At 69.5% G+C, this 54085-nt stretch carries 54 protein-coding genes, 1 tRNA gene and 1 riboswitch (1 of these 56 only partly in view); of the genes, 24 read left to right on the plus strand and 31 right to left on the minus strand.

The features are described 5' to 3' along the window. Positions 1 to 122: 122 nt before the first annotated feature. Positions 123 to 914, minus strand: coding sequence for a class E sortase (locus ACFYV1_RS21765; RefSeq protein WP_389397163.1), 792 nt, complete (start codon positions 912 to 914; stop codon positions 123 to 125). 115 nt (positions 915 to 1029) lie between these two features. Between ACFYV1_RS21765 and ACFYV1_RS21770 the strand changes: the two genes are divergently transcribed. Continuing rightward, positions 1030 to 2040, plus strand: a complete 1011-nt coding sequence (locus ACFYV1_RS21770) for an SEC-C domain-containing protein (RefSeq protein WP_389397164.1) — start codon at positions 1030 to 1032, stop codon at positions 2038 to 2040. Positions 2041 to 2106: 66 nt separating this feature from the next. After that, positions 2107 to 5247: a DUF3427 domain-containing protein gene (locus ACFYV1_RS21775; protein WP_389397165.1), complete on the plus strand. Its 3141-nt coding sequence runs from the start codon at positions 2107 to 2109 to the stop codon at positions 5245 to 5247. A gap of 77 nt (positions 5248 to 5324) precedes the next feature. On the opposite strand, the gene ACFYV1_RS21780 is transcribed toward ACFYV1_RS21775, so the two are convergent. Next, positions 5325 to 5975: an ATP-binding protein gene (locus tag ACFYV1_RS21780; RefSeq protein WP_389397166.1), complete on the minus strand. Its 651-nt coding sequence runs from the start codon at positions 5973 to 5975 to the stop codon at positions 5325 to 5327. 140 nt (positions 5976 to 6115) lie between these two features. Here ACFYV1_RS21780 and ACFYV1_RS21785 point away from each other — a divergent pair, with 140 nt between their 5' ends. Continuing rightward, a complete protein-coding gene (locus ACFYV1_RS21785) occupies positions 6116 to 7465 on the plus strand; it encodes a tetratricopeptide repeat protein (protein WP_389397167.1) in 1350 nt (449 codons plus the stop codon). Positions 7466 to 7577: 112 nt separating this feature from the next. On the opposite strand, the gene dapF is transcribed toward ACFYV1_RS21785, so the two are convergent. After that, positions 7578 to 8588, minus strand: a complete 1011-nt coding sequence (gene dapF / locus ACFYV1_RS21790) for a diaminopimelate epimerase (RefSeq protein WP_389397168.1) — start codon at positions 8586 to 8588, stop codon at positions 7578 to 7580. Between the two features lie 260 nt (positions 8589 to 8848). On the opposite strand from dapF, the gene ACFYV1_RS21795 reads away from it, so the two are divergent. From ACFYV1_RS21795 to ACFYV1_RS21810, 4 genes are all read left to right on the plus strand, one after another. Further along, positions 8849 to 9223: a DUF1304 domain-containing protein gene (locus tag ACFYV1_RS21795; protein WP_389397169.1), complete on the plus strand. Its 375-nt coding sequence runs from the start codon at positions 8849 to 8851 to the stop codon at positions 9221 to 9223. A gap of 131 nt (positions 9224 to 9354) precedes the next feature. After that, positions 9355 to 10635: a damage-control phosphatase ARMT1 family protein gene (locus ACFYV1_RS21800; protein ID WP_389397170.1), complete on the plus strand. Its 1281-nt coding sequence runs from the start codon at positions 9355 to 9357 to the stop codon at positions 10633 to 10635. Positions 10636 to 10706: 71 nt separating this feature from the next. Continuing rightward, complete coding sequence (locus ACFYV1_RS21805) at positions 10707 to 11105, plus strand: hypothetical protein (RefSeq protein ID WP_389397171.1); 399 nt, start codon at positions 10707 to 10709, stop codon at positions 11103 to 11105. 167 nt (positions 11106 to 11272) lie between these two features. Beyond that, on the plus strand, positions 11273 to 12124 hold the full coding sequence (locus ACFYV1_RS21810; protein WP_389397172.1) for an excalibur calcium-binding domain-containing protein: 852 nt from the start codon (positions 11273 to 11275) through the stop codon (positions 12122 to 12124). Positions 12125 to 12169: 45 nt separating this feature from the next. Here the strand turns inward: ACFYV1_RS21810 and ACFYV1_RS21815 are convergent, their stop codons facing one another. Next, the gene (locus ACFYV1_RS21815) at positions 12170 to 12778 is read right to left on the minus strand and encodes a hypothetical protein (protein ID WP_389397173.1); all 609 of its coding nucleotides are present in this window, start codon (positions 12776 to 12778) and stop codon (positions 12170 to 12172) included. Positions 12779 to 12959: 181 nt separating this feature from the next. Between ACFYV1_RS21815 and ACFYV1_RS21820 the strand changes: the two genes are divergently transcribed. Together ACFYV1_RS21820 and ACFYV1_RS21825 are read left to right on the plus strand one after the other, a co-directional pair. Continuing rightward, positions 12960 to 13916, plus strand: coding sequence for a CHRD domain-containing protein (locus ACFYV1_RS21820; RefSeq protein WP_389397174.1), 957 nt, complete (start codon positions 12960 to 12962; stop codon positions 13914 to 13916). Between the two features lie 120 nt (positions 13917 to 14036). Then, complete coding sequence (locus ACFYV1_RS21825) at positions 14037 to 14339, plus strand: hypothetical protein (RefSeq protein ID WP_389397175.1); 303 nt, start codon at positions 14037 to 14039, stop codon at positions 14337 to 14339. A 124-nt stretch (positions 14340 to 14463) separates the two neighbouring features. Here the strand turns inward: ACFYV1_RS21825 and ACFYV1_RS21830 are convergent, their stop codons facing one another. Both ACFYV1_RS21830 and tnpA read right to left on the minus strand, forming a co-directional pair. After that, positions 14464 to 15861, minus strand: coding sequence for a DUF445 domain-containing protein (locus tag ACFYV1_RS21830; RefSeq protein WP_389397176.1), 1398 nt, complete (start codon positions 15859 to 15861; stop codon positions 14464 to 14466). Positions 15862 to 16110: 249 nt separating this feature from the next. Beyond that, positions 16111 to 16539, minus strand: coding sequence for an IS200/IS605 family transposase (tnpA, locus tag ACFYV1_RS21835; protein ID WP_389397177.1), 429 nt, complete (start codon positions 16537 to 16539; stop codon positions 16111 to 16113). A gap of 50 nt (positions 16540 to 16589) precedes the next feature. Between tnpA and ACFYV1_RS21840 the strand changes: the two genes are divergently transcribed. Continuing rightward, complete coding sequence (locus tag ACFYV1_RS21840; RefSeq protein WP_389397305.1) at positions 16590 to 17804, plus strand: RNA-guided endonuclease InsQ/TnpB family protein; 1215 nt, start codon at positions 16590 to 16592, stop codon at positions 17802 to 17804. Positions 17805 to 18222: 418 nt separating this feature from the next. Here ACFYV1_RS21840 and ACFYV1_RS21845 read toward each other — a convergent pair whose 3' ends face one another. The 4 genes from ACFYV1_RS21845 to ACFYV1_RS21860 are packed head-to-tail and all read right to left on the minus strand — an operon-like array spanning position 18223 to position 21518. Then, positions 18223 to 18921 (minus strand): DUF1707 domain-containing protein, encoded by a 699-nt coding sequence (locus tag ACFYV1_RS21845; RefSeq protein ID WP_389397178.1) that lies wholly within the window; start codon positions 18919 to 18921, stop codon positions 18223 to 18225. A gap of 36 nt (positions 18922 to 18957) precedes the next feature. Next, entirely contained in the window at positions 18958 to 19914 is a 957-nt protein-coding gene (locus tag ACFYV1_RS21850) for an ATP-binding cassette domain-containing protein (protein WP_389397179.1), read from the minus strand. A gap of 7 nt (positions 19915 to 19921) precedes the next feature. Then, on the minus strand, positions 19922 to 20725 hold the full coding sequence (locus tag ACFYV1_RS21855; protein ID WP_389397180.1) for an ABC transporter permease: 804 nt from the start codon (positions 20723 to 20725) through the stop codon (positions 19922 to 19924). After that, entirely contained in the window at positions 20718 to 21518 is an 801-nt protein-coding gene (locus ACFYV1_RS21860; protein ID WP_389397181.1) for an ABC transporter permease, read from the minus strand. Before ACFYV1_RS21860 ends, ACFYV1_RS21855 begins: the two co-directional genes overlap by 8 nt. A gap of 141 nt (positions 21519 to 21659) precedes the next feature. Between ACFYV1_RS21860 and ACFYV1_RS21865 the strand changes: the two genes are divergently transcribed. Then, complete coding sequence (locus tag ACFYV1_RS21865; protein WP_389397182.1) at positions 21660 to 24470, plus strand: transglycosylase domain-containing protein; 2811 nt, start codon at positions 21660 to 21662, stop codon at positions 24468 to 24470. On the opposite strand, the gene ACFYV1_RS21870 is transcribed toward ACFYV1_RS21865, so the two are convergent. From ACFYV1_RS21870 to ACFYV1_RS21880, 3 genes are all read right to left on the minus strand, one after another. Then, on the minus strand, positions 24464 to 24784 hold the full coding sequence (locus ACFYV1_RS21870) for a DMT family transporter (protein ID WP_389397183.1): 321 nt from the start codon (positions 24782 to 24784) through the stop codon (positions 24464 to 24466). The genes ACFYV1_RS21865 and ACFYV1_RS21870 overlap by 7 nt on opposite strands. Before the next feature lie 50 nt (positions 24785 to 24834). Then, positions 24835 to 24901: riboswitch (guanidine-III (ykkC-III) riboswitch) on the minus strand. A gap of 118 nt (positions 24902 to 25019) precedes the next feature. Next, positions 25020 to 25376 carry a GroES family chaperonin gene (locus ACFYV1_RS21875; RefSeq protein WP_389397184.1) on the minus strand — a complete coding sequence of 119 codons (357 nt, stop codon included), beginning with the start codon at positions 25374 to 25376 and terminating at the stop codon, positions 25020 to 25022. A gap of 43 nt (positions 25377 to 25419) precedes the next feature. Then, a complete protein-coding gene (locus tag ACFYV1_RS21880) occupies positions 25420 to 25740 on the minus strand; it encodes a DUF3618 domain-containing protein (protein ID WP_389397185.1) in 321 nt (106 codons plus the stop codon). A gap of 129 nt (positions 25741 to 25869) precedes the next feature. On the opposite strand from ACFYV1_RS21880, the gene bcp reads away from it, so the two are divergent. The 4 genes from bcp (at position 25870) to ACFYV1_RS21900 (ending at position 28031) form a co-directional block, all read left to right on the plus strand. Next, positions 25870 to 26337, plus strand: coding sequence for a thioredoxin-dependent thiol peroxidase (gene bcp, locus ACFYV1_RS21885; RefSeq protein WP_389397186.1), 468 nt, complete (start codon positions 25870 to 25872; stop codon positions 26335 to 26337). A gap of 569 nt (positions 26338 to 26906) precedes the next feature. Next, a complete protein-coding gene (locus tag ACFYV1_RS21890) occupies positions 26907 to 27098 on the plus strand; it encodes an HNH endonuclease (protein WP_389397187.1) in 192 nt (63 codons plus the stop codon). Between the two features lie 245 nt (positions 27099 to 27343). Continuing rightward, positions 27344 to 27994 (plus strand): HNH endonuclease, encoded by a 651-nt coding sequence (locus ACFYV1_RS21895; RefSeq protein WP_389397306.1) that lies wholly within the window; start codon positions 27344 to 27346, stop codon positions 27992 to 27994. Continuing rightward, positions 27956 to 28031: transfer RNA gene (locus ACFYV1_RS21900), tRNA-Leu, on the plus strand. Before ACFYV1_RS21895 ends, ACFYV1_RS21900 begins: the two co-directional genes overlap by 39 nt. 52 nt (positions 28032 to 28083) lie before the next feature. Here the strand turns inward: ACFYV1_RS21900 and rdgB are convergent. The 4 genes from rdgB to ACFYV1_RS21920 form a co-directional block, all read right to left on the minus strand. Beyond that, positions 28084 to 28686, minus strand: coding sequence for an RdgB/HAM1 family non-canonical purine NTP pyrophosphatase (rdgB, locus tag ACFYV1_RS21905; protein WP_389397188.1), 603 nt, complete (start codon positions 28684 to 28686; stop codon positions 28084 to 28086). 19 nt (positions 28687 to 28705) lie between these two features. Next, positions 28706 to 29092, minus strand: a complete 387-nt coding sequence (locus ACFYV1_RS21910) for a hypothetical protein (RefSeq protein ID WP_389397189.1) — start codon at positions 29090 to 29092, stop codon at positions 28706 to 28708. 95 nt (positions 29093 to 29187) lie between these two features. Continuing rightward, positions 29188 to 29922, minus strand: a complete 735-nt coding sequence (rph, locus tag ACFYV1_RS21915; protein WP_389397190.1) for a ribonuclease PH — start codon at positions 29920 to 29922, stop codon at positions 29188 to 29190. A 102-nt stretch (positions 29923 to 30024) separates the two neighbouring features. After that, entirely contained in the window at positions 30025 to 30303 is a 279-nt protein-coding gene (locus tag ACFYV1_RS21920) for a glucose PTS transporter subunit EIIB (RefSeq protein WP_389397191.1), read from the minus strand. 195 nt (positions 30304 to 30498) lie between these two features. Here ACFYV1_RS21920 and ACFYV1_RS21925 point away from each other — a divergent pair, with 195 nt between their 5' ends. Together ACFYV1_RS21925 and ACFYV1_RS21930 are read left to right on the plus strand one after the other, a co-directional pair. Then, the gene (locus ACFYV1_RS21925; RefSeq protein WP_389397192.1) at positions 30499 to 31755 is read left to right on the plus strand and encodes a PTS transporter subunit EIIC; all 1257 of its coding nucleotides are present in this window, start codon (positions 30499 to 30501) and stop codon (positions 31753 to 31755) included. A 288-nt stretch (positions 31756 to 32043) separates the two neighbouring features. Beyond that, positions 32044 to 33312: a PTS transporter subunit EIIC gene (locus ACFYV1_RS21930; RefSeq protein WP_389397193.1), complete on the plus strand. Its 1269-nt coding sequence runs from the start codon at positions 32044 to 32046 to the stop codon at positions 33310 to 33312. 86 nt (positions 33313 to 33398) lie between these two features. Here the strand turns inward: ACFYV1_RS21930 and ACFYV1_RS21935 are convergent, their stop codons facing one another. The 8 genes from ACFYV1_RS21935 to clpS all read right to left on the minus strand — a co-directional run bounded on the left by ACFYV1_RS21935 (position 33399) and on the right by clpS (position 39620). After that, on the minus strand, positions 33399 to 34151 hold the full coding sequence (locus tag ACFYV1_RS21935) for an MBL fold metallo-hydrolase (RefSeq protein WP_389397194.1): 753 nt from the start codon (positions 34149 to 34151) through the stop codon (positions 33399 to 33401). Positions 34152 to 34342: 191 nt separating this feature from the next. Further along, a complete protein-coding gene (locus ACFYV1_RS21940) occupies positions 34343 to 35293 on the minus strand; it encodes a PLP-dependent cysteine synthase family protein (protein ID WP_389397195.1) in 951 nt (316 codons plus the stop codon). A 6-nt stretch (positions 35294 to 35299) separates the two neighbouring features. After that, positions 35300 to 35587 carry a MoaD/ThiS family protein gene (locus tag ACFYV1_RS21945; protein ID WP_189883604.1) on the minus strand — a complete coding sequence of 96 codons (288 nt, stop codon included), beginning with the start codon at positions 35585 to 35587 and terminating at the stop codon, positions 35300 to 35302. Positions 35588 to 35694: 107 nt separating this feature from the next. After that, complete coding sequence (locus ACFYV1_RS21950) at positions 35695 to 35817, minus strand: putative leader peptide (protein ID WP_389397196.1); 123 nt, start codon at positions 35815 to 35817, stop codon at positions 35695 to 35697. Positions 35818 to 36067: 250 nt separating this feature from the next. Beyond that, entirely contained in the window at positions 36068 to 36490 is a 423-nt protein-coding gene (locus tag ACFYV1_RS21955) for a Mov34/MPN/PAD-1 family protein (RefSeq protein ID WP_389397197.1), read from the minus strand. Between the two features lie 330 nt (positions 36491 to 36820). Further along, a complete protein-coding gene (locus ACFYV1_RS21960) occupies positions 36821 to 38356 on the minus strand; it encodes an alanine/glycine:cation symporter family protein (protein WP_389397198.1) in 1536 nt (511 codons plus the stop codon). A 359-nt stretch (positions 38357 to 38715) separates the two neighbouring features. After that, the gene (locus ACFYV1_RS21965; RefSeq protein WP_389397199.1) at positions 38716 to 39309 is read right to left on the minus strand and encodes a DUF2017 domain-containing protein; all 594 of its coding nucleotides are present in this window, start codon (positions 39307 to 39309) and stop codon (positions 38716 to 38718) included. After that, positions 39309 to 39620 (minus strand): ATP-dependent Clp protease adapter ClpS, encoded by a 312-nt coding sequence (gene clpS, locus ACFYV1_RS21970; RefSeq protein WP_389397200.1) that lies wholly within the window; start codon positions 39618 to 39620, stop codon positions 39309 to 39311. Before clpS ends, ACFYV1_RS21965 begins: the two co-directional genes overlap by 1 nt. Before the next feature lie 104 nt (positions 39621 to 39724). Here clpS and ACFYV1_RS21975 point away from each other — a divergent pair, with 104 nt between their 5' ends. Then, positions 39725 to 41053 (plus strand): nicotinate phosphoribosyltransferase, encoded by a 1329-nt coding sequence (locus ACFYV1_RS21975; protein WP_389397201.1) that lies wholly within the window; start codon positions 39725 to 39727, stop codon positions 41051 to 41053. Positions 41054 to 41259: 206 nt separating this feature from the next. After that, entirely contained in the window at positions 41260 to 41844 is a 585-nt protein-coding gene (locus ACFYV1_RS21980) for an isochorismatase family protein (RefSeq protein WP_389397202.1), read from the plus strand. A gap of 49 nt (positions 41845 to 41893) precedes the next feature. Here the strand turns inward: ACFYV1_RS21980 and ACFYV1_RS21985 are convergent, their stop codons facing one another. Continuing rightward, complete coding sequence (locus tag ACFYV1_RS21985; RefSeq protein WP_389397203.1) at positions 41894 to 42202, minus strand: hypothetical protein; 309 nt, start codon at positions 42200 to 42202, stop codon at positions 41894 to 41896. A 121-nt stretch (positions 42203 to 42323) separates the two neighbouring features. Beyond that, entirely contained in the window at positions 42324 to 44741 is a 2418-nt protein-coding gene (locus tag ACFYV1_RS21990; RefSeq protein WP_389397204.1) for an immune inhibitor A domain-containing protein, read from the minus strand. 382 nt (positions 44742 to 45123) lie between these two features. Between ACFYV1_RS21990 and ACFYV1_RS21995 the strand changes: the two genes are divergently transcribed. Next, the gene (locus ACFYV1_RS21995; RefSeq protein ID WP_389397205.1) at positions 45124 to 45432 is read left to right on the plus strand and encodes a hypothetical protein; all 309 of its coding nucleotides are present in this window, start codon (positions 45124 to 45126) and stop codon (positions 45430 to 45432) included. On the opposite strand, the gene ACFYV1_RS22000 is transcribed toward ACFYV1_RS21995, so the two are convergent. Both ACFYV1_RS22000 and ACFYV1_RS22005 read right to left on the minus strand, forming a co-directional pair. Next, the gene (locus tag ACFYV1_RS22000) at positions 45418 to 46137 is read right to left on the minus strand and encodes an RDD family protein (protein WP_389397206.1); all 720 of its coding nucleotides are present in this window, start codon (positions 46135 to 46137) and stop codon (positions 45418 to 45420) included. The genes ACFYV1_RS21995 and ACFYV1_RS22000 overlap by 15 nt on opposite strands. Before the next feature lie 85 nt (positions 46138 to 46222). Next, positions 46223 to 47731 carry an RDD family protein gene (locus ACFYV1_RS22005; RefSeq protein WP_389397207.1) on the minus strand — a complete coding sequence of 503 codons (1509 nt, stop codon included), beginning with the start codon at positions 47729 to 47731 and terminating at the stop codon, positions 46223 to 46225. Positions 47732 to 47955: 224 nt separating this feature from the next. Here ACFYV1_RS22005 and ACFYV1_RS22010 point away from each other — a divergent pair, with 224 nt between their 5' ends. Beyond that, positions 47956 to 48426: an SsgA family sporulation/cell division regulator gene (locus tag ACFYV1_RS22010; protein ID WP_389397208.1), complete on the plus strand. Its 471-nt coding sequence runs from the start codon at positions 47956 to 47958 to the stop codon at positions 48424 to 48426. 10 nt (positions 48427 to 48436) lie between these two features. Here the strand turns inward: ACFYV1_RS22010 and ACFYV1_RS22015 are convergent, their stop codons facing one another. Further along, entirely contained in the window at positions 48437 to 49804 is a 1368-nt protein-coding gene (locus ACFYV1_RS22015; RefSeq protein ID WP_389397209.1) for an FAD-binding oxidoreductase, read from the minus strand. 109 nt (positions 49805 to 49913) lie between these two features. Here ACFYV1_RS22015 and ACFYV1_RS22020 point away from each other — a divergent pair, with 109 nt between their 5' ends. Then, the gene (locus ACFYV1_RS22020; RefSeq protein ID WP_389397210.1) at positions 49914 to 51581 is read left to right on the plus strand and encodes a tetratricopeptide repeat protein; all 1668 of its coding nucleotides are present in this window, start codon (positions 49914 to 49916) and stop codon (positions 51579 to 51581) included. 204 nt (positions 51582 to 51785) lie between these two features. Here ACFYV1_RS22020 and hppD read toward each other — a convergent pair whose 3' ends face one another. After that, on the minus strand, positions 51786 to 52931 hold the full coding sequence (gene hppD / locus ACFYV1_RS22025; protein WP_389397211.1) for a 4-hydroxyphenylpyruvate dioxygenase: 1146 nt from the start codon (positions 52929 to 52931) through the stop codon (positions 51786 to 51788). 121 nt (positions 52932 to 53052) lie between these two features. On the opposite strand from hppD, the gene ACFYV1_RS22030 reads away from it, so the two are divergent. Further along, a complete protein-coding gene (locus ACFYV1_RS22030; protein ID WP_389397212.1) occupies positions 53053 to 53532 on the plus strand; it encodes an Lrp/AsnC family transcriptional regulator in 480 nt (159 codons plus the stop codon). 69 nt (positions 53533 to 53601) lie between these two features. Further along, on the plus strand, positions 53602 to 54085 hold the 5' portion of the coding sequence (locus tag ACFYV1_RS22035; protein ID WP_389397213.1) for an ArsR/SmtB family transcription factor. The gene runs 125 nt beyond the window's last position; 484 of the gene's 609 nt are visible here — the first part of the coding sequence; the start codon lies at positions 53602 to 53604; its stop codon lies off the right edge, out of view.

A 54085-nucleotide genomic window follows, 5' to 3' on the forward strand; every position in this document is an offset into this window, starting at 1 on the left:
GCTTCCGCGCGGGCGGATTGCCGGTGGCCCAGAGGTGCGCGCCCGCGCGCGGGGGGGGGGGGGGGGCCGCCGGCCCCCCCCCCCCCCCCCCCCCCCGGCCCCGCCCCCCCCCCCCCCCGCCCTCACCGGGGCCGTACGGCGACCAGCCGCCCCCACACCACCAGCCGGTACCGCGAGCTGAACTCGGGCGTGCACGTCGTCATCGTCAGATAGTGGCCCGCCGCGTCGTAACCGGCGGCGGGCCGCACCGCGCTGCGCGGGACGGGGCCGATCACGCCGACGTCACCGGGCACGGTCCTCGGCAGCGTCCTGTCGACGGCGTAGACGAAGACGCCGTCACGGGTACCGATCTCGACGGTGTCGCCCGGGCGGAGCCGGTTGATGTACCGGAAGGGCTCGCCGTGGGTGTTGCGGTGCCCCGCCACGGCGAAGTTCCCGGCCCGGCCGGGCTGCGCGGTCGCCGGGTAGTGCCCGACGTACCCCTTGTCGAGTACGCCGCGCTTGCCCACGCCCTCCGCGACGGGCGCGACCACTCCGAGTCGGGGGATGCGGAGCACGGCGTACGCCTGGTCCCAGCGCGGCTCGTCCGGCTCCTCACCCGCGACCTCCGACGCATCCGGCCCGGGGGCGGGGTCCGCCTCCTGAACCGCCTCGGAGGCGACCGGGTCCGGAGCCGCTGCCGGTGGCCGATCCCGCTCCCATGTCCGCTCCAGGGCCTGCACCTGCCGCTCGGCGCCCTCCCTGGCCTCACGATTCGTCCACCACAGCTGGTGCACGACGAGGAGCAGCACGACGATCCCGAACGTGACGGCGACCTCCGCGGAGGTCCACAACCCGCGCGCGAGCCACACCCGCCCGCGGTTCCGCCCCCGTCCTTCCTGCCGTACCCGCCGCCGTACCCGCCGCTTCAGCACGGGCGCAGGGTAGGTCCGCGACCGTCAACTCACCAGCGTTCCGACCGCCTCCGCGCCCGTGAGCCGAAACGGGTCGCCCTCCTTCCGTACCCCGTACAGCAGTACGGTGTGCTGCATGCGCCCCGACACGCCTGCTGACCACATCGCCGAAGCCGAGCGCCTGCTGCGTACCGCCGAGCAGTATCCAAAGGACGCCGAACCGCTGCTCCTCCAGGCCGCAGCCCACCTGGAACTCGCCGGTGAGCGCGGCCGAGCGTCCACCCTCTACGACCGCCTGCTGGCGTCCGAACAGCCCGAACACCCGCAGCTCGTCAAGGCATTGCAGGCCGCCAACCTCTGGGAGTACGGCCACGAGGCCGAGGCCCGCGCCCTCATCAACGGCGTCCGCACCGCCGCCCCGGCCGAGGCCGCGCCGTGGGAGATCATCGCGGAGACGCTGGAGAACCACGACGAGCTCGAGGCGTCCCACGAGTCCTTCTCCACGGCACTGTCCATCCTCCTCACCGAGGGCGACGACGACGTCCCGTACGCGACCCGGTCCCTCCTGTCGGGCCGCCACCGCGTCCGCCGCCTGCTCGGCCTGCCGCACGACGAATGGGACTCCACGGCGGACCGCGTACACGCCTCCCACACCCCCGACGTCACCCTCGACGAGCTCCACGACCCGAAGCGCCTGTGGGCCCTGGGCTCCGACAACCCGGCCGAACTCAAGGCCGAGATCGCCCGCCTCCGCTCCGAACTGGGCTCCTACCGCTCGGCGCTGTCCCGCCCCTTCCCGGTCGCGGTCCTGCACTGGCCGGAGGCGGAGCTGACCGAACTCCTCGAGGCGTACCCGCACCTCGAGGCCGAGTACCCGACCCACGCGGCCCACCTGACGGACATCGAGGCCTCGCTGCGCGACCTGTCCGCGACGGGGACGGAGAACCTGGGCATCGTGACGGCCACGGTCCCCTCGTACGAGGCCTTCGCGGCCTCCGAACAGTCCTCCCCGTCCAACGCGGACCTCCTCCCCCAGTACGCCACGACCCTGGCGGCGCGGGGGCGGGCGGCGGCGTGGCCGCCGGCGAAGGGGGCACCGTGCTGGTGCGGATCGGGAACGGCGTACCGGGACTGCCACGGGGGATAGGCCCCGTCCCTTCGGCCTGTCAGTGACGCCTGATATCACTGGCAGTCCTAAAGGGGAGGGAATGCAATGTCAGGTCCCATCAATGCCGATCAGCCTGTCACCGGCCTGTACGAGCAGTTGATCACTCTGCGGCTCGAGCAGCAGCTCAATAGTCTGAGTAGTGATCGGTGGCATGCCATCGACGACGCGGTGGGACCCGAGTCATCGCCTCACGTCATCGCGCGACACGTGGCGGAGACAACGCGGCACGTGCTGGAAGGTCTGCCGGCAGCTGAACGTGTCCATGCTGCGAACCACATCCTCGAATCGATGAGCACCATCGAGGGAGCTCGCGAGTGGGTCGACCTCGTTGCTGATGGGCCGCGTCAACTGCTCGCGATCGCCGAGCAGGAGGCGAAGGGCGTCTACAAGATCCGACCAGTGACGCCCCTCTCCGATACCGCGCTCATCACCAACTCACCAGGAGACCCGAGCTTCGGCTTTGAGCTTCGGGCCGAGTTGGCGACCGCCGACAGCGTCGACCTGCTCTGCGCGTTCGTGAAGTGGCACGGACTTCGGGTGATAGAGCAGTCCCTCGAAGCTGCGCACGCCCGCAACGTTCCGATGCGCGTGATCACGACGACCTATATCGGTGCTACCGAGCGCCGAGCTCTGGACAAGTTGGTCGAGAAGTACGGCGCCCAGGTGAAGGTCAACTACGAGCTGCGGTCGACGCGCTTGCATGCGAAGGCATGGCTGTTCCGGCGGAACAGTGGCTACAACACCGCTTACGTTGGTAGCTCCAACCTGTCGAAAGCCGCGCTACTCGACGGCCTCGAGTGGAATGTCCGGCTCTCGTCCATCGCAACCCCTGAGGTTCTGCGTAAGTTTGAGGCGACATTTGACTCTTACTGGAGCGAATCAGCTTTCGAAGTGTACGACCCAAAGCAGGACGGGTCACGTCTCGATGCGGCTCTACAGCAGGCTGGTCGCGGTACCGCTACTGGCACCGACGGTCGAGGCATCACGCTTTCAGGTCTCGAGGTGCGCCCTTACCCCCACCAGCGAGACATGCTGGAGCGACTGGAGGTAGAACGTGCGGTCCACAACCGCCACCGGAACCTGCTCGTAGCTGCCACCGGCACAGGTAAGACGGTGATGGCTGCCCTCGACTACAGGAGACTCGTGGCCCAGCACGGCCGCAGGCTTCGGCTCCTCTTTGTTGCTCACCGCCAGGAAATACTGCGGCAGTCGCTGCGCACCTACCAGGACGTGCTGGTCGACGCAAACTTCGGCGCAGAGTTCCACAGCGGCACTGTGCCCGACGATTGGACGCACGTCTTCGCGAGCGTCCAATCGCTCAACAACCGCTCGCTGGAGCGCTTCGCGCCGGATCATTTCGACATTATCGTCATCGACGAATTCCACCACGGAGTGTCACCGACCTATCGGCGGATCATCGATCACTTCAAGCCCATTGAGCTGCTGGGCCTGACCGCTACTCCAGAACGCATGGACGGTCGCAACGTACAGGATGAGTTTTTCGATGGACGCATCGCGGCAGAAATGCGACTATGGGAAGCACTTGAGAACGAGCTGCTCAGCCCTTTCCATTATTTCGGTGTAACCGACAACACCGACATGAGCGCCATTACGTGGAAGCGCGGTGCTTACGAAACCTCCGCGCTCAGCAGCCTTTTCACGGGGAACGACGCACGAGCCCGCCTCGTCGTGCAGGCTGTACGGGACAAGATCACCGACCCCGGCTCAATGCGCGCACTTGGGTTCTGCGTCTCTGTGGCTCACGCAGATTTTATGGCTGACTTCTTCCGCCGAGCTGGCCTCAACGCGGTCGCTGTGTCTGGTGAGACACCACGCAACCAGCGCAAGGCAGCGCTGGACGCTCTACGAGATGGTGAGTTGCAGGTCATCTTCTCCGTAGACCTCTTCAACGAGGGACTGGATGTTCCGGACGTCGACACGCTCCTTCTGCTACGTCCCACATCGAGCGCGACTGTCTTTCTCCAGCAACTCGGCCGTGGCCTGCGACGCAGCGAAGGTAAGGCAGTGCTCACGGTCTTGGATTTCATTGGCCAGCATCGCAAGGAGTTCCGCTTCGAGGATCAGTTCAGAGCTCTCACAAACCTCACACGCAATCGACTGCTCTCCAACATTGAGCACGACTTTCCACAGTTGCCATCTGGCTGCCAAATCATCCTTGAGCCCAAGGCCAAAAAACTGATCATTGACAACATCCGTAGCCAGATCGGCGTCAACGTCACTCAGTTGGCGCGCGAGGTGAGTCAGTACGCCGAGTCCCGACTCTCGGCCTACCTACGCGAGAGCAGGCGCGAACTGAAGGAGCTCTACCGAGGCAGCGGCAACTCTTGGACTGGCCTTCTGCGCCGCGCAAAACTTCTGGACACTCCAGCCCCTGAAGGGGAAGCGGCACTACTCAAGAGAGTCTCGGCGTTCTTGCACGTCGATGACCCGCAACGAGTCGCTGCGTACTCCGCGCTTCTGGCGGATGACGTACCGGCATACGATGACCTGAGCGAACGGGAGCAGGCCTACGCCCGCATGCTCTACTTCTCACTCTGGCCGCTTGGCGGCTTCGCTACCTACCAAGACGCGTTGCAATACCTCCAGCCGCAACATGCCTTCCGTAACGAGCTTCGCCAGGTCTTGGCTCACAACCTGGAAGGCACGGACCATGTTCCGGTGCCACTCACAGGCGAGTTGGCCAGCCTGCCGCTCACAGTGCACGCCTCGTACAGCCGTGAAGAGATCCTTCCTGCCTTGGGCCAATCCACCATCGGCGGCTTCATGCCAGGGCACTTCCGCGAGGGCGTGAAGTGGTGCGAGAGCATCCAGACCGACGCTCTGTTGATCACGCTAGAGAAGGACGAGAAGGACTTCTCCCCGCAGACGCGCTACCGCGATTACGCCATGAACAACTTCCGCTTCCACTGGGAGTCCCAGAATCAGACGTCGGATCACTCCCCCACTGGCCTGCGCTACCAAACGCACAGAGAACGCGGCACGAACGTCCTCCTGTTCGTGCGCCGCTATAAGAACACCGACATCGGCGGACCGCAGCCGTGGATGTTGCTTGGCCCCGCTGACTTCGTCGAGCACAGGGGCAGCAAGCCCATGAGCATCACATGGGAGTTGCGGCACGAGATCCCTGCGGATGTGTGGACTTACTCAGCCATCGCCGCGAGCTGACCAAGTTGTCCTCTGGCTCCCTGCGCGCTCGGCTGTCGCCGCCTTCGACAGTCCGCACTATTCGACCAACCTATCGGTCAAAGGTCGCTTTCCACCCGCGACTGGGCCTGGTCTAGGGCCTCGTCCGAATCGCAGCCGTGGGCGCGGAGCCACAGGAGGAGGTCGGTGATCACGTCGATCGCCGACTCCTCGGCCGTGACGATGCGCAAGCGGCTGCGGTCATCCATCGCAGGGTGTCGGACGGAGGTGTAGAGGCCGATCAGCGCCTCGGCGCGTGTGACGCCCGGGTCGCTGAGATGGCCATTGGGCGCCGTCAGACCCGTGGCCATCTCGCACCAGGTGACTTTGCTCTCCGGGCGGAGGATGACGCCCCAGCGGTCGGCCACGGCGTCCACCAGGGCCATGCCACGGCCGGCCTCGTCTTCAGCGCGGGGCGAGAGCAGCGTGGGCAGGACACGGGTGTCAGGGTCCCGGACTTCAAGGCGGAGGAAGGTGCCGTTCATCGACACCGCCAAGGTCGTGGGAGTCAGGTCCCCAACATGGCGAATCACATTCGCCACCAGTTCCGTCACGCAGAGCCGCACTGCATCCGTGAGGTGTGGCAAGCCCCATTGGCGCAGGTGCAGTTCCATGACGCGACGTAGCGCGGCGAGCTCCCGAGCCTCGGCCAGAAACGGCAACTCCCACGTCTGTCGCCGCACTTCGCTTCGACACGCGTTCACGTCCATCAGTCCGCTCCGACTTGTTCACCGTGTGCCGCCCGACACTCGAGCGCGCTAACGTTCAGTGAACAGCCACACACGGCGGGTGGGTATTGCTTGTGGCTGGCAGGGAGTTGAAAGTCCTGAATTTCGGGGAAGGCAACGTCATGAGTGTCCGCACACCGAACCGTGCCCTCGCTGCCCTCCTCACCGAGGCCCGCTGGACGAACGGCGAGGTCGCCCGCGCGGTCAACAAGGTGGGGGCAGAACTGGGGCTGTTCCTGCGCTACGACGACTCCGCCGTGTGCCACTGGCTGACCGGGACCACACCGCGCAAGCGGGTACAGCCAGCAGTCGTGGAGGCATTCTCGCGGCGGCTGTCACGGCCGGTGACGCCGAGGGATCTGGGGTTCGACGACAACGCGGACCCCACGGCCCAAGCCCCGGATACGGTGACGGGACTGGTCGAACTGGGGAGCGTGGACATGGACCCATCCCGCAGAGCGGTACTCGGCAGTGTCGGTCTCTACTCCATCGCGGCGCTGATCCCAGGATTCACTGATCTCGTGGGCCGTTTCGAGGCCTATCGACGCAATCCACACCTACGCATCGGCCAGGGCGAGGTCAACGCCGTCATTGCCATGTCCGAGCGAATCAGCGAGATAGACGACATGTTCGGGGGGCGGCACGCGCGCCCTATGGCGGCGGCATTCCTCGTGAACACCGTCGCTCCGTACCTCAAGGCCGACGGTCCTCAATCCATTCGCAGAGCGATGCTGTCGGCAGCCGCCGACCACTGCTACCTCACCGGCTACATGGCCATGGACGAACGATCCGACGGACTTGCCCAGCGCTATTACACGAAGGCACTCGAGCTGGCCGGGGGCGCGGACGACCATCTCACGTACTGCACGACGCTACGCGGCATGAGTGTCCAGGCCGTGGACCTGGGGCATGGCGCCAAGGCACTCCAACTGGCCGACGCCGCCGCGGCCGCGACCCCGCAGGCCGGCCCTCGCATGCTGGCCTTCCTCGCGGGTCAGCAGGCTCACGCGGCAGCTCGGACCGGCGACCGGTCAACCGCACTGCGCAGGATGCACGAGGCCGAGTCGGCGATGGACCGAGCCGAGTCGCGCGTGACGGCATTCCGTTCGTACGACCCTGCCGCGTTGAACTACCACATAGGGCAGGTCCGCTACGAACTCGGCGACGTCGCAGGTTCGGTGGCGTCTTTGGAGGAGTCGAACCGGCTGCGCGCGCCCGTTTACCGGAGAATCCGCGTCCTTCGCGAGGCAACGCTCGCCGAGCGGAAATTGCGGCTGGGGCATTTGGAAGAGGCCTGCGGCGGTTGGCACCGGATGCTGGACGACTACGAACATGTCCAGTCGGGCCGCTGCGACGACCGTTACCGGGCCATGATGGCCGCCATCCGGCCCCACCTGCGGAACGCGCACGCACGCGAACTGCACGAGCGATCCCGCCCCTTGGCGCCGGGCAGACCTGGTTTCGGGCAATAGGAGAATGATCTGACGCCGGTGTGCCGTCGGCCGGTGCGGGGACGCCTTCTCCGGCGGGAAACGCGCGAGGAGTCCAAACGGGCATTGGCGCGCGGCGCGACCGCAGCCGGGCTCAGACGCCCGTCGGGCCCTCCAGGGAGGTCTCGATGCCCGCTTCCTTCAGCGCGGCGAGGTTGTCGCTGCTCAGTGCCGCGAACGCCGCCGCCTCGTCCGCGAAGGTCTCGCGCTCGTGGGCGATCGGGCCCTCGCCCAGCAGCGCCGCCGGGTCGAGTTCCGTGGCGTAGACCTTGGTGCCGTTGCCCTCGAGGACGGGCTGCCACCGGTCGCCGTCGGTCTGCATCCAGCTGCGTGCCACGCCGCCGGCGTTGCGGATGACGACCGGCTGCCCGGGCTCGGCCCTGCCCAGGCGGGAGAGGACCGCGCGGGAGGCGGAGTTGCCGGAGCCGCAGGACGGGGTGAGGCCGGCGCCGCGCTCGAAGGTGCGGACGAAGGCCTCGGTGTCCGTCAGGGGGCGTACGAAGGACACGTTCGCGCCGATCGGGAAGGCGCCGGGAGCAGCCGCGACGCGGCTTCCCGTCTCCACGAGCTCCGCCTCGTCGTAGGCGTCGTCGAGCACGGTGATCAGGTGCGAGTTGGGTACGGCGAGGGCCGACACGCGTCGGGAGGCGTGGTAGGCGGGCAGCCGCTGGTCCACGAAGGGGCCGTCGGCCCCGGCGACGATGGGCTCGGCCGGGGTGAAGTCGACCGGCGGGAGCGCCACGGACACCTGGCGTACGCCGTGCGGGGTGGTGTCGGCGGCACGGACGGTGAACGAGTACGGTCCGGTGCGCATCACGACCTGATCCGCCTGGTAGCGGTCGAGCAGCAGACGGCCGGCACCGCGCATGCCGTTGCCGCAGAGGAGCGACGCGGAGCCGTCGGGGTTGTAGAAGTGGGCCTGGGCCGTCCCGTCACCGTTGTCGGCGATGAAGTACACGCCGTCGCCGCCGAGCCCTCGGCCGCGGTCGCAGAGCGTCCGCACGGCACGCGCGACGTCCGCTTCCGCGAAGTGGTCGGTGGGGGCGCCGTCGATCACGAAGATGTCGTTCAGGCTGCCGTGCGTCTTGATGATCGAGAGAGCCATCGTGTTCCGTCCGTCGTCCAACCGGCCCTCTCGCCGGGACCAGCTTGATCCTCCCAGTCTAGGCGGTATGGACAGATCGCCGTCGGCGTGCGTCCTGGTGCCGGTCGGCAAGGGGCGCGAAGGCAGGGGCGGCCCTCACCGACAGAGGCCTCGCCGGGGCCGGGCCGCCCGGCACGCGGCCTCGGAGTGAACGGGTGAACCGGGCGGACCGGCAGAGTGTCGGATCACAGCCCGTGCGGCTGCCGCCGACCATGAGGCGCATGAATGCCGTCAGCCAGGTCTTCGCCCTGGTCGCCGCCGCGATCCACGTCGTCGTGTGGCCGCTGGAGAGTTTCCTCTACGGCCGGCCCCAGGTCCGGGTGCTCCTCACCGGCAGCACCGCTGACGCGCCGGAGGTCCGGCTGTGGCGCGTCAACGTCGGCTTCTACAACCTGTACCTCGCGCTCGGTCTCGTCGCCGGGTTCGTGGCCCTGCGCCTGGGCCACGAGTCCGTCGGCCGGACACTGATCGTCTACATCTCCTTCTTCATAATCGCGGGCGGGATCACGCTCCTCGTCTCCGCCCCCGGGCTGTGGCGTGGTTCGCTCGGGCAGGCGCTGCCCCCGGCCGTCGTGCTGATCGCCGACCTCTTCTGACCGCTTCCGCCCGAGCTGCCCTTCCGCTCGAGCGGCCCTGCGGTCGAGCGGCCCTCCGGTCGGCATCATGGGGCGAGCCGTCGGCGGCGCACCGGCCGCGGCCCGCAACGACCGAGGAGCAGCTGAGCCCGATGTCCGCAGACGCGACGCCCGCAAGCCACGACGATGCCGCACCCGTGATCCTCGGCAACGAGCCGGGATCGTTCGCCTGGAGCGTGCTGGCCAAGCGCCACCCGGCGCTCATCCGGCAGGTCCGCGACGCGTTCCCGTTCGGGCCCGCGCAGCACGCGGCGCTCGACGCGCTTCTCGCCGAGACCACCGACGGGGTGATCGAACCGCTCCCGGCGGACGCTCACGACCGCGAACGGTGGGCGGCGTGGGGGGACGGGTGCTTCGGGCGGTCGTGGTTCGACGTGCCGTTCCTGTGGGCGGAGAGCTACTTCTATCGCAGGCTCCTCGGCGCGGTCGGACACTTCACGCCCGGCCCGTGGCAGGGGATCGAGCCCTTCGCGCCGTTCAAGGCCGCCGAGCTGCGCGGCTCGACCGTCGACGACGAGCTCGCCGCCCTCGACGAACTGTCCGGGCGGCCCGCCGACGTCCAGGCGCCCGCGCTCCTCGGCGCGTCCCTGTGGGGCAACCGGGCCGACCTCGGCTTCCGTCTCGATTCGGGTGGTCCGCGGTCGACGTCACCAGGCGCCGAAACCGGGACCAGGACCAGGACCGGCACCGGAATCGAGACCGGGACCGGCACCGGCACCGGGCTCGTCGCCGACGACAGCGCGGCTCTGTGGTCGCTGCTGCCGGCCGGCGGCGCGGCGGCCTCCGTGCACCTCGTCGCGGACAACGCCGGGCGCGAGCTCATCCCCGACCTCGTGCTCATCGACCATCTGCTGCACGCGGGCCGCGCCTTGCGCGTGGTGCTGCATGTGAAGCCGTACCCGTACTACGTGTCCGACGCCACCATGTCGGACGTCGTCGACAGCGTGCGCCGCCTCACTCAGGCGGCGGCACCAAGGGCGGCGGGATACGCCGCGGAGATCGGGCGGCGCCTGTGGAACGCGATGGCCGACGGGCGGCTCGAGGTCCGCGCGCACGACTTCTTCCGCGCACCGTTTCCGTACGCCGCGATGCCCGACACCCTGCGGAAGCAGTTCGCCGAGGCCGCGGTGACGATCGTGAAGGGCGACCTGAACTACCGCCGTCTCGTCGGAGACCGGCTCTGGGAGCCGACCACGCCCTTCGGTGAGCGGACCGCGTATTTCCCGGGACCGGTGGCGGCGCTGCGCACCCTGAAGTCCGACGTGATCACCGGCCTGGAGCAGGACACCGTGGCCACCCTCGACGCGAGTGGGCAGCCGTGGCGCACCAGCGGGACGCATGCGCTGGTCCAGGTAGCGGCAGGAGGCCGGTGACAGAAGCCGGCCGGGGGCACGAACCAGCTGAGGTGTACGGGTTGTCGTTGGGCTGCGGCATCCTGCCGTGCATGACCCCATCGACGCTCACGGACCTGGAGAACGCCCTGCGCGCCTGCTGGGCTGCCGACACCTGTTCGCCCGACGATCTCGATCGGGCCGGGTGGCACGCCGACAACCCGGCGTGGGGGCACTGCGACATCACGGCCCTCGTCGTGCACGACCTCTTCGGAGGCGAGCTGGTGCTCGGCGAGGTGCACCTGGCCGGCGAACAGCACGGCTTCCACTGGTGGAACCGGCTGCCCGACGGTACCGAGGTCGACCTCACCCGCGACCAGTTCCGGCTCGGCCAGGCCGTCACCGCAGGTCGTGCGGTCACCAGACCTTCCGGCCGGCCCCGGCGGCGTGCGCAGGAGTACGAGCTGTTGCGCCACCGGGTTCTGGCGCGGCTGGCCCGCCCCGGCGGGTGAGGCGCGCGTACGCGGCATGTGGCCGCGTCCCACGCGACGGCTCAGCCTTCGCCGCACCACCTTCATGCACACAATTTGATCACAACTTCTCCATACCATCCCCGAGTTGCTCACCGGAGTGCCACGATCAGCTTTCGTTTTCTGTTCAACGGCCTTGGGGGGCTCACATGGCAAGAAGCGCGATACGCACGCGGGTTGTGCCGGTCGTCTGCGTGATCGGGATGGCCGCCGCGCTCGTCGGGTGCGGCGGGGAGGACGACGGCGCCGACGCCAAGCCGGTCGCCGCGTCCTCGAGCGCCGCGCCCACCCCGTCACCGACGGCGCCGCCGAAGCCCGCGCTCAACCTCGACGACGACGAGGCGGGCGCCGGCACCGGAAAGGAGATCGTGGTGGAGGTACTGGCGAACGACTGGGTCACCCCCGCAGGAGCCTCCGCCCAGTCGCTCGAGAACGCCTGGCCCGCCGGGGAGTTCACGCTCACCGTCGACAGCGCGCCGGGCAACGGGACCGCCGTCGTCGACGGCACCGGCATCACGTACACACCCGCCGACGGTTTCGGTGGCGAGGACGAGTTCACGTACCGCGTCGCGACGGACGGCACGGACAGCGTCTCGGCCACCGCTGTCGTGCGGATCACGGTCACCAAGCCGACCCCCACCCCGACTCCCACTCCCACCGCCAAGCCGAAGCCCAAGCCCACTCCCAAGCCGGTTGCGATGTACGAGAACTGCGACGCCGTACGCGCCGCCGGTGCCGACCCCATCCACGAGGGAGAAGCCGGGTTCGGCCCGCACCTCGACCGCGACGGGGACGGCGTCGGCTGCGAGCCGTACTACGGCGACGGCGGCTCGAGCGGCGGCGGCAGCGGAAGCGGCGGTACGACCGGGGGCGGGTCGGGCAGCACGTACTACGCCAACTGCTCCGCCGCACGGGCCGCCGGGGCCGCGCCGGTCCGCGTCGGAGATCCCGGGTACGGGCGGCACCTCGACCGCGACGGAGACGGCGTCGGCTGCGAGTGACGCGGCCGCCGGGGAGCAGGCCGGGGGCAGGAGGGGGGAGGCCGGTCAGGCCTCGGTCCTGATCAGTTTGCCGTCGGCGGCGATCACGAACCACTCGCCGTCCAGGCCCTGGCCGTTCACGTCGCCGGCCGTCACGTCGCCGACGTAGTAGTACAGCGGCCAGTCGCCGTAGACCGCCTGCTCCGCGCCCGCGCCGAGCTTGACCTCCTCGAGGAGTGACGCGTCGGCCCCGCCCTGCGCGGTCACGTCCTTGGCCGAGATCAGCGCGGGCCAGACGGCGATGCAGTCGGCGTCGCAGTCGGCCCGGCCCGGCTTGTCCTTGGTGAAGCCGTACAGGGTGCGGCCCTGGTCGTCGACCAGGATCGTGCCGAGCTCCGTCTCTGCCGTGCGGACCGAGATGGAAGGGGCCGGTGCCCGCTCGGGCGGTGCGGTGGGGGCCGGCTGCTCGCCGGTGGACGGGTCGGCCTCGGCCGGTGCCCCGGCTCCGGCGTCGGCCGGGGGCTGCCGGTCCGCCTGCTGCCCGGCGGCACCCGCGCCGTACGACGAGCCGGAGCCCCCGGAGTCCTCGCACGCGGTGGCGGTCAGCAGCGCCAGGGCCGTCAGCGAGGCTGCGGTCAGGGCCTTGATGCGGCCACGGTTGCGGGTGCTGCGCATGGTGGGGTCCCTCTGCTTCCGGTGCGGTGGGGGGCGGGCGTACGGCGGGTGGTACGGCGTCAACTGACCGGCTGTTCAATCGGATTCGACGGATCTCTCGTTGAACGAGCCGCGCGGGCGACGCGTACCAGTCCCCGACCGGCCACGACCGGGCCGGCCCCCGAGGAGAGGTTCATCCGCAATGCACAAGCGCACTCTCGCCGTGTCGGCCGCCACCCTCGTGCTGGCCGTGGCCGGTGTCGTCCCAGCCGTCGCACACGACGGCCACGGAGGGGGGCGAAGTACCGCGCAGTCCGCGTCCGCGTCCGCGTCCACGTCCACGTCCACAAAACCCGGCCACGGCAAGGCCGTCACCTACGCCGTGATCCTCACCGGCGCGCACGAGGTGCCCGACGAGAGCGGGGCGGCGGTGAACGACCCCGACGGGAAGGCGGTCGCCCTGATGCAGGTGAAGGGCGACCGGGTGGTCTTCGCGATGCAGTGGGAGGGGTTCGTACCGAGCCAGGGCCACATCCACCAGGGCGCAGCGGGACAGAACGGCGACGTCAAGGTGGCGCTGTTCGGGACGCCGATGCCCGACTCGCTGCACTCGGCCGCCGGGCACACGACGTTCACGGACGCCGCGCTGGCGAAGCGCATCGTCGAGCACCCGTCCGGGTTCTACATGAACCTGCACAGCGAGGAGTTCCCGGGCGGTGCCGTGCGCGGGCAGCTCAAACAGCTGCACAAGAACATCAACCCGCTCCACATCATCAAGGGCGGCAAGCTGCGGGCCCTGGCGAACGGCGCCCAGGAGGTCGCCGACAACGACGCGACGAAGGTCAACGACCGGGACGGGAAGGCAGTGACGTTCCTGCACCCCAAGGGCCGGACCGTCGACTTCTCGCTCGCCTGGGCCGACATCAAGGCGCCCAGCGCCGCGCACATCCACAAGGGCGACTTCGGCAGGAACGGCGACGTGGTGCTCGGCTTCTTCGACAAGCCTGTGCCGGAGGGGCTGTTCGCCGTCTCGGGGCGGCTGAACCACCAGCACGCCGGGCTGGTGAAGGAGATCCGCGACAACCCGTGGGCCTTCTACTCCAACATCCACACCGAGGAGTTCCCGGACGGGGCGGTCCGTGGCCAGCTCTTCCACTGACTGGGAAGATTCACAGGAAGCAGCGACAACGGCGGGACCGGGCAACGGCGAGAACGGCAACGGCCCGGCCTCGGATACGACATGACAGCAACGGAAGCAAAAACGCGAAAGGCGGCAGCGATGGCCAGGGTTCCCGCAGCGGCGGTGGCGGCAGGCGGACTCGTCGGCGGGTACGGGGTCGCCCGCTGGACCCGGAAGCAGCCCCTCGGCGGGCCGGCCCTCGCCGCGGCCGGAGCCGTGGCGGCCCGGCAGTGGCACCATGACGCCGGGCCCAAGGCGGCGGCCGGGCTGAGCGCCGCGTACGTCGCCGCGTTCGCCGGGTCGCATCCGCTCGCCAGGAGGATCGGCGCATGGCCGGCGGTGTTCACGGTGGCCGCCGGGGTGGCACTGGCCTCGTGGACGGTCACCCGGCGCGGTCACTGACCGGGGCCGGAAGCCTTCTCGTCCCGGATCCCCGAGTTCGGCTGAACGCTTCCGGCACTGCGCACGTATTCATCCGTACCTCCCCCAAGAGGCGCTGGGCGCGTGACTGTCGGGCAGGGACCGGTCACGCGCCCAGCGCATGGGCGACGGTGTAGATGACCAGGCCGGCCAGCGCGCCGACCACCGTGCCGTTGATCCGGATGAACTGCAGGTCGCGGCCGATGTGCGCCTCGATCTTCTTGGACGTGTGCTCCGCGTCCCAGCTCGCGACGGTGTCCGAGATGAGCGAGGTGATCTCGCCGCGGTACGTGCTCACCACGTACACCGCCGCGTCCTCCACCCAGCCGTCGACCTTCGCCTGCAGCCGGCTGTCCGTCGCCAGGCGCGAGCCCAGGGAGAGCAGGGAGGCGCGGGCCCGCAGACGCAGTTCGCTGCGGTCGTCCTCCGCCGCCGAGATGATCATGGCTCGTACGGAGGCCCAGGCCGACGCGATCACGTCCTGCACCTCCGAGCGCGACAGCAGCTCCGACTTCATGCGCTCCACGCGTGCGCGGGTGTCCGTGTCCGACTGGAGGTCCGAGGCGAAGTCGCCGAGGAAGCGGTCGATCGCCCCGCGCGCCGGATGGCCCGGCATGTCACGCATCTCGGTGACGAAACGCAGCAGCTCCTTGTAGACGCGCTCGCCGATCTTCTTGTCCACGAAGCGCGGGGTCCAGCCGGGCGCACCGCCCTCGACCGCGTCCATCACCGAGTCGGAGTGGAAGACCAGCCAGTCGTGCGCACGGCTGCAGATCAGGTCGACGGCACGGTGATGTGCGCCGTCGGCGACCACCTTCTGAAGCGTCTTGCCTATGCCGGGCGCGATCTCGACCGCTTCCGCGCGGCGCGTGATCGCCTCTCCGACGACTGCCTGCACGTCGGAGTCGCGCAGCACGGTCAGCGCGCCGCGCAGGGCCGTGGACAGTTCTGCGGTGACCCGGTCGGCGTGCGCGGGCTCGGCAAGCCAGGCACCGAGCCGGCTGCCGATGCCGACGGCGCGGAGCCTGAGCCGTACGACGTCCGAGGAGAGGAAGTTCTCGCCGACGAACGAGCCGAGCGAGGCGCCGAGCTGGTCCTTCTTGTTCGGGATGATCGCGGTGTGCGGGATCGGGATGCCGAGCGGGTGCCGGAAGAGGGCCGTGACGGCGAACCAGTCGGCGAGCGCGCCGACCATGCCGGCCTCCGCGGCGGCCGCGACGTAACCGGCCCAGCCGCCGAGGCCCTCGTTCTTCGCCCAGGTGGCGAGGACGAAGACGAGCGCGACGAGCACGAGGAGACCGGTCGCCGTCGTCTTCATACGGCGCACTCCGCGCCGCTTCTCCTCGTCGGCCTCGGTGTACGCGAAGGGCGGCAGCACCGTCGAGGGGGCGGGGCCCGCCTCGGCCCGGCGGCCCGGTCCGGGCCCGGGGCCGGGCCGCGGCGCCTGCCGCTCCCCTACGGCCCGGTCGCCGCCGGCCGGCTCATCCGGTTCTGTACGTTCCATCCACTCCACCCGTCCACGCCCGCGCCCACATCCGCGCCCACATCCGCGTCCGCGTTCACGTCCGCGTTCACGTCAGCACCGCATCCGTACGCAATGTCCGTACCACTCGTCCCTACATCAGGTACTCCTGGGCGGCACATCGAGTTCCCGGACCGTGCCGGATGTGATGTGTCCATCCCTCTCTTCGGAGGGAATCCTCGCCTTTGGGCGGGGAGGGAATCCGATCTCATGATTGCTCTGACCCGCAGGTCACGAGGGGCGTTTTTGCTGCTCGATGTACTGCTTGACGATGCTCAACGGTGCTCCGCCACACGATCCGGCGAAGTAGGAGCCGGACCAGAACCGGCCGTGCATGATGAAGCGGTTGACGTGGCCGGTGAACTCCTGGCGCAGGTACCGGGAAGAGACGCCCTTGAGGGAGTTGACCAGGTTCGACAGGGCGACCTTCGGTGGGTAGTGCACCAGGAGGTGCACGTGATCCTCTTCGCCGCTGAACTCGATCAGCTCCGCACCGAAGTCCGTACACACGTTCCGCATGATCTCCTCGCAGCGCGTAAGCATCTCGTCGTTGAAGACCCCGCGCCGGTACTTCGTCACGAACACCAAATGCACGTGAAGGTTGTAGACGACGTGGCGGCCCCGTCGAATATCGGTATTTGGTTCCCAGCGTGGTGACATGAACCAAGCGTTGTATGTTCGACGAACCCGACCGGAAGGGGGTGGGCCGGATGATCCGTGCGTACAAGTTCCTCATGCGGCCCACCGTGGGCCAGACAGCCGCGCTCGGCGAGATGCTGCGGGATCACTGCTCCCTCTACAACGGGGCGTTGCAGGAACGCCGTGATGCCTACCGGCACGTCTCGAAGACGAGCATCAGGTACGGGCAGCAGTCCGGGCAGCTCAAGGAGATCCGGGCGTTCGACCCGGAGCGCCAGGGCCGGTGGTCCTTCTCCTCGCAGCAGGCCACACTCCGCCGTCTGGACAAGGCGTTCGCCGCGTTCTTCCGTCGGCTCAAGGCCGGTGACACGCCCGGCTACCCACGATTTCGCGGGGTGAACTGGTACGACACGGTGGACTTCCCGAAGGACGGGGACGGCTGCCGTTGGAACAGCACGCCGCACGACCCGGTGACCCGCGTCCGCTTCCAGGGGGTCGGGCACGTCAAGGTCAACCAGCACCGTGCGGTGGTGGGCAAGGTCAAGACCGTGTCGGTCAAGCGTGAGGGCCGCAAGTGGTTCGTCGTGCTCACCGCCGAGCAGGAACAGCCCGAGCCGCTGCCCGCGACGGGCAGCGTGGTCGGTATCGACCTCGGCATCGCCTCGTTCCTCACCACCTCCAACGGTGAGCACGTCGCCAACCTCCGCCACGCCCGCAAGGCTGCCGCGAAGCTCGAAGCCGCGCAGCAAGCCCTGTCCAGGTTCCCGCGCCGCAAGGCCAAGGACCGCACCAAGAACCACCAGCACGCCGTCGAAAAGGTCGCGACTGTGCATGGCAAGGTGCGCCGGCAACGGCTCGACCACGCGCACAAGACCGCGCTGGGCCTGGTCCGTGAGCACGACTTCATCGCGCACGAAGACCTCAAGATCCGCAACATGAGCAAGGCCCCCGCGCCGAAGCCCGACCCCGAGCAGGCGGGCGCGTTCCTGCCCAACGGGGCCGCGAGCAAGGCAGGGCTGAACCGCTCGATAGCTGACGCCGGGTGGGGGGTGTTCCTCGCGATCCTGAACGCAAAGGCTGAGAGTGCCGGGCGGGAAGTGATGGCCGTGGACCCCCGCAACACCTCACGGCGGTGCCCCGAATGCGGGCACACCGCCAAGGAGAACCGGCCCACACAGGAGAAGTTCCACTGCGTCGCCTGCGGCCACACCGCGCACGCCGACGTCGTGGGAGCAACCAACGTTCTACGGGCCGGGCTGGTCCGTCGCAACGCCAACCCGGCATAGCGAGAAGCCACCCCGTTCACGGGGTGGAGGAGTCACAAGTACACATCAGCTGCGCCGCGCCGCTGCTGTGGCGGGCTGCGCCACCATTCCTGGGAGCCACTGGGCGTGGCGTGTTCCCCGCCCCGCCCTCCCCCTACGGTCTGGCGGCCATGGAGGTGCCCCCATCCCGCGACCGGGCTCCGCCCGGACCCGTTCACCGCGCTCCGCGCGGTGTTTCGGGGGCTCTGCCCCCAGACCCCCGCGCCTCAAACGCCGGCGAGGCTCCTTGGAGCCCGACCGGCGTTTGAGGCCACCGCGCGAAGCGCGGTCCGGGACCCGCCGGAGCGGTACAACGGCCCGGCGCGCAGGGCGGCACCGGGGCGCCGGGGCTCGTCCCGGTTCGGGAAGGGCGGGTAGGGGACCAGGCCCGCACCGGCCGTCACGCGCCGCCGAGCTCCTTGCGTCCCTCACCCTTACGGAGCCTGCGTTCCGCCTCCCGCTCCGCCTTGAGCTGCTGCTTCTCCGCCCTGGTGAGCTTGCGCTGCACGGCCACCCCGCCCATCAGTGCCAGCCCCCTGATGATCACGCGGGGCGCGTCCGGGTCGGGGGCCGCCTCCACGCTGCCGTGTTCGTCGAAGCCGCCCATCAGGCCGATGCCCCTGACCTCCACGTTCAGGCCGGGAGGCACGGTGACCTGGATCCCGCCCATGACGGCGACGCAGTCGATCACGGTCTCGCGGTCCTCGAACCGCGCCTCGCGCAGGTCCAGCTCACCGCCGCCCATCAGCGCGAACGCGGTGAACCTCCGTCCCACCGTCCACGTACCGCGGCGCCCGAAACCGCCCCAGAACGAGAACGCGCCCTTCGAGGTGGCCCGGCCGCCGACCCGGCCGGACCAGGAGCCGCGGGCCGGCGCGGCAGAAGAGGCGGATGACACGGAGGCGGGGCCGGACGTCGCCGGCAGATCCCGTACCAGCGGCTCCAACTCACCGCGCGTACGCGCCCGGTAGGCGATGTCCAGACGCTGGTCGAACTCGTCCATGTCGAGCCGCCCCTCCGCCACGGCATCCCGCAGGCGCTCCGCGACCTGCTCCCGTTCGGCATCGGAGGCACGCATCTCAGGGAGTTCGCTCGTCATACCGTCAGCCTAGTCAAACCCGTCAAGCAGAGGGGGTCAGGCCGAGCGCTCCGCGTACATCTTCGCGATCACCGCTTCGATGTCGGGCTCCCGCACCGACAGGTCCACCAGCGGATACCGCTCCGCCAGCGTCGCCACCAGCGGTGCCGCCGACACCGAGGCAGGAAAGGCCAGCCACTGCCGCGGCCCCTCCACCTTCACGGTGCGCGCCGACTCCAGCTCGATGGGCGGCAGTTCACGCTCCAGGTCCACCACCAGCGTCCGTTCGCTCTCACCCACCTCGTGCAGCCCGGCCAGCGCCCCGTCGTACATCAGCCGCCCGTGGTCGATCACCATCACGCGCTTGCACAACTGCTCGATGTCCGTGAGATCGTGCGTGGTCAGCAGCACGGTCGTGCCGCTCTCCGCGTTCAGGTCGCGCAGGAACCCCCGCACCTTCGCCTTGGAGACCACGTCCAGTCCGATGGTGGGCTCGTCCAGGTAGAGCACCTCGGGGTCGTGCAGCAGCGCCGCCGCGATGTCGCCCCGCATCCGCTGCCCGAGTGACAGCTGCCGCACCGGCACATCCAGCAGTTCCGCCAGATCGAGCAGTTCGACGCAGCGGTCCAGGTTCCGCCGGAACACCGCGTCCGGGATGCGGTACATACGGTGCATCAGCCGGTACGAGTCGCGCAGCGGCAGGTCCCACCACAGCGTGGTGCGCTGCCCGAAGACCACGCCGATCCGCTGCGCCAGCCGTGTCCGCTCACGCGAGGGGTCGATGCCCGCGACGCGCAGCCGCCCGCCGCTCGGGGTGAGGATGCCGGTCAGCATCTTGATCGTGGTGGACTTCCCGGCACCGTTGGGGCCGATGTAGCCGACCATCTCGCCGCGCGGGACGGTGAAGCTGATTCCGTCCACCGCCCGCACCTGGTGTTTCTCCCTGCGCAGCCGGCCCACCTTCCGCCGCACGTCGAAGACCTTCTCCACGCCGTCGAGTTCGATGAAATCCACTGTGTCCTCAGTTTCCGGTGCTGCGGTACGAACGGAGCCCGGTCCGCCAGGCCAGTGCGGCCAGCCCGAGACAGACCGCGGCGACGGCGGGCGGCAGCAGGGCGAACCAGTCGGGCAGGCCGATCGGGTCGTCGCGGCCCAGTACGTACAGCGACGGCACCCAGTTGACGAAGGCCAGCGGCACAACGAACGTCACGCCGCGCACCAGGTCCTTGGCGAAGATCGACGGCGGGTACTGCAGCAGCGTGTTCCCGCCGTACGTGAAGGAGCTCTGCACCTCGGCCGCGTCCTGCGCGAAGAACTGGAACGCCCCTCCCGCCACGAACACCGACGCGAATATGGCACCGCCGCAGAGCAGCATCATCGGCACCGCCGCCGCCTTCGCCACGGTCCACTCGATGTCGAGGGTCACCAGCGCGTACGTGAGCACCAGCAGCCCCTGCGTCACCCGCCCCAGGCGGCGCAGCGCGAACCGGTCCGCCGCGACCTGCGCGAGCACCGGCACCGGCCGTACGAGGAGGGTGTCCAGCGTGCCGTCCCGTACGCGGCGCCCCAGCCGGTCCATCGACCCCATCACCAGGTCGGCGAGGCCGAAAGCGGTGCTGGTGGTCCCGTACAGGAACGCGATCTCGGGCAGCGAATAGCCGCCCAGCGCGTCGACGTGCGAGAACATCAGCAGGATCGCGACGAAGTCGAACGCGGTGGCCAGAAAGTTCCCGAACGTCGTCATCGCGAACGACGCCCGGTACGCCATCGTCGAGCGCACCCACATCGCCACGATCAGCCCGTACGCCCGCAGCGCGTCACCCACCCTGGACCACCACCCTGCGGGTCGCCACCGACTGCAGCATCCGGCCCGCCGCCAGCAGCGCCAGCGCCCAGCCGCCCTGGAAGGCGTACGCCTGGACCAGCCCCCAGCCCGTGCTCCTGCCGAGGAACACGTCCGCCGGGACCTGCAGCAGCGACGACCAGGGCAGCGCCCGCGCCACGTCCCCCAGCAGTCCGGGGAAGAGGTGCAGCGGCAGCAGCATCCCCGAGAAGAACAGACCCGCCAGCCAGCACATCTGCATCACCCCGGCCCCGTCCATCAGCCAGAACGCCGACAGCGACACCAGGAACCGCACCGCGAAGCTCACCACCACGCCGAGGGCCACCGAGAACAGGAAGGCCAGCCAAGTGAGCGGCGAGGCGGGCAGTGCCAGATCGAAGGCCAGGGCGCCGAGCACCATCGGGACGATGCCCCGGCCCAGCAGGTGGAAGGCGGCCCGGCCCAGGTCGCCGGCCAGCCACCACAGTTGGAGGTCGGCCGGACGGTAGAGGTCGATGGCGATGTCGCCGGTGCGGATGCGCTCGATCAGTTCGTCCTCGAAACCGCCGCCCATCATGGCGCAGGTCATCAGCAGCGCCTGGCCCAGCCACACATAGGTGAGCGCCTGGGACTGGTCGTAGCCACCGAGATGCGGGCGCTCGTCCCACAGGGCGATATAGGTGTACGCCAGGATGAAGCCGAAAACGGTGTTGGTGAACACCCCCGCCGCCGTGGCCACCCGGTACGTCGCGTAGCGCCGGAACCCACCCGCGGCGACGACCGCGTAAAGCCGCACGCCCACTCCCCCTCCACACGCCCGCCCGGGCACCAAAGCGCACGACCCTAGCCCACCCGGACTGGCCACCGCGAGGGGTTTTACCGCCACGGAAGCATCCGAATACGTGGGATAACGGTACGAAAAGTGCAGTATGTGTTCATGAGCGACGAGCCGCAGCAGCAGGGCTGGACACCCCGGGACGCGACGGCAGCCGGCCGGTCCGACAAGGGCAGGCGCAAGGGTGAGGGCAGGGACGAGCACGAGCACGAGGGCACGGACGAGTCCCGTGAAGGCGAAGGCGAAGGCGGCGACGCGGATCCCGAAGCCGGTACGGAGCCCGACTCCGAGGACGAACCCGCGGCCGACGACCAACCCGCCGCCGACGAGGACCCCGACCCGGAAGCTGACCCCGACGCGGAAACGGCCCCCGACGCGGACGACGGCTCCGGGACCGACGAGGACGCAGCGACCGACCGGGAGTCCGACGACACCGGGACACCCGCCGCCGCCCACACCGCCGACTCCCAGAAGGCCCGTGCCACACCCGCCGCCCGCGACGCCGGCCAGAACACCTGGAAGCACACCCCCCGGCCCCGCCCCAAACGCACCGGCTGGCGCCGCGCCGTCCCCACCTGGCGCATCACCGCAGGCTCACTGCTCATCGCGGCACTGCTCGTCATCGCCGGCCTCGTCACCGGCTACCTGCTCGTCGACATCCCGCCCGCCAACGCCGCCGCCACCGCCCAGACCAACGTCTACCTCTACGCGGACGGCACCCACATCGCCCGCGACGGCGACATCAACCGCGAGAACGTCTCCCTCGAGAAGATCCCGCTCACCGTCCAGCACGCCGTACTCGCCGCGGAGGACCGCGACTTCTACAGCGAACCCGCCATCGACCCCCAGGCCATGGTCCGCGCCGCCTGGAACACCGTCACCGGCAAGGGCAAGCAGTCCGGCTCCACCATCACCCAGCAGTACGTCAAGAACTACTACCTCGGCCAGGAACAGACCGTCACCCGCAAGGTGAAGGAGTTCTTCATCGCGATCAAGCTCGGCCGCAACCAGAGCAAGGCCGAGATCCTCGAGGGCTACCTCAACACCAGCTACTTCGGCCGCAACGCCTACGGCATCCAGGCCGCCGCCCACGCCTACTACGGCAAGGACGTCCAGGACCTCGACATCGCCGAGGGCGCCTACCTCGCCGGACTCCTCAACGCCCCCAACGCCTACGACGTCGCCAGCCACCCCGAGAAGAAGCAGGCGGCACTCGCCCGCTGGAACTACGTACTCGGCGGCATGGTCAAGGAGAAGTGGCTCAGCGCGGACGACCGGGAGGCCATGAGCTTCCCCACACCCCGTCAGGCGAAGCCCTCCAGCGGCCTCGCCGGTCAGGGCGGATACATCGTCCAGGCCGTGGAGGAGTACCTCTCCGCACGCGACATCCTCGACGAGAAGACCCTCGCCACCGGCGGATACCGCATCACCACCACCCTGCAGCGACCCAAACAGGACGCACTCGTCGCCGCCGTCGACGACCGGGTGATGTCCAAACTCGACAGCGAGCGCGAGGCCGACCGCGACGTACGGGTCGGCGGCGCCTCCGTCGAACCGGACACCGGCAAGGTCGTCGCCATGTACGGCGGCATCGACTACACCAAGCAGTACGTCAACAACGCCACCCGCCGCGACTACCAGGTCGGCTCCACCTTCAAACCGTTCGTCTTCGCCTCCGCCGTCGAGAACCGCTCCACCACCCAGAACGGCCAACCCATCACCCCCAACGCCATCTACGTCGGCGACAGCAAACGCCCTGTCCAGGGCTGGGACGGCCCCCGCTACGCCCCCGAGAACGAGGACGACGTCTCCTACGGCCCCATCCCCGTACGCGAGGCCGCCGACAACTCCGTCAACGCCGTCTTCGCACAGATGGCCGTCGACGTCGGCCCCGCCCGCGTCATGAACACCGCCGTCGCCCTCGGCCTCCCCAGCACCACGCCCGACCTGAGCCCCTCCCCCTCCATCGCCCTCGGCCCCGCCACCGCCAGCGTCCTCGACATGGCCGGCGCCTACGCCACCCTCGCCAACCACGGCAAGCACGTCTCCCACACACTCGTCGAGAAGATCAGCAAGAACGGCGTCGACATCGCGCTCCCCGAGCCGCGCACCGTCCAGGCCGTCAGCCGTGAGGCCGCCGACACCACCACCTACGTACTGCGTGGCGTCGTCGACGGCGGCACCGGCTCCGCCGCCCAGTCCGCCGGCCGCCCCGCCGCGGGCAAGACCGGCACCGCGGAGGAGGACAGGGCGGCCTGGTTCGCCGGCTACACCCCCGACCTCGCCACCGTCGTCGCCGTCATGGGCCAGAACCCGAAGACCGGGGTCCAGACATCGCTGTACGGGGCCCTCGGCATGTCACGCATCAACGGCGGCGGCGCACCCGCCGAGATCTGGGGGCAGTACACGGCCGCCGCCCTCGAAGGGGCCGAGGTCAAGGACTTCGAGCTGCAACTCGCACCGGGTGCGGACGACCCGCCGCCGGACCCGCGCGACCTCCGCGACCCCGACGACCCCAACGACCGGGGCCGCTCCGGTGAGCCCGAGAACCCCGACCGGCCCCGCGAACCGGGCGAGCAGGCCGGCGACGGCCGCGACAGCGGCGGCCCCTACGGGCGCGGCGGGGCAGGCGGCAGCGGACGCCCCGGCACCGCACGGAGCCCCGGCGCCACCAAAGCGACGCCCGTGAAACCGGGACGAGCGGAACAGCCCGGCCGGCCCGGACACCCGGCTAGGTCCGAACAGCCCGGCCGGCCCGGCGCACCCGGCGCACCCGGCGCACCCGGCGCACCTGCCGCCGGCACAACCGCCGGACCGGGTACCGGCGCGGCCGGACCCACCCCCTCGCCACAACCGGAGCCGGCGTTCGCACCCGCAGCGGACGACGGCCTCCCTGCCTGGCCTCTTCAGTGACCCGAGGTCGCCTTCAGACCGACCACCGCCACCAGCAGCAGACACACGAAGAAGATCCGGGCAGCGGTCACCGGCTCGTCCAGCACCAGCATGCCGACAACGGCCGCGCCCGCCGCACCGATACCCACCCACACCCCGTACGCCGTACCGATCGGCAGGGACTTCGCGGCGTACGACAACAGCAGCATGCTCGACACGATCCCCGCACCGGTGAACACACTCGGCCACAGCCTGGTGAACCCCTCGGTGAACTTCATCCCGATCGCCCAGCCCACTTCGAGCAGACCGGCGACGACAAGCAGAACCCAGGCCATGACGGCACCTCCGAGACGCGCGACAACGCGCAACACGCGGACAACAACGGGGTGCGTCGTCTTTTCCTACCCGGTACGGCGCGTCTCGTCGGGGTCCCCCCAACGTAGCAAGCCCCCCGGCCCCGGACAGCACAAAGGGCCGGTGACCTCGGCCACCAGCCCTCTCGCGACACCTGCGAACAGCGGCGCCACCGCCGACACGGAACCACAGGTGCGGAACCACAGCTGTACGGAACTACAGATACAGCCCCGTGGAATCCTCCGACCCCTGGAAACGGTCCGCGGCCACCGCGTGCAGATCCCGCTCCCGCATCAGCACGTAGGCCACACCCCGCACCTCGACCTCGGCCCGGTCCTCAGGGTCGTACAGCACCCGGTCCCCCACCTCGACCGTCCGCACGTTCTGCCCGACCGCGACAACCTCGGCCCAGGCCAGCCTCCGGCCGACCGCCGCGGTCGCCGGAATGACGATGCCACCGCTGGAACGCCGCTCGCCCTCCGGGATGTCCGTCCTCACCAGAACCCGGTCGTGCAGCATCCGGATGGGCAGCTTGTCGTGCTGAGGGCTGTGCTTATGACTGTTGGCGCTCACCCGACGAACCTACCTGCCCGGACAGGCCCCATGCCCCGCAGGGTCACGAACGGCGCCTGCGCGCCGACACCGCCAACAGGCCCACCAGCGCCACCGCGACCACCGCGACGGGTACCAGCCGTTCCAGCCTCGGCGCCCCGTCCTCGGAGACGAACTTCTCCTTCACATCCGAGACGGACCGGTTCACCGCGACGAAAGCGCGTCCGGCCGTCCGGTCCACGGCTCCGGCGACCTTGGCCTTCGCTTCACCGATGACCGTCTTGGGGTGCACACGCACACCGATCTCGTCGAGCGTCTCGGCGAGCCGCTCACGCCTGCGGACGATGTCCGCCTCGATCTGCGCAGGGGTCCTGGCATCCGACACCGCGCTGCCTCCGTGGTCGTGTTTCTGTGGGTCCTTCGTCGACAGTCTGTCAGCTCGGACGCGACTGCACCCGACGGCACCCCCATTACGCTCGACGCCGTACGCACCGACCGCCCATCGAGGAGAACCATGAGCGAGCGACTTCAGCCCGGCGACACCGCCCCCGCCTTCACCCTTCCCGACGCCGACGGCAACGAGGTCTCGCTCGCCGACCACAAGGGCCGCAAGGTGATCGTGTACTTCTACCCCGCCGCCCTCACCCCCGGCTGCACCAAGCAGGCCTGCGACTTCACCGACAACCTCGAGCTGCTGGCCGGCGCCGGATACGACGTCATCGGCGTGTCGCCGGACAAGCCGGAGAAGCTCGCGAAGTTCCGCGAGAAGGAGTCCCTCAAGGTGACGCTCGTCGGCGACCCCTCCAAGGAGGTCCTGACGGCGTACGGCGCGTTCGGCGAGAAAAAGCTCTACGGCAAGACAGTGACGGGCGTGATCCGCTCCACGATCGTCGTCGACGAAAACGGGAAGGTCGAGCGCGCCCTGTACAACGTCAAGGCCACCGGCCACGTCGCCAAGATCATCAAGGACCTCGGCGTCTGAGCCCTCCCGGCACCGGAACGGCCCGCCCCGCCAAGAGCGGGACGGGCCGTTCCGTTTCACGGACGTAACTGTCCGATATTCGGTTCGTTACTCCGTACGAGACCGCGAACACGCGGCCGGGACGGAGGGGGACGATGGCTACGAAATACACGCGGGAGTTACTCACCGAGGCGGCTCGGGATGCGACCACCTGGGACGAAGCCGTGCGCAGATCCGGAGGGACTCCGACGCCGGGTACAAGGCGCTATCTGCGCCGCCGGATGGAGACCTTCGGCATCGACACCTCACACATCCGGTCCGGGTGGGCACGACACACCGAAGAGCGGTTGCGTGAACTGGTGGCACGATCGGCCAGTGTCCGGGAAGTTGTGCTGGGCCTGGGCATCGATCCCGTCGGAGGCAACCACGCCCACATCAGCCGCCGGATCGCCGCTCTCGGCATCGATACCTCGCATTTCACCGGCGCACGTCGGCGGGCACCGAAAGGATCTCGCGGTGACGTACTCACACTGCGGGATCCGAGCGAGGGACGGACTCCCGGCAGTCGACTCCGCCGGAGTCTCCTTCAGATGGGGCTGCCAGAAGTGTGCGCGGAGTGCGGCATCGGCACACGATGGCACGACAAGCCCCTGCGCCTCGAAGTAGACCACCGAAACGGCGACTGGTGGGACAACCGGCCCGACAACCTGCGACTCCTGTGCCCCAACTGCCATGCGGTGACGGACACGTATCGAGGCCGAAAGCGGAGGGCCGCACTGTGAGCGCCAGTTACCCCCGCGACCTCCTGGCCAGAACGGCAGCGGTCTCGACGAGTCTGGTCGATCTCATGCGCCGGGTCGATGCTCCCATGGGCAGCATCGCGCAGCGATATATCCGTCACCGGCTCAAGACGTACGCCATCGACACCTCCCATTTCGTCGACGAGCAGTTGCCACCGCGCGAGCGCCGCTCGTATTCGAAAGTGCGGCTGTCCGAAGCCGCTGCCCATTCGAAGAGCATCCGGGAGATGCTGGAGTATCTCGGCTACGCGCCGAACGACAGCCCCTACGGCCACATACGCAAGAAACTCGACCAGTTCGGGATCGACACATCGCACTTCACCCGCGGCTGGGGTTATGGCACAGAGACTCTCCGCCGCGAGGAACTCGTATCCGCCGTACGGGATTCCAACAGCCTGGCCGGAGTGCTCAGGCTGCTGAAGAGACCGGACAACGGCTCCTCGCGGAGGACGGTCCAGCGGAGTATCGAAGCCCATGGCCTGTCGGTCGAGCACTTCACCGGTCGAGCCCACGCCAGAGGCGTGAGATCTCCGTATCGAAGGGCTGCCGGTGACATCCTGCGACGCCAGGAATCCGGTTCCCCCCGCACGCGGACGGCCCTGCTCCGACGGGCGCTGGACGATCTCGGTGTGCCCCACGTCTGCGCCGAGTGCGGAATTGGCGATGCCTGGCGCGGCAGGCCGCTGGTCCTGGAGATCGACCACATCAACAGTGACCGGCTCGACAACCGGCGTGAGAACCTCCGGTACTTGTGCCCGTCGTGCCACAGCCAGACGAGCAGCTTCTCCAGGGGGACACCTGCACCACCTCAGGTCAGGGCACAGTACAGTGGCAGCCGCGGGTCCGTACCCCAGCTGGATAAGAGGGCGCCGGTTTAGGTCCGGTGTGTCGTGGGTTCGAGTCCCACCGGGCCCACAGAAGGGGCGTGGCACCAGGATCGGTGCCACGCCCCTTGTCGTGCGTCCACTCAACTCAGCAGTTCCCTGACCACCGGCACCAGGGCCCGGAAGGCCTTGCCGCGGTGGCTGATCGCGTTCTTCTCCGCCGGGGTGAGTTCCGCACAGGTACGGGACTCGCCGTCGGGCTGGAGGATCGGGTCGTAGCCGAAGCCGTTCGTGCCGTGCGGGGTGTGGCGCAGGGTGCCGGTGAGGCGGCCCTCGACGACGCGTTCCGTGCCGTCGGGCAGGGCGAGCGCCGCCGCGCAGGCGAAGTGGGCGGCGCGGTGCGGCGGATCGATGTCGGAGAGTTGGGCGAGCAGCAGGTCGAGGTTGGCCCGGTCGTCGCCGTGGCGGCCGGCCCAGCGCGCGGAGAAGATGCCGGGCGCGCCGCCGAGGACGTCGACGCAGAGGCCGGAGTCGTCGGCGACGGCGGGCAGGCCGGTGGCGCGGGCGAGGGCGTGGGCCTTGAGGAGGGCGTTCTCCGCGAAGGTGACGCCGGTTTCCTTGACGTCGGGGATCTCCGGGAAGGCGTCCGCGCCGACGAGGTCGTGGGTGAGACCGGCGTCGGCGAGGATGGCCCTGAGTTCGGTGATCTTTCCGGCGTTGCGGGTGGCGAGGATCAGTCGGGTCATGCGCTCGATTATCCGGGGGTCATCCGGGGGTGCAGACCTTGCCGATCTCGGTGGCCGCGTCGGTGACGGGGCTGATGTCGGGGGTGGCGTCGCCGCCTTCGATGGACTTGCGCACGTTGTCGACGCCGGCCGAGAGGTCGTCGACGGCCTTGCTGAGGTCGGCGTTGTCGGTTCTGTCGCCGAGGCTGTCGAGTTCGCGGTCGATGTCGTCGAGCGCTTCGCGGGCCTTGGTGGGGTCCTCGGTGGCGGTGGAGACGGCTTCCGTGAGCTTGTTGACGCTGGTGGCGATGGCGTCGGCCGTCTCGACGCAGTCGAGTGCCTTGTCGATGGCGCTGCAGCCGACGGCTGCGGGCACGATGAGGGCAGCGGCGGCGATGGCGAGTGCGGTGCGGCGGCGCGCGGACATCAGTTACGGTCCTCCCCGGGTACGGACGGGCGTACGGTTCGGCCCGTACGCCCGTGTCTGTAACGACGCCCCTTGGGGCGTTCTTGGTTGCTTCTTTACTCTGCGGAGCGGGCGAGGGCTTCGACCTGGAGTGCGGCGAGGTCGGCGCAGCCTCCGGTGGCGAGGTCGAGGAGGGCGTTGAGCTCCTTGCGGTCGAAGGGTTCGGCTTCCGCGGTGCCCTGGACCTCGACGAAGCGGCCGTCGCCGGTGCAGACGACGTTCATGTCGGTCTCGGCGCGGACGTCCTCCTCGTAGCAGAGGTCGAGGAGGGGGGTGCCGTCGACGATGCCGACGCTGACGGCGGCGACGGTGCCGGTGAGGGGTTTGCGGCCGGCTTTGACGACCTTCTTGTTCTGGGCCCAGGTGATGGCGTCGGCGAGGGCGACGTAGGCGCCGGTGATGGCGGCGGTGCGGGTGCCGCCGTCGGCCTGGAGGACGTCGCAGTCGAGGACGACGGTGTTCTCGCCGAGTGCCTTGTAGTCGATGACTGCTCGCAGGGAGCGGCCGATGAGGCGGCTGATCTCGTGGGTGCGGCCGCCGATCTTGCCGCGTACGGATTCGCGGTCGCCGCGGGTGTTGGTGGAGCGGGGCAGCATCGAGTACTCGGAGGTGACCCAGCCTTCGCCGCTGCCCTTGCGCCAGCGGGGGACGCCTTCGGTGAAGGAGGCGGTGCAGAAGACCTTGGTGTCTCCGAAGGAGATGAGGACGGAGCCCTCGGCGTGCTTGCTCCATCCGCGTTCGATGGTGACGGGGCGGAGCTGTTCGGGGGTGCGGCCGTCGATTCGAGACATGGCGCCGAGCCTATCGGCAGATGGGTGAGGGGCCTGTTCCGGTGGTTCGGATCAGGCCCCTGGGTGGTCCGGCGTTGGGGAGCGGACCTGGTGGTCAGGTGTTCACATCATGTCTTCGATGTCGGCGGCGATCGGGTCGGCGTCGGTGCCGATGACGACCTGGATGGCGTTGCCCATCTTGACGACTCCGTGGGCGCCGGCGGCCTTGAGTGCGGTCTCGTCGACGAGGCTGGGGTCGGCGACCTCGGTGCGGAGGCGGGTGATGCAGCCCTCGATCTCCTCGATGTTCTCGATTCCGCCGAGCCCGGCGACGATCTTCTCAGCCTTGCTGGCCATGTCTTTCTCCCTGCGTTCGGAGCGTTGAGCGCTGCCTCGGCCCATCGCCTCGGCCCACCGTAGGTCTGGTTTGTCACGGTAACGCACGGTTGGCCCATCTTCACGGGCGAGTAACCGTCTTGTACCCAAAGATGACGATCACCGGCGCCCTGTCTCGTGACCGGGCCCCAGGACCGTATCGCGACTGGTCTACACCAGTCTGCAACACCTGCCAAACCAGGCCTGTTCCGGGAGGACCCGATGAGCTCCGAGAGCGTGACCGCGCCGCGGCAGAAGTGGTGGAACGGACTCTTCCAGGGACTGCAGAAGGTGGGCCGCAGCCTTCAACTCCCGGTCGCCGTCCTTCCCGCGGCGGGTCTGCTGGTCAGCCTCGGCAACCTGTTCGGCGCCTATCTGGACGGCGCGTTCTGGGAGAAGACCTCGAAGGTCCTGATCATGGGCGGCACGGGCATCCTCGACGGTGCGCTCGGGCTCCCCCTGCTGTTCTGCATCGGTGTGGCGATCGGCTTCGCGAAGAAGGCCGACGGTTCCACCGCGCTCGCCGCGGTCGCGGGCTTTCTCGTCTACTACAGCGTGCTCAAGGCCTTCCCGGTCGAGGGCACGGTGACGGAGGCGCTCCCGGCGGGCACTCCGCAGAACCCGGGCGTGCTCGGCGGCATCCTGATCGGTCTGCTGACGGCGGTGATCTGGCAGCGCTACCACCGCACCAGGCTCGTCGACTGGCTCGGCTTCTTCAACGGCCGCCGGCTGGTGCCGATCATCATGGCTTTCGTCTGCTGCGTTCTGGGTGTGCTGTTCGGGCTCCTGTGGGATCCGGTGGGTGACGCGCTGACGGCCTTCTCGAAGCGGTTGATCGACCTGGGCGCGTGGGGCGCGGGCATCTTCGGCGTGGCCAACCGTCTGCTGATCCCGATCGGCATGCACCAGTTCCTGAACACGTTCTTCTGGTTCCAGGCCGGTGAGTACGACGACGAGGGCACGATGGTGCAGGGCGACCTGACGCGCTTCTTCGCGGGTGACCCCGATGCCGGTCTGTTCATGACGGGCTTCTTCCCGATCATGATGTTCGGTCTTCCGGCGGCCGCCCTCGCGATCACGCACTGCGCCCGTCCCGAGCACCGCAAGCGGGTCGCCGGTCTGATGTTCTCCGTCGCTCTGACGTCGTTCGTGACGGGCGTGACCGAGCCGCTCGAGTTCTCCTTCATGTTCGCCGCGCCTCTGCTGTACGGCCTGCACGCGCTGTTGACCGGTGCGTCGATGGCGATCACCTGGGCGCTGGGTGCGCACGCCGGCTTCAGTTTCTCCGCGGGACTGATCGACTACGTCGTGAACTGGCATCTGGGGACGAAGCCTTGGCTGATCCTGCCGATCGGCGCGTGTTTCGCGGTGATTTACTACGTGGTCTTCCGATTGGCGATCACTTTGTTCAACATTCCTACGCCCGGCCGGGAGCCGGAGGAGGTGCAGGAGGAGATGGAGCGGGAGGCGACGAAGTAGGCGGCTTCGGGCCCGTCGGGGCTGGTGGGCGGGCTCTCGGACCTCGGCGGTCCGGGGGCCTTCGTCTGCGTTGTCCGGATCGTTACCCGGACCGGAAAATTCGCAGGTTCCTTATCCAACCCTCACCGTGCTACAACAGGTCTACACCACTCAATGGTGTAGACCATGCGGTCCAGACCATAGGCCGCGTTCCCCGTACAAGACGCCGCCCTCCCCCGTAGTCATCCCTTCTGGCGGCGCCTTGCCCGCCCTCGGCCTTCGGCCGGGGGGACCCCCAGGAGGAAGTTGATGACCACGGCCGGCGCCGCCCCCGGGGCGGACAAGAAGAAGAGGGGCGCGGGTGCGATGGCTGTCATGCAGCGCATCGGCCGCAGCCTCATGCTGCCTGTCGCCGTGCTGCCCGCCGCCGCGCTCCTGGTGCGCTTCGGCCAGCCCGACATGCTCGGCAAGGAGTCGTTCCCGACCTTCGTCACGAAGATCGCCGGTTACATGTCCGCCGGCGGCGGCGCGATCCTCGACAACATGGCGCTGCTGTTCGCCGTCGGTATCGCGATCGGCTTCGCGAAGAAGTCGGACGGCTCCACGGCGCTGGCGGCCGTGGCCGGCTACCTCGTCTTCAAGAGCGTGCTCGGCACCTTCACGGACAGCAGCCTGCCCAAGAAGGAAGCCATAGTCGACGGCAAGATCGTCATGGTCGAGCAGGCGGTCGACGCCAAGGTCCTCGGCGGCGTCGTCATGGGCATCGTGGTCGCGCTGCTCTACCAGCGCTTCTACCGCACGAAGCTGCCCGACTGGGCGGGCTTCTTCGGCGGTCGCCGTCTGGTGCCGATCCTCTCCTCCTTCGCCGGTCTGCTCGTCGGCATCGTCTTCGGTCTCATCTGGCCGTGGCTGGGCACCGGTCTGCACAACCTCGGTGAGTGGCTGGTCGGCTCCGGCGCCGTCGGCGCGGGCATCTTCGGCGTCGCCAACCGTGCGCTCATCCCGGTCGGCATGCACCACCTGCTCAACTCGTTCCCGTGGTTCCAGGCCGGCGAGTACAACGGCAAGAGCGGCGACATCGCCCGGTTCCTCGAGGGCGACCCGTCCGCGGGACAGTTCATGACCGGCTTCTTCCCGATCATGATGTTCGCGCTCCCGGCGGCCTGCCTCGCGATCGTGCACTGTGCCCGCCCCGAGCGCCGCAAGGTCGTCGGCGGCATGATGTTCTCGCTGGCGCTGACCTCGTTCGTCACCGGTGTCACCGAGCCGATCGAGTTCACCTTCATGTTCATCGCACCGGTGCTGTACGCGATCCACGCGGTGCTGACCGGTGTCTCCATGGCTCTGACCTGGGCGCTCGGCATGAAGGACGGCTTCGGCTTCTCCGCCGGCGCGGTGGACTTCCTGCTGAACCTGGGCATCGCGTCCAACCCGTGGGGTCTGGCGCTCGTCGGCCTCTGCTTCGCGGCGGTCTACTACGCGGTGTTCCGCTTCGCGATCACCAAGTTCAACATCCCGACGCCGGGCCGTGAGTCCGACGAGGAGCTCGCCGAGCTGCAGAAGGCCGAGGCGAAGTAGCCCCGCCGCCTCTACGCTCGAAAGCCCCTGCCCTCCGCACGGAGGGCAGGGGCTTCGACCGTTTGGCGCGAAGGACGCGCGGGGCGTCAGATCTCGTAGACCGCGCCCGGGCGGGCGACCACCGTCGGACCGGAGTAGACGGCCGTCGCGTCGCGCAGGGTCTGCTGGGGATCCGTCCACGGGGGGATGTGGGTCAGGACCAGTCGGCCGGCGTTCGCGCGCCGCGCGTAGGCCCCCGCCTCGCGGCCGTTGAGGTGGAGGTCGGGGATGTCCTCCTTGCCGTGCGTGAAGGACGCCTCGCACAGGAAGAGGTCCGCGCCCGCGGCGAGGTCGTCCAGCCCGTCGCAGACGCCGGTGTCGCCGGAGTACGTGAGCGTCTTCCCGCCGTGTTCGATCCGGATGCCGTACGCCTCGACGGGGTGCGCCATCCTCTCCGTGCGTACGGAGAACGGGCCGATCTCGAAGTGGCCCGGCTTCAGGGTGTGGAAGTCGAACACCTCGCTCATGGAGGAGGCGGAGGGCGTGTCGGCGTAGGCCGTGGTCAGACGCTGTTCGGTGCCCTCGGGGCCGTGGACCGGGATGGCGGGGCAGCGGCCGCCGTCGTGGCGGTAGTAGCGGGCGACGAAGTACCCGCACATGTCGATGCAGTGGTCCGCGTGGAGATGGCTGAGGAAGATGGCGTCGAGATCGTAGAGACCGCAGTGGCGCTGCAGCTCGCCGAGGGCGCCGTTGCCCATGTCGAGGAGCAGCCGGAAGCCGTCGGCCTCTACGAGGTAGCTCGAGCAGGCCGATTCCGCGGACGGGAACGACCCGGAGCAGCCGACGACGGTGAGCTTCATGGAGCTGGAACCTCCGTGGACGGGGAGGGCTGGGGGAAGGTCGTGCGGTCCGTCGAGCGTAAGGCGCGAAAGCGCTGGTCGCTCCTCAGCCGCCCCGTGTTGTGGGTAACGTCACCCCCCGTCCCGGTGTCGGGACGAGGGGTGACATCGCCTGGTTCGTATGAAGTTGTGACCGGTGGCGCGGTGCGGGGTCAGGCCCAGAGCTGGCCCTGCAGGGTCTCGATCGCCGCTTCGGTGGTTTCCGCGGTGTAGACGCCCGTCGAGAGGTACTTCCATCCGCCGTCGGCGACGACGAAGACGATGTCCGCCCGCTCTCCCGCCTTGACCGCCTTCCTGCCGACGCCGAGCGCGGCGTGGAGCACCGCGCCGGTGGAGACACCGGCGAAGATGCCCTCCTGCTGGAGGAGTTCGCGGGTGCGGGTGACGGCGTCCGCGGAGCCGACCGAGAAGCGGGTGGTCAGGACGGACGCGTCGTAGAGCTCGGGGACGAAGCCCTCGTCGAGGTTGCGCAGCCCGTAGACGAGGTCGTCGTAGCGGGGCTCGGCGGCGACGATCTTCACGTCGGGCTTGTTCTCGCGGAGGTAGCGCCCGACTCCCATGAGCGTGCCGGTGGTGCCGAGGCCGGCGACGAAGTGGGTGACGGAGGGCAGGTCGGCGAGGATCTCCGGGCCGGTGGTGGCGTAGTGGGCGCCGGCGTTGTCCGGGTTTCCGTACTGGTAGAGCATGACCCAGGACGGGTTCTGTGCGGCGAGGTCCTTGGCGACGCGTACGGCGGTGTTGGAGCCGCCCGCCGCGGGGGACGAGATGATCTCGGCGCCCCACATCTTGAGCAGGTCCCGGCGTTCCTGGGAGGTGTTCTCCGGCATGACGCAGACGATGCGGTAGCCCTTGAGCCTGGCCGCCATCGCCAGTGAGATGCCGGTGTTGCCGCTGGTGGGCTCGAGGATGGTGCAGCCCGGGGTGAGGCGTCCGTCCTTCTCGGCCTGCTCGACCATGTGGAGCGCGGGGCGGTCCTTGATCGAGCCGGTGGGGTTGCGGTCCTCGAGCTTGGCCCAGATCCGGACGTCCTCGGAGGGGGACAGCCTGGGGAGTCGGACCAGGGGCGTGTTGCCCACGGCCGCCAGCGGGGAGTCGTAGCGCATCGGGGATCAGACCATCCCGCCGGCGACGGCCGGGAGGATCGTGACGCTGTCGCCGTCGGCGAGCTTGGTGGAGATGCCGTCGAGGAAGCGGACGTCCTCGTCGTTCAGGTAGACGTTGACGAAGCGTCGCAGCTGGTCGCCGTTGGCCTTGTCGACGATCCGCTCCTCGATGCCGTTGTGGCGGCTCTCGAGGTCGGCGAAGAGCTCGGCAAGGGTGTCCCCGTTGCCCTCGACCGCCTTGGCGCCGTCGGTGTAGGTGCGGAGGATGGTCGGGATGCGGACCTCGATGGCCATGACGTGGGCTCCTGTTGTGGTGATGGCGTAGGGCGCGCGGCTGTGGCCCCCGCGCGTGGGGGTCGTGCTGGCTGGTGGTGCGCTCGTACGTCGGTCGGGCTGCGCTGTTACGGACGGAGGAGGGCGCGGCCGGTACACATCGCGCTGGCGAGGCGGCACAGGTCGACGTGCAGCCGCGCCACGAGCAGCAGGGTGCTCGGCGTCTTGTCGCTCACGTCAGGGAGAACCATGCGCTCATCGTATCGATTCCCGGTCCGGATCCCGGAGTGTGATCTCGCATGATGGACTTCTGTTGCTCGGAATGCGGACAGACCGGGTGCGGCGAGGCTTCTGCCGGGGCATTTCCGCGCCCTCTGTGTGGTCGGCGCAGGCGGCAGGTCGGGTCCCGGCTTCGGGGCAGGGCCTGGTCGCAGTGGCGGGACGGCGCCGGGTTCGCGCCGGCTTCCGGGCCCTGCCGCCTCGGACGTCGACCGGTCGGGCTCAGTACGCGTCGACGACCTTCACATCCTCCTCCGTGATCACGCCGTCCACGATGCGGAACGAGCGGAACTGGAAGGGGCCCGCGTCGTCGGTGTCGGCGGTGGAGACCAGGACGTAGTGGGCTCCGGGCTCGTTGGCGTAGGTCACGTCGGTGCGGGAGGGGTACGCCTCGGTCGCGGTGTGCGAGTGGTAGATGATCACCGGCTCCTCGTCGCGGTCGTCCAGCTCGCGGTAGAGCTTGAGCAGGTCACCGGAGTCGAACTCGTAGAACGTGGGCGACCGGGCCGCGTTCAGCATCGGGATGAAGCGCTCGGGACGGCCGGAGCCCTCGGGTCCGGCGACGACGCCGCAGGCCTCGTCGGGGTGGTCCTCGCGGGCGTGGGCGACGATCTGGTCGAAGAGGGCCTGGGTGATGGTCAGCATGAGCCACAGGATAGGCAGACGGCCTCCGGACGCGAGATCCGGAGGCCATCAGGTGAGACGGGCGGTGGACACTCCGCCGCGCGGTCGTCGGTCGGAGGTCGTCGCGCACTCGTGCCGCGCGGCGCGCTCGGCGATCCGCGGGTTCTTCCGCTTCGGCACCTGTCGGCCGACGGCCGGTCCGGGTGAACCCGGACCACGAAGAGCGGGGCGCGGGCGACCCGGCGCAGGAGCGCGCCGAACACGTCCGGAAGCGGCTCCGCCCGCACCGGTGACGACCGGTGCGGGCGGAGCGGGGTGCGGCGGGCCCTCGAGGGTGCCGACCCTGGTCGGTCAGAGGGCCTTCGCGGCCTCCGGTTCATCGTCCTCGGACTCCGGCAGTTCGCCGGCGCGCCGTGCCCGGACGAACTCCAGGAAGTTGTCGAGCTCCCGCTTGACGATCGGCGCGAGCAGGTACAGGCCGATGATGTTGATCACCGCGAGCATGAAGAGCACCGCGTCGGCGAGCTCGATCAGCGTCTCCAGCGCGAGCAGCGAACCGGAGACGGCGATCAGGGTGTAGATCAGGTAGAACGTGGTCTCGCTGGCCTTGCTGCGGCCGAAGAGGTAGGTCCACGCCTTCAGTCCGTAGTAACCCCACGTGATCAGCGTGGAGAAGGCGAACAGCAGCACCGCGACGGTCAGGACGTACGGGAACCACGGCATCGCGGTCTCGAAGGCGTCGGAGGTGATGACCACGCCGCCGATGTTCTCACCGGCACGCGCCTCGGCCCAGCTGGCCGGGTTGGCGATGACGATCGTGAGCGCGGTCATGGTGCAGATGACGACGGTGTCGATGAACGGCTCCAGCAGGGCCACGAGGCCCTCGCTGGCGGGGTGCTTCGTCTTCACCGCGGAGTGGGCGATCGGCGCGGAGCCGAGACCGGCCTCGTTGGAGAACGCGGCCCGCTTGAAGCCTGCGATCAGGGCGCCCAGGACACCGCCGGTCACACCTTCGGGGCTGAATGCGCCGCTCAGGATGGTGCTGACGGCGGAGGGCAGCTCCGTGACGTTGAACGCGATGACGATCAGACAGGCGCTGATGTAGATGACGGCCATCGCCGGGACGAGGCGGCTGGTGACCGAGGCCACCGACTTCATGCCGCCGAGCAGCACCACGCCGACGAGGGCGGCGATGATCACGCCGAAGATCAGCGCGCCGGTGGACGAGCCGATGGCGCCGCCCTCGCCGCCGGTGACGGAGACGAGCTGGGCGTAGCTCTGGTTGACCTGGAAGAGGTTGCCGCCGAAGAGGCCGAAGAAGAGCAGCATGATCGAGGCGAGGACGGCGAGGACCTTGCCCAGCTTCCTGCCGCCGGAGCCGAAGCGCTCCCCGAGTCCCTTGGGCAGGTAGTGCATGGGGCCGCCCGAGACGGTGCCGTCGGCGTGCACCTCTCGGTACTTCACGCCGAGGGTGACCTCGACGAACTTGGTGGCCATGCCGAGCAGACCGCAGAGGATCATCCAGAACGTGGCACCGGGGCCACCGATGGAGACGGCGACCGCGACACCGGCGATGTTGCCGAGTCCGACTGTGCCGGACACGGCAGCGGTGAGTGCCTGGAAGTGGTTGACCTCGCCGGCCGACCCCTTCTCGTCGAACTTGCCGCGCACGACCTCCGTGGCCAGCCGGAACCTGCGGAACTGCACCAGGCCGAACCAGCTGCTGAAGACGAGGCCGGCGAGGACCAGCCAGGCGACGATGAGGGGTACTTCCGCGCCGTTCACTTTCACGGAATAGAAGACGATCTTCCCGAGCGCTGTGGCGATCGGCTCGACGAACTCGCTGACGGATTCGTCGATGGAAGTGGTGATGGACTCGAGTGACATGTGTCTACCTCGGGAGCGGGGAGGTGCTGGCATGGCGCAGCAGATCAGGTAGCGGGTTCCGGGCAGGCGCCGAAGTCCGGTCGGCGACCGCTTCCACCCTGCGGGTCCACGGACTCGGACGCGGGTGGCTCGGATGATGCTCCGGCGGGTGCCGGACTCGTCCGCGCTTGGATCGGAGAGGTCGCGGACGAGTTGCGAAGTTCTACCACGCAGCCTGCCGAGTGTTTAGTGACGCAGATCACACCGCATGGGCGGGCATGCCTCTGGGCAGGAGAATCACAGAAGCGTTGACGGGATCGTTATGCGGATTTGAGCATCCGCTGAGCGAACGACAACGATGAGTGCCGTATGCACTGATCTCAGGGCATCAGCGTTTCGACGAGAGTCTCCTGCAGGGCGCCGAGCCACAGATATGCCATGACCATCGGTTTGCGGGGATCGGAGTCCGGCAGGCGGTACAGGTCCTCGTTCTCGTCGTCCTCTCCGACATCGAGGCGGGTGCCGATGGTGAGCCGCAGATCGTTGAGCGCGCCGAGCCAGTGGAGGCATTCGCGGGAGGCGAGTTCCAGTACGGCGCCGCCGTCCCCGGCGGGCGTGAGCGCGTCGAGGCTCCGTACGACCGCGAGCGCGTCCTCACGCTTACGGGTGCGCAGATCGGTCTCGGTGAAGCGCCTGAACTCGGCGGACGCGGCACGCAGTTCCTCGTCCGGCGTTCCCGCCGCCGGATCGGCGTAGGCCTCGGGGAAGAGGCGTGCGAGCGCCGGGTCGGAGGGCGGCTCGCTCGGCCCCTCGGCGAACAGGGCGGCCAGCGGGTCCTCGCCCTGGGCGGGCTCGTCGCCGGGCCCGATGAGTTCGAGGAGCTGGACCGCGAGGGAGCGCAGGATCGCGATCTCGACCTCGTCCAGGGCGACGGCCGCCCCGCCGCCGTCGCGCGGCTCGAAGTGAGAGCTCATCAGCCGCGGTCCTGGGTGAGGGTGGCCCACAGTCCGTATCCGTGCATCGCCTGCACGTCACGCTCCATCTCCTCGCGGCTGCCACTGGAGACGACGGCGCGTCCTTTGTGATGGACGTCGAGCATCAGCTTGTGCGCCTTGTCCTTCGAGTAGCCGAAGTACGCCTGGAAAACGTAGGTGACATAGCTCATCAGGTTGACCGGGTCGTTGTGCACGAGGGTCACCCAGGGCACGTCGGGCTCCGGGACGACATGCGTCTCCTCGGCCGACTCCGGTCGTTCGATCTCCACGGGCACAGTCACTCCACCCATGCTGCCACCCGGGGGGCCGCATCGCACAAACGGCCCCGCCGGGTGCGGGCGACCTGCCCGTCGAGGATCTCGTCAGATTGACGAAATGGGGGTACGCTCACCGCATGAACGTTTCGGACCTTGGGCTGCCGGTGGACGTGCCGTCGACCGCGCTCTTCACCGACCAGTACGAGTTCACGATGCTCCAGGCGGCGCTGAAGGCCGGCACGGCGGACCGGCGCTCCGTCTTCGAGGTCTTCACCCGCCGCCTGCCCGAGGGCCGCCGCTACGGCGTGGTCGCGGGCACCGGCCGGGTCCTGGACGCCGTGGAGAACTTCCGCTTCGACGCGGGCGTCCTCGGCTTCCTGCGGGAACAGCGCATCGTCGACGAGCCCACACTCGAGTGGCTCGCCGGCTACCGCTTCAGCGGCGACATCTGGGGCTACCCCGAGGGCGAGGTGTACTTCCCCGGCTCGCCGATCGTCCGGGTCGAGGGCTCCTTCGCGGAATGCGTGCTGCTCGAGACCGTGATCCTCTCGATCCTCAACCACGACTCGGCGATCGCCGCCGCCGCCTCGCGGATGTCGGCGGCCGCGGGCGGGCGCAGGCTCATCGAGATGGGCGCGCGCCGCACCCACGAGCTGTCCGCCGTCGCCGCCGCGCGGGCCGCCTACGTCGGCGGCTTCGACTCGACGTCCGATCTCGCGGCCGGCTTCCGCTACGCCATCCCCACCGTGGGAACCAGCGCGCACGCCTTCACCCTGCTGCACGACAGCGAGCGCGGTGCGTTCCAGGCGCAGGTCGACTCCCTCGGGCGGGGCACGACGCTGCTGGTCGACACCTACGACGTGGCCGAGGCGGTCCGCACGGCCGTCGACATCGCCGGTCCGGAGCTGGGGGCCGTCCGTATCGACTCCGGTGACCTGCTGCTCGTCGCCCACCGGGTGCGCCAGCAGCTGGACGAGCTCGGGGCCGTCGACACCAGGATCGTGGTCACCTCCGACCTCGACGAGTACGCGATCGCCTCACTGGCCGCGGCGCCCGTCGACGCGTACGGGGTGGGCACCCAGCTGGTCACCGGCAGCGGCCACCCGACCTGCTCGATGGTCTACAAGCTCGTGGCACGCGCCCGGTCCGCCGATCCGTCGGCGCCGCTGGAACCTGTGGCCAAGAAGTCCCTCGGCGGCAAGATGTCGGTCGGCGGCCGCAAGTGGGCGGCCCGCCGCAGGGACGCCGACGGGATCGCGGAGGCCGAGGTCGTCGGTGTCGGCGACGTACCGCCGCGGCTCGCGGCTGAGCAGCTCCTGGTGGAGCTGGTCAAGGGTGGCGAGGTCGTCGCCCGTGAGCCGCTGGACGCGGCCCGCGACCGGCACATCGTGGCGCGGGCCGGGCTGCCGATGTCGGCGATCCAGCTGTCGCGCGGCGAGGCCGTGATCCCGACCGAATACGCATGAACCCGCCCCGATCGGGCAGGTGACGGCCGCGACCCGCGGGCTGTGCCGCACGGGCCCGCGGCCGTCCCGCTCGACCGTGGGGCCGACTGCAGGCGCCGCCCCCTCCCGTGCGGCGTGGCGAGTAACTAGGCTCGGTGTTTCCGTACGCCGCCAGGCCCCTCCCGGCCCCGCCGCCCCCATCCACCACTGACTGAAGGACACCCGCCATGCACCGCGCCTTGATCGTCGTCGACGTTCAGAACGACTTCTGCGAGGGCGGCAGCCTCGCGGTGGCGGGAGGTGCCGACGTCGCGGCCGCCATCACCGATCTGATCGGCCACGCCCAGCCGGGCTACCGCCATGTGGTCGCCACCCGTGACCACCACGTCGAACCGGGCGGCCACTTCTCCGAGCACCCCGACTTCGTCGACTCGTGGCCCCCGCACTGCGTGGCCGGCACGGAGGGCGTCGGCTTCCACCCGAACTTCGCGCCGGCCGTCGCGTCGGGCTCGATCTCCGCCGTCTTCGACAAGGGCGCGTACGCGGCCGCCTACAGCGGCTTCGAGGGAACGGACGAGAACGGTTCGACGCTGGCGCAGTGGCTGCGGGCGCGCGAGGTCACCGAGGTCGACGTCGTCGGCATCGCGACCGACCACTGCGTGCGCGCGACGGCGCTCGACGCGGCACGTGAGGGCTTCACGACGCGCGTGCTGCTGGAGCTGACGGCCGGGGTGTCAAAAGAGACGACCGCGCGGGCGCTGGAGGAGCTGCGGGGCGCAGGGGTGGAGCTGAGCGGCAAGCCGGTGGTCTGAGCCGGAGCCGCGGCCGGGCGGCCGCTCCCGGCGGCCCGCCGCGGCGTCGTCACACCCGGGGGCGGAGCAGGGCGCGGGCCGGGTGCCAGAGTCCCGGCGTGGTGTTCTCGTCGGGGCGCCACAGCAGCCCGTCCGGATGGTGCAGCACCGCCGTTATCTCGTCCGGCGTCGGGGGCTGCGCGTTGCCGCGGAGGTAGACCGCTCTCAGCCCGAGGTTGCGCAGTCTCGTCAGCGCTCTCGCGCGGTTCGCGGCGTGGACCAGGAAGCGGACCGTGCCGTCGCCGGCCACCGGACTGGGCAGGCTGAGCGCGACCACCACGCTGCCGTTCGGCAGCTTGCAGAAACCTCCGCCAGGCATGCGGACCACTCCCCCGTGAGCTCACTGTCAATAAGGACTTCGTCAGACGCACCTAAACACGATCGGCCGTCGCCCGCTAGAGGGCGACGGCCGATCATGCTTTGACCTGCGGTGTTACGAATTACTTGGTCGACGGACCGACCTGGATCGTGATCGTCTGGCCGCTGCGCGGCTCCTTGACGACCGAGATCTTGGTGTTGGTGTCAGTTACCTGAACACTGCCCGTCGGGTTCTCGGCGTACCAGTAGACGCCCTTGCGGTCGTCGAAGACCGAGTTACCGCCCTGCGAGGCGATCCAGTGCGGCTTGTCCGCGTTGTGCAGCCAGAAGCTGTCCGTGCGGTACTTGCTGAACGTCGAGTCGAACGTCTGGATCTTGTTGCGGAGCAGCTTGCCGTCCGACCACTTCATCGGCTTGGCGTGGGCGTCCACCGGAAGGACGAGACCCTGGCCCGGGTGGGCGCTGGTGTTGTTGTCCTTCTGTGAGGTGTCCCACTGCCAGATCAGCAGACCGTTCTGGTAGGGGTAGTGCTCGACCCAGCTCGCCCGGTCGCCGGTGAAGCCGAAGTTGTACGGGCCGACCTCGAGGGTCTTGTCGTACGAAACGTACTGGCGGTTCTCGGCGAGGTAGTACTGCTCGTACTCCTGGGTGAAGCTCTCACCGATGCGGGAGAAGCCGTTCGACGTCCAGCCGCCCGCCTCGCCCTCGGCGTTGTCCGAGAACACCGGCGCGCCGTCGGCCTTGATGACGATGGCGTCGGCCGCGAAGCCCTTCTGCGCCACGCCGCCGTCGGTCTGGTAGCGGAAGCGGACGTCGACCTTCTTGCCCGCGTAGGCGTCCAGGGAGTAGACGAGCTTCTTGTACGTCTCGGAGACGCCCGTCAGCCCGGGCTTGTTGCCCGCGTCACGGGTGATCGGCGCACCGTCGGCCGTGCCGTCGACCGCCGTCCAGTTGGCGCCGCCGTCCGTCGACACCTCGGCGTAGAGGTAGTCGTACTCGGCCTCGATGTCCCACCAGCCGTCGAGCTCCAGGGAAGCCGTGGACTTGCCGGTGAGGTCGACCGAACGGGACAGGGTGTTCTTGAGGTCGTCACCCATGTCGCTCCACCACTGCTTGGAGCCCTCGGAGGGCTTCACGACAGTCGTGGTGACGGTCTTCTTCGGCAGCTCGACGACGACCGCCTGCGGCTTCTCGGTGTTGTACGCCGACACACCCAGGGTGTGGGTGGACTTCGTCGCCGCCTTGGCCGTCTCGTAGTTGAGCCAGCCCAGCTGCAGCTTGTCCCAGGCCGTCATGTCGCCCGGGAGGTCGCCGATGGAGTCCTTGCCGGTGCCGAGCCAGGAGCCGGCCGACATCAGGGTCCAGTAGCCGGTCGAGTTCTCGCCGCCGCCGGAGGTGTCGTAGTGGTCCGGCAGGCCGAGGTCGTGGCCGTACTCGTGGGCGAAGACGCCCAGGCCGCCGTTCTCGGGCTGCACGGTGTAGTCACCGACCCAGATGCCGGTGTTGCCGATCTGGGCACCGCCGGACTTGTTGCCCTCCGGGCCGGTCTTGCCGGCGTCGGTGCCGTAGGCGTACCAGCGGTGGGCCCACAGGGCGTCGCCGCCCTGGGCGCCGCCGCCCGCCGACTCGTCCTCGCCCGCGTGGACGATCTGGAAGTGGTCGATGTAGCCGTCGGCCTCGTTGAAGTTGCCGTCGCCGTCGAAGTCGTAGCGGTCCCACTGGTCGTACTCGGCCAGCTGGGCCTTGATCTCGGCGTCGGTCTTGCCCTTGGCCTTCTGGTCGGCGGCCCAGGCGGTCACGCCGTCCCTGACCGTGTCCCAGACATTGGCGCAGTTGGACTGGCCGCAGTAGTTCGAGCCGTAACGGGCCTCGTTGTAGTCGACCTTGACCCAGTCCGAGACTCCGCCGTCGACCGAGTAACGGCCGGACGACGTCTTCTCGTAGTAGGTCTTCAGGGACTGCTTCGGATTGCCGTTCTCGTCCTTGCCGGTACCGAAGTACAGGTCCTGGAAGTGCTGCTGGTTGTAGTCCGCCTGCCAGGCGGTCGAGTTGTCCTTCGACCGGTCCGGCTCTTCGATCTGGTTGTGCAGCGGACCGGGTGTGCCGCCGTACTTCTTGACCGGCGGCTTGGGGCCGGCGGCCCCGTCCGGGTCGTACATCGTGGTGTCGTCGACCTTGTCGCCGAACTCGACCAGGATGGTGAAGATCTTGTCGGTCTTCTCCCGGGCGAGCTCGACGTACTTCTTGTCGCCGAGCTTCACGACCTTGGAGCCGCCGCGCTGCTGCACGGTGGCGTCCCCGGATATGAGCTGCTCGAGGGCAGCCTGACGCTGCTGCTCCTGCTGCTTGGTGAAGGGACCCTCGAGATCGTGCTCGACATGGTCCTTGTGCGGCGCCGGGTCGTGCCGCTCGATGCCCGCAGGGTCCGACGACTTCTGGCCGTCGGCCTGCGCACTGGTGAACGCAGAGGCCGTCGCGGTGGTCGCGGCAAGAGCCACGAGCACCGCGGACGCTCTGAGCGTCCGTCGCTTGCTGGTCACTTGATGGTGTCCTCCCCCGCGTTCCGTCGCCGCTGCGGACCGGTTGTGTGGGGTCGTCCGCACGCGCGCGGTATACGCGTCTCAAGTGACGACATTTGACCGGAGTTGAAGAAGAAAAGACAGACCTTGACTTGCCGGAGCGAACTGCACTATGCAGGAGCACAGTTCCGCTATCCGGACGATGTCGAATCAGGACAAGAGGCGCAGATTTTCAGCCATCTGGCCGATGAAATGCCCCTGTGCGCCCCCCATGCATCGGCACCGTGGGTTAGGTCACGCTTACTGCAGGTTCCCCAGGGGCATCCACCGTCGTAGAGTCTCCTGCCGGTGCGAACTGTCCTGAAGACTCCGCCCTGCCCCTGTCCCGAGGACGGATACCGTCATGCCTCGTCCGACTGCCGCCCAGCTCGTCTACGGATCGGCCACCGTCGTCTTCTCGACCGTCGCCCTCCTGTTGCTGACCCGTGCCACCCACGGCGTCGCGGTCGCCGCGATCGGCATCGCCTCACTGGGATTCGGGCTCCTGGTCGCGCTCGCGCTGCCCGTGCGCCGTCGGACCGGGCCCGCCCTGAGCACCCGTGTCACGACGACGGTCGCCGCCTCCCCCGACGGAGTCACCACCGCCGTGGCCCCGGCCCGCGCGCACACCGGAGCCGAGTCCAGGGTCGGGGAACACTCACTGCGTCGTTGAGACCACGACGGTCTTGCCCGCCTTGTCGTGCAGACCCTGTCGGTACGGCTTGTCGGTGAGGACCGTGATGACGATGACGAGCCACCAGATGCAGTAGCAGCACACCAGCGCGGGCACCCACAGCACGGCCGCGCGCATCAGCGAGGCGCCGATGTCCGGCACCCGGCCGTCGTTGAGCATCGCCACCCGCAGCTTCATGATCTTCTTGCCGAGGGTCTGCCCGTTGCCCTTCGCCGTCATGACCGTGTCGTAGCCGACGTAGGCGATCAGGGAGATCAGCGACCACAGCCACTGCCGGCCGGAGTTCATCCGGTCCGCGACCTCGTCCCAGTCGTCACCGCCGTACGTCACCTCGAAGCCTCCGAAGAGCAACGAGACGAGCAGCAGCGGCACGAAGACGATGATCATGTCGATCAGCCGGGCCAGCACCCGCTTCCCGAAGGGCGCCAGGGGCGGCATCCCTGCGAGGGGGTCGGCTCCTCCGTACGGGCCGCCGTAGGCACCCGCGTCGTACGGAGGAGGCTGACCGCCGCCGTCGTACGGGCCGCCGCCGGTTCCCCCGTAGGGAGAGCCGTACGGCGAACCGCCTCCCGGAGGAGGCGGTGCCGGTCCGTCGGGCCCCTGCGGCTCCCGCGGCTCCTGCGGCCTCTTGCGGAACGGATCGTCGTCGGGCGGCTGTCCGGGCGGCGGCTGGTCGTTGCTCATGGGGGCAGTGCATCCCGGCCCCATGAGCCCCGCAACGGCTCGCGTGCGTTCGGGGGACCGCCGCCCGGAGCCGTACGCCGACGGGTCAGCCGGTCACGAACGTGTGCGCCGCCTTGTCGTGCCAGCACTGCCGCCACGGGCGGTCGAACAGGCACCACAGCACATTGAACACACCGATCACGAGTACGCCCAGGACGCTGTAGAGGAGCCAGCGGCGCAGCGCGGCGCCGAAGGGGGGCGGTTCGTGCGACTCGATGCCCAGCACCTTGAGGCCGCAGACCTTCTTGCCGAGCGTGCGGCCCCACTTGGCGGTCGGCAGCGACTCGTACAGCACGCCGAGCACGAGCAGCGCGCCGAGGACGATGCCGAGGTGGGTCGCGGTGGTGCCGTCGAGCAGCCAGACCGTCACCGTCTCGCCGGAGAGTTTCGCGGCCTCGATCTTGCCGTCGATGTGTGCGCGGGTCTGCGTGAGGACCGGCACGGCGACCGCGCCGACGAGGGCGCCGAGGAGCACGGTGTCGATCAAACGGGCGGCCAGACGCCTGCCGAGCCCGGCCGGCCTGGCTGCCGCCTGGGCCTGGGCGGCGGCCAGGAACGGGTCGTTGACCGGCGGCTTCCACGGCAGGACCGGCTCGCCCTCACCGGCGGCCGGTGCCTGGGCGAGCTGGTGGACCTGCTGCGCCCAGGACGCCGCGCCGCCACCGGCGCTGCTGGTCACCGGCGGCTGGGACTGTGCGGGCACCTGCTGCCGGGGCGGCACGGCCTGCTGGGGCGGCTGGGGCTGAGCCTGGGCCGGGGGCTGATAGGCCGTGGAACGGTTCGCCGGGGGCTGCTGCGGGGCGGCCTGATGCGGGGCCGACGGCTGCGGGGCCGACGGCTGCGGAGTCTGCCGCTCGGGGGTGGACGGCTGCGCGCCGGCGGCCCCGCCGAGGGCGCGCATCGTCATGGTGCCCTCGGCCTGCCCCGGCCGCTGGGCCCGGATGGTGACGGTGTTCTCCACCGGCTGCTGGGGCCTCGGCGTGCGGCGCCCGGGACCGTCGCCCGCAACCGGCCGCGCGGCGCCGGCTCCCACGGCCGCCTCCCCCGCGGGCGGTTCGGTTGCCTGCGGGCCCACGGAGCGGACACCGGGCAGCCTGCCGCCGGTCGGGTCGGCCGGTGCCGCGGGGGCGGCGGGCCGACGCGGATCGGACGGTGTCTCAGCGGCCGCCGGCCGGTCGGGGGTGCGCGGATCGCCGCCCCAGGACACCCGGTTGTCGAGATCGCCGCCGAAGCCGGCCTGGCGCGCGACGTCGGCCTGCCACACGGTGGCGGGTTCGGGGCGGGACGGCTCGTCCGACGGCTCCTCGTCGAGGAAGACCGGCCCGGTCTCCTCCACGGAGGGGGCGGCCGGGGCGGGGGCCGCCGCGGCGGGCGCCGGGGGCGCCTCCGACCGGGGCGGCGTGGGCATCGCCTCGCCCGTCTTGGGGGCGGGACGGCTCGTGCCCGGCACCCACGCCGCGCCGTTCCAGTAACGGACATATCCGGGGATGGACGGATCCGGGTAGTAGCCGGGCGTGGGGCTGCTGTCGCCGGTCGCCGGGGTTGGGGCGCTCATCACCGTGGTCCCGTATCTCCTCGAGGCCTCAATACAAGGCACCACATCTATCAGACCCACGCGTGCCCCTGGGCCCGTCCTGCCGTACCGTCCACTTTTCGGTCATGGCGCGGTTACGGAAAGTTATTGGGGAAAGACGCGTAATGGCACCGGAGAAAGCCGCTCTCTTCCTGTGAGGCCCGCTCACCGGGCCGCCGGACAAGGCATACAGAGAGGGAAGAACCATGTACACGGTGGTGGAACGCGAGCTCGAGCTGAAGCTGGTGCTGTCACCCGAGCGCAGCATCCCCGTACCCGCACGGCTGGCCTACCGCACGGAGGACCCCTACGCCGTGCACGTCGTCTTCCACGTCGGATCCGACCACCCGGTCGCCTGGACGTTCGCCCGCGAGCTGCTGGTCGAGGGCGTGTTCAGGCCGTCGGGCAGCGGAGACGTACGGGTCTGGCCATCGAAGAACGAGGGCCGCAGCGTCGTCCTGATCGCGCTGAGCTCGCCCGACGGCGATGCTCTGCTCGAGGCGTCGTCCACAGTGGTGTCGGCCTGGCTGGAGCGGACTCTGCGGATCGTCCCGCCGGGCACGGAGTCGGAGGTGCTCGGCATCGACGCGGCCCTGGCCGAGCTGCTGGCCCCGGCCGGGGCGGACGAACTGCGCACGCACGGTTCCTCCGGGGACCAGCAGGACGGCGATGTCTGACCGATCCGGTTCAGAAGAGCTTGCCGGGATTGAGGATGCCGAGCGGGTCGAAGGTCTGCTTGATGCCGCGCTGCAACTCCAGGCTCACCGGGCCGAGTTCACGGGCCAGCCAGTCCTTCTTCAGCACGCCGACCCCGTGTTCGCCGGTGATGGTGCCCCCCAGTTCGAGGCCGAGCGCCATGATCTCGTCGAAGGATTCGCGGGCACGCCGCGACTCGTCGGGGTCCTGGTGGTCGAAGCAGACGACGGGGTGGGTGTTGCCGTCACCGGCGTGTGCGCAGACGCCGATGGTCAGGTCGTACTTCTCCGCGATCGCGGCCGTCCCGTCGATCATGGCGCCGAGCTTCGAGCGCGGTACGCAGACGTCGTCGATCATCGTCGCCGACTTGACGGTCTCCAGGGCCGTCAGCGACATACGGCGGGCCTGCAGCAGCAGTTCGGACTCGGCGACGGTGTCCGCGGGCACCACCTCGCTCGCCCCGGCGGCCTCGCACAGCGCCCCGACGGCCGCGAGGTCGGCCGCGGGCTCGGGCGTGTCGAAGGCGGCGAGAAGGAGGGCCTCCGTCGTCTCCGGCAGGCCCATGTTGGCCAGTTCGTTGACCGCCCGGACGGTGGTGCGGTCCATGATCTCGAGCAGCGACGGGGTGTGGCCGCGTTCCATGATCGCGCAGACGGCGTCGCAGGCGGTGGCCGCGGAAGGGAACTCGGCGGCCAGCACCAGCTGCGCCGGTGGCTGCGGCCGTAGTGCCAGGACCGCTTCGACGACGACGCCGAGGCTGCCCTCCGAGCCGACGAACAGCCGGGTCAGGTCGTATCCCGCGACCCCCTTGGCGGTGCGCCGGCCGGTGTTCAGCAGCCGTCCGTCGGCGAGTACGACCTTCAGACCGAGGACGTACTCCGCCGTCACCCCGTACTTGACACAGCACAGGCCGCCGGACGCGGTGCCGATGTTGCCGCCGATCGTGCACATCTCCCAGCTGGAGGGGTCCGGCGGGTAGTACAGGCCGTGCTCGCCCACGGCGCGCGACAGCACGGCGTTGACGACGCCGGGCTCGACGACGGCGATCCGGTCGACCGGGCTGATCTCCAGGATCCGGTCCATCTTCGTCAGTGAAAGCACGATGCAGCCGTCGGACGCGTTGGCCGCGCCCGACAGGCCGGTACGGGCGCCCTGCGGCACGACCGGCACCCGCAGCAGGGTGGCGGTGCGCATGACGTGCTGCACCTGTTCGACGGTCCGCGGCAGCACCACGACGGCGGGAGTGCCCGCCGCGCAGAAGCTCGCCATGTCGTTGCCGTACGACGCGGTGACGTCCGGGTCGGTGATGAGGGCTTCGGCGGGCAGACCGGCGCGCAGCCGATCGAGGAGATCGTCCATGATCCCAAGCGTCGCACCGGGGGCCATCGGTGTGAACCCGTCTGCGTTCCGCCGCGCGGGTCAGAGTGTGTTCTTCGTATCGGCTGTGCGCTGCCGCACAGTGAGCGCCATGAAGAGCGAAACCCTGAAGAACGCCGCTGTCAGCACGCTGGTCGGCGCGACACTGGTCACCGGGGTGATCGTGCTCGCGCCCGGTTGGGGGGAGGACGCGCCGCCGCCCGCCCCCGGTCCCGCGGCCAGGGCGATGGCCGCCGCCGACACCGGTGCGCCGGCCTCGCTCGCGGATCTGGACGCGCTGATCCGCGACCGGGAGCGCTTCGTACGCGCCCACCCCGACGACCACGAGTCGTGGGCGGTGCTCGGCTCCGCGTACGTGGAGCGCGGCACCCGGCTCGGGGACACCGCGTACTACCCGAAGGCGGACCGCGCGCTGAAGCGGTCGCTGAGCGCGGTGCCGGCCGCCAAGGGCAACGTCGGCGCGCTGGTGGGGATGGCGGAGCTGGCCAACGCCCGGTACGACTTCGCCGCCGCGCGCGGCCACGCCGAGCAGGCCAGGAAGCAGAAGCCGAAGCGCTGGGCGGTGTATCCGGCGCTGATCGACGCGTACAACGGGCTCGGCGAGTACGCGGCCGCGGGGAAGGCCATGGACCAGCTGCTGCAACTGCAGACCGGGCCGCAGGTGCAGGGGCGGGAGGCGCGGGTCTACTGGAACAAGGGCTGGCGCGAGGACGCGGCGGCACTGGCGTACGGCGCGACCGCGAACTCGCGCACGCCCGTGGAGAAGGCCGTCGCCCTGCACCGCGAGGCTGAACTGGCCTGGGAGCGGGGCGAGGCCGCGGAAGCGGTGGAGCTCTGCACCAAGGCGCTGAAGGCCGTGCCGGAGAGCCACCGGGCGCTGGCCGGCCGGGCCCGGGCGCTGGCGGCGCTGGGCCGCACGGACGAGGCGCTGCGCGACTACCGTTCCGCGCTGGCGAAGGGGCCGCTGCCCGAGTACGCGCTGGAGTCCGGCGAGTTGTACGAGTCGCTGGGGCTGAGCGGTGACGCCGCGACCCGGTACCAGCTGATGCGGGAGCAGATCACCCGGGCCGGTGAGCACGGTGTCGACGGCGACCTGGTGCTGGCGCGCTACGAGGCGGACCACGGGAACCCGGACGCCGCGGTGCGCCGGCTGCAGGGGGAATGGCGCCGCGGTCACCGCAGCGTGCACGTCGCCGACGCGATGGGGTGGGCGCTGTACAAGGCGGGCCGGCCGAAGGACGCGCTGCCGTTCGCGGAGCTCGCCACCGAGCAGGGGCTGCGCAGCGCGCTGTTCTCGTACCACCGCGGTGAGATCGAGCGCACGCTCGGCGACTACGGTCCGGCCCGGCGTCATCTGGACGAGGCGCTGCGGACGAATCCGAACTTCTCGCCGCTGCTGGCGTCGTCGGCGCGGCAGGCGCGGGAGGCGCTCGGTGAGCCGGCGGCGGGCGGGCCGGCGGATGTGATGGGTGACGGGCCGTCGCCCATCGAGCCACAGGCGCCTTCGGAGTCCTCGGACGCGGCTGCGTCGGATGCGGCTTCCGCGTCGCCGTCTGCGTCGGCCGCCGCCTCCCGGTCGCCGTTGTCGTCGCCGTCGTCCTCTCCGGCCCCGGCGGGCTCCGCTCTCACGGCCGCGTCACAGACTCCGGCCGCGGCGCGGCCCGGCCCGCAACTGCGGCCCGTGCAGCGCTCGGCGACCGCCACGCCTGCAACGACCACGAGCGGCCGAGGTGGCGTGACGGGGGCCGCCGACGGCTGACCGGTCGCGGCGAAGCGGCCGGGGAAACCGGAAGCAGAAGCGGCCCGGGGAAACCGGGAGCAGAAGCGGCCCGGGGAAACCGGGAGCAGAAGCGGCCCGGGGAAACCGGGAGCAGAAGCGGCCCGGGGAAGCCGGGAGCAACAAGACGTGGCCGCGGCCCCCCGGGTCAGGTCCGTGGGGCCGCGGCGGTGGCAGGGGCGAGCGTCAGAGGTTTCCGCGCTTCTCCTGCTCGCGCTCGATCGCCTCGAAGAGCGCCTTGAAGTTGCCCTTGCCGAAGCCCATCGAACCGTGTCGCTCGATCATCTCGAAGAAGACCGTGGGGCGGTCCTGGACCGGCTTGGTGAAGATCTGCAGCAGGTAGCCGTCCTCGTCGCGGTCGACGAGGATCTTCAGCTCGCGCAGCGTCTCGACCGGCACCCGGGTCTCGCCGGCCCACTCGCCGAGGGTGTCGTAGTACGAGTCGGGGGTGTCGAGGAACTGGACACCCGCGGCGCGCATCGAGCGGACGGTGGCGACGATGTCGTTCGTGGCGAGCGCGATGTGCTGGACGCCGGCGCCGCCGTAGAACTCGAGGTACTCGTCGATCTGCGACTTCTTCTTCGCGATCGCCGGCTCGTTGATCGGGAACTTCACCTTGAGCGTGCCGTCGGCGACGACCTTCGACATGAGGGCGGAGTACTCGGTGGCGATGTCGTCGCCCACGAACTCCTTCATGTTGGTGAAGCCCATGACCTTGTTGTAGAACCCGACCCACTCGTTCATCCGGCCGAGTTCGACGTTGCCCACGCAGTGGTCGATGGCCTGGAAGGTGCGCTTGGCCGGCGGCTCGACGATCGGGGAGGCGCTGACGAAGCCGGGGAGGTACGGGCCGTCGTAACCGCCGCGCTCGACGAGGGTGTGGCGGGTCTTGCCGTACGTGGCGATGGCGGCCATCACGACGGTGCCGTGCTCGTCCTTGACCTCGTACGGCTCGGTGATGCCGGTGGCGCCGTGCTCGACGGCGTACGCGTACGCCTTGCGGGCGTCGGGCACCTCGATGGCCAGGTCGACGACGCCGTCGCCGTGGGCGGCGACGTGGTCGGCGAGGAAGTAGCCCCAGTCGGTGGACGCCTTGATCACGGAGGTGAGGACGAAGCGGGCGGCACCGTTGGTGAGGACGTAACTCGCGGTCTCGCGGCTGCCGTTCTCCGGTCCGGAGTACGCGACGAGCTTCATGCCGAAGGCCGTGGAGTAGTAGTGGGCGGCCTGCTTGGCGTTGCCGACGGCGAAGACGACCGCGTCCATTCCCTTCACCGGGAAGGGATCGGCCTGCCGGGCGGTGTCGGGCGTGTGATCGATGGTCTCAGTCATACGGGAAGGCTCCCGCCGATCCACAAGGTGCGCAATAGTTTGTGTTCCGACTGGGCAATCTGCCCAGCCTGGGTCGGCATTCGCCGGACGTTGTGTACAGGATGACCATCGGGAGGGCGCCATGGCGATCGATCATCTGGACGGGCGGCTCATCGTGCTGCTGGCACGTGAGCCGAGGATCGGCGTACTGGAGGCGTCGCGGCGGCTCGGAGTGGCGCGCGGGACGGTGCAGGCCCGGATGGACCGGCTGCAGTCGCAGGGGGTCATCAGGGGTTTCGGGCCGGACGTGGACCCGGCCGCGCTCGGCTATCCGGTGACGGCGTTCGCGACGCTGGAGATCAAGCAGGGGCAGGGCGCCGACGTGCGGGCGCACCTGGCGACCGTTCCCGAGGTGCTCGAACTGCACACCACCACCGGGCACGGGGACATGCTCTGCCGGCTGGTCGCCCGGTCCAACGCCGATCTGCAGCGGGTCATCGACCGGGTGGTCGGCTTCGAGGGGATCATGCGGGCGTCGACGGCGATCGTCATGGAGAACCCGGTACCGCTGCGGATCATCCCGCTGGTGGAGCAGGCGGCGGAGGACTCGCGGAGCACCTGAGACCACTCGCAAAGAAGTGGTTGCAAAAAAGCGTTGCAACGTACTCTTTGCAACGCTACCTTTGCATGCATGACCGAGAACGAGGAACAGGGCCCGGCCGCCTCCCAACCGCGCAGGCTCCAGGCACTGGATCCGCGATCACTGCGCGGCCTTGCCCACCCACTGCGGATGCGGCTGCTCCAGACCCTCCGTCAGGACGGACCCGCGACGGCTTCCCGGCTCGCCGAGAAACTCGGCGAGTCCAGCGGCGCCACCAGCTACCACCTGCGCCAGCTCGCGGCCCACGGCTTCGTCGAGGACGACCCGGAGCGCGGCAAGGGCCGGGAGCGATGGTGGAAGGCCTCCGGCGACGGGACGCTCTTCGACGAATCCCTCTACACCGACCCCGATCCGGCGGTGCGCGGCGCGGCCGACCTGTTCCTCCACGAACACGCGACCATGCACACCCAGGAGGTCGCCACCTGGCTGGGCTCCATGCGGGACTGGCCCAAGGAGTGGCGGCGCGGCTCCGACCTCAGCGACTTCACGCTGTACCTGACCGCGGAGCAGACCT

Origin of the sequence: Streptomyces sp. NPDC003023, from assembly GCF_042888225.1 — a bacterium.
Lineage (GTDB): Bacteria > Actinomycetota > Actinomycetes > Streptomycetales > Streptomycetaceae > Streptomyces.

What these genes read in the sequence shown, in the direction of transcription:
- ACFYV1_RS22005 (WP_389397207.1), bottom strand. Translation starts at nt 47,731, where the DNA reads ATGAGCGCCCCAACCCCGGCGACCGGCGACAGCAGCCCCACGCCCGGC.
- ACFYV1_RS21865 (WP_389397182.1), top strand. Translation starts at nt 21,660, where the DNA reads ATGAGCGACGAGCCGCAGCAGCAGGGCTGGACACCCCGGGACGCGACG.
- ACFYV1_RS21945 (WP_189883604.1), bottom strand. Translation starts at nt 35,587, where the DNA reads ATGGCCATCGAGGTCCGCATCCCGACCATCCTCCGCACCTACACCGAC.
- ACFYV1_RS21950 (WP_389397196.1), bottom strand. Translation starts at nt 35,817, where the DNA reads ATGGTTCTCCCTGACGTGAGCGACAAGACGCCGAGCACCCTGCTGCTC.
- ACFYV1_RS22010 (WP_389397208.1), top strand. Translation starts at nt 47,956, where the DNA reads ATGTACACGGTGGTGGAACGCGAGCTCGAGCTGAAGCTGGTGCTGTCA.
- ACFYV1_RS21785 (WP_389397167.1), top strand. Translation starts at nt 6,116, where the DNA reads ATGAGTGTCCGCACACCGAACCGTGCCCTCGCTGCCCTCCTCACCGAG.
- ACFYV1_RS21795 (WP_389397169.1), top strand. Translation starts at nt 8,849, where the DNA reads ATGAATGCCGTCAGCCAGGTCTTCGCCCTGGTCGCCGCCGCGATCCAC.
- ACFYV1_RS21815 (WP_389397173.1), bottom strand. Translation starts at nt 12,778, where the DNA reads ATGCGCAGCACCCGCAACCGTGGCCGCATCAAGGCCCTGACCGCAGCC.
- ACFYV1_RS21995 (WP_389397205.1), top strand. Translation starts at nt 45,124, where the DNA reads ATGCCTCGTCCGACTGCCGCCCAGCTCGTCTACGGATCGGCCACCGTC.
- bcp (WP_389397186.1), top strand. Translation starts at nt 25,870, where the DNA reads ATGAGCGAGCGACTTCAGCCCGGCGACACCGCCCCCGCCTTCACCCTT.
- ACFYV1_RS21770 (WP_389397164.1), top strand. Translation starts at nt 1,030, where the DNA reads ATGCGCCCCGACACGCCTGCTGACCACATCGCCGAAGCCGAGCGCCTG.
- ACFYV1_RS22020 (WP_389397210.1), top strand. Translation starts at nt 49,914, where the DNA reads ATGAAGAGCGAAACCCTGAAGAACGCCGCTGTCAGCACGCTGGTCGGC.
- ACFYV1_RS21825 (WP_389397175.1), top strand. Translation starts at nt 14,037, where the DNA reads ATGGCCAGGGTTCCCGCAGCGGCGGTGGCGGCAGGCGGACTCGTCGGC.
- ACFYV1_RS21925 (WP_389397192.1), top strand. Translation starts at nt 30,499, where the DNA reads ATGAGCTCCGAGAGCGTGACCGCGCCGCGGCAGAAGTGGTGGAACGGA.
- ACFYV1_RS21820 (WP_389397174.1), top strand. Translation starts at nt 12,960, where the DNA reads ATGCACAAGCGCACTCTCGCCGTGTCGGCCGCCACCCTCGTGCTGGCC.
- clpS (WP_389397200.1), bottom strand. Translation starts at nt 39,620, where the DNA reads ATGGGTGGAGTGACTGTGCCCGTGGAGATCGAACGACCGGAGTCGGCC.
- ACFYV1_RS21895 (WP_389397306.1), top strand. Translation starts at nt 27,344, where the DNA reads ATGCTGGAGTATCTCGGCTACGCGCCGAACGACAGCCCCTACGGCCAC.
- ACFYV1_RS21870 (WP_389397183.1), bottom strand. Translation starts at nt 24,784, where the DNA reads ATGGCCTGGGTTCTGCTTGTCGTCGCCGGTCTGCTCGAAGTGGGCTGG.
- rph (WP_389397190.1), bottom strand. Translation starts at nt 29,922, where the DNA reads ATGTCTCGAATCGACGGCCGCACCCCCGAACAGCTCCGCCCCGTCACC.
- ACFYV1_RS21985 (WP_389397203.1), bottom strand. Translation starts at nt 42,202, where the DNA reads ATGCCTGGCGGAGGTTTCTGCAAGCTGCCGAACGGCAGCGTGGTGGTC.
- ACFYV1_RS21800 (WP_389397170.1), top strand. Translation starts at nt 9,355, where the DNA reads ATGTCCGCAGACGCGACGCCCGCAAGCCACGACGATGCCGCACCCGTG.
- ACFYV1_RS21940 (WP_389397195.1), bottom strand. Translation starts at nt 35,293, where the DNA reads ATGCGCTACGACTCCCCGCTGGCGGCCGTGGGCAACACGCCCCTGGTC.
- ACFYV1_RS21830 (WP_389397176.1), bottom strand. Translation starts at nt 15,861, where the DNA reads ATGGAACGTACAGAACCGGATGAGCCGGCCGGCGGCGACCGGGCCGTA.
- ACFYV1_RS21930 (WP_389397193.1), top strand. Translation starts at nt 32,044, where the DNA reads ATGACCACGGCCGGCGCCGCCCCCGGGGCGGACAAGAAGAAGAGGGGC.
- ACFYV1_RS21910 (WP_389397189.1), bottom strand. Translation starts at nt 29,092, where the DNA reads ATGTCCGCGCGCCGCCGCACCGCACTCGCCATCGCCGCCGCTGCCCTC.
- hppD (WP_389397211.1), bottom strand. Translation starts at nt 52,931, where the DNA reads ATGACTGAGACCATCGATCACACGCCCGACACCGCCCGGCAGGCCGAT.
- ACFYV1_RS21775 (WP_389397165.1), top strand. Translation starts at nt 2,107, where the DNA reads ATGTCAGGTCCCATCAATGCCGATCAGCCTGTCACCGGCCTGTACGAG.
- ACFYV1_RS21780 (WP_389397166.1), bottom strand. Translation starts at nt 5,975, where the DNA reads ATGGACGTGAACGCGTGTCGAAGCGAAGTGCGGCGACAGACGTGGGAG.
- ACFYV1_RS21960 (WP_389397198.1), bottom strand. Translation starts at nt 38,356, where the DNA reads ATGTCACTCGAGTCCATCACCACTTCCATCGACGAATCCGTCAGCGAG.
- ACFYV1_RS21955 (WP_389397197.1), bottom strand. Translation starts at nt 36,490, where the DNA reads ATGCTGACCATCACCCAGGCCCTCTTCGACCAGATCGTCGCCCACGCC.
- ACFYV1_RS21810 (WP_389397172.1), top strand. Translation starts at nt 11,273, where the DNA reads ATGGCAAGAAGCGCGATACGCACGCGGGTTGTGCCGGTCGTCTGCGTG.
- ACFYV1_RS21845 (WP_389397178.1), bottom strand. Translation starts at nt 18,921, where the DNA reads ATGACGAGCGAACTCCCTGAGATGCGTGCCTCCGATGCCGAACGGGAG.
- ACFYV1_RS22015 (WP_389397209.1), bottom strand. Translation starts at nt 49,804, where the DNA reads ATGGACGATCTCCTCGATCGGCTGCGCGCCGGTCTGCCCGCCGAAGCC.
- ACFYV1_RS21965 (WP_389397199.1), bottom strand. Translation starts at nt 39,309, where the DNA reads ATGAGCTCTCACTTCGAGCCGCGCGACGGCGGCGGGGCGGCCGTCGCC.
- rdgB (WP_389397188.1), bottom strand. Translation starts at nt 28,686, where the DNA reads ATGACCCGACTGATCCTCGCCACCCGCAACGCCGGAAAGATCACCGAA.
- ACFYV1_RS22030 (WP_389397212.1), top strand. Translation starts at nt 53,053, where the DNA reads ATGGCGATCGATCATCTGGACGGGCGGCTCATCGTGCTGCTGGCACGT.
- tnpA (WP_389397177.1), bottom strand. Translation starts at nt 16,539, where the DNA reads ATGTCACCACGCTGGGAACCAAATACCGATATTCGACGGGGCCGCCAC.
- ACFYV1_RS21980 (WP_389397202.1), top strand. Translation starts at nt 41,260, where the DNA reads ATGCACCGCGCCTTGATCGTCGTCGACGTTCAGAACGACTTCTGCGAG.
- ACFYV1_RS21840 (WP_389397305.1), top strand. Translation starts at nt 16,590, where the DNA reads ATGATCCGTGCGTACAAGTTCCTCATGCGGCCCACCGTGGGCCAGACA.
- dapF (WP_389397168.1), bottom strand. Translation starts at nt 8,588, where the DNA reads ATGGCTCTCTCGATCATCAAGACGCACGGCAGCCTGAACGACATCTTC.
- ACFYV1_RS21805 (WP_389397171.1), top strand. Translation starts at nt 10,707, where the DNA reads ATGACCCCATCGACGCTCACGGACCTGGAGAACGCCCTGCGCGCCTGC.
- ACFYV1_RS21920 (WP_389397191.1), bottom strand. Translation starts at nt 30,303, where the DNA reads ATGGGCCGAGGCAGCGCTCAACGCTCCGAACGCAGGGAGAAAGACATG.
- ACFYV1_RS21975 (WP_389397201.1), top strand. Translation starts at nt 39,725, where the DNA reads ATGAACGTTTCGGACCTTGGGCTGCCGGTGGACGTGCCGTCGACCGCG.
- ACFYV1_RS22000 (WP_389397206.1), bottom strand. Translation starts at nt 46,137, where the DNA reads ATGAGCAACGACCAGCCGCCGCCCGGACAGCCGCCCGACGACGATCCG.
- ACFYV1_RS21935 (WP_389397194.1), bottom strand. Translation starts at nt 34,151, where the DNA reads ATGAAGCTCACCGTCGTCGGCTGCTCCGGGTCGTTCCCGTCCGCGGAA.
- ACFYV1_RS21890 (WP_389397187.1), top strand. Translation starts at nt 26,907, where the DNA reads ATGGGGCTGCCAGAAGTGTGCGCGGAGTGCGGCATCGGCACACGATGG.